Origin of the sequence: Ruegeria sp. Alg231-54, from assembly GCF_900143525.1 — a bacterium.
Classification (GTDB): domain Bacteria; phylum Pseudomonadota; class Alphaproteobacteria; order Rhodobacterales; family Rhodobacteraceae; genus Ruegeria.
Window position 1 is genome coordinate 400324 of record NZ_FREZ01000002.1, and the last position, 56921, is coordinate 457244.

Below are 56921 nucleotides of genomic sequence, written 5' to 3' on the forward strand. Positions count from 1 at the left end.
TGGTGGGTTTGGTTCTCTTAACGTCTCAAATGCTGCCGCAATTGCCTTATATGCTTCAAGGCATCGATAGACAGGAGAGAGCCATTACCAGCCCGACCAAAATCGCCACCTGCTGTTATTGCGGAACGCGCGCTGCGTTGGTTCTGAAGGGGAAGCAACGCCACGAACTCAGCTGTTCCAGCTGCGGAGCCCCTTTGCATGACCTCAAGATGGTTCCCAAGCGCAAGCTGAGCAATGACAAGCCCAAGCGCGATAGCTACAAGACGGCCACCGCATACCAGTCCAAAAAGAAAAAGAAGAAAAAGGGGATTTTTGCGCGCGTCATTGATGAAGCATGGGATGTGGTCGAGGATATCTTTGACTGACGCGGGCTAAAGCGACACGGGCGTTCACAACCGCGTTAATAGGGGTGTTTCGCGCGACAAAAGATTGCATTTTGATACCCTGAATTTGTAATCCTGAGCATGTGATGCCAATCAAACGTTTCATACTTGGCGCGATAGCCGCCGTTGCCCTTCTTCCTGCCGCTCATGCACAGGACATGCCTGTCTTCTATGAGGCGGACGGTGCCGTCATGGCCGGCTACGACCCTGTCTCATATTTCCTTGAGGAAACGCCGGTCCGCGGATTGCCAGAATATTCTGTGATCTGGAAAGGGGCCGAGTGGCATTTCGCCTCGGCCGAGAATCGCGATCTGTTCGAAAGCAATCCTCGCGCCTTTTCCCCTCAATTCGGGGGCTACTGCGCCTATGCCATGGCGCAAGGTATCTTAAAAAGCACCGATCCGATGCTTTGGGACATGGTGGAAGGCCGACTGTACCTGACCCACTCGCCTGAGATTGAGCAGCTCTGGCGCGGAGATCGTGCAGAATACATTCACATGGCCGAGGAAAACTGGCCTGTGGTGCTGTATCAAGACTAGGCGAATTTCCGCCTTCTTCGGCCTGTCATCACAAAAATGCGACGCCCCTCTTTTTTTCTCTGAACTTATGCCTAAATGTCACAGTGACCGCGGAACGGAACTGCCGCGGGTCATTTCACTGTCCCTCGTTCCAACAACTGGCGCTCAGGTTTGACCTGAGCGCTTTTTTCTTTGCTGCGCCAAGTCTAGGGTGCCCGCATGCCGAATTACACAGGCCCATTCCTGAAAGACATCCTGCGTCGCACCAAGGTGATTGCTGTGGTAGGCGTTTCGATGAACCCGGTGCGGCCCAGCTATTATGTCGCGCGGTATCTTTCACTTAAGGGATACGCGGTGATCCCTGTGAACCCAGGTCATGCCGGGAAGTTACTTTTTGGCCAGACCGTTCGCGCGTCATTGTATGAGATTACTCAGCCGGTCGATATGGTTGACATCTTTCGCCGTTCCGAAGCTGTTCCGCCAATAGTCGACGAAGCACTGTCTTCTTTTCCCAACCTACGCACGATCTGGATGCAGATCGGCGTTGAACACCCCGAAGCCGCAGCCAAAGCACAGGCGCGCGGCGTGGATGTGGTGATAAATCGTTGCCCTAAAATCGAATATCAGCGCCTGTTTGGCGAGCTGCGCATGGGTGGATTCGCGACCGGAGTGATTTCTTCCAGACTGTGAAGGTTAGCCGCCGACATACGGCAGCAATTCCCCGTATTGTTCCTGGCGGCGCTTTTCCAGAACAACGCTTCGGGGCACCCACTCATACTTGGTGTCTTCCACCAAGGGCGACCAGAACAGAACACCGCCGTACCGCCATGGGTCCAGCACCACGCCATCATACATCGCCTCACCCTTGCGGCTGATGATGGCTGTGCTGTGGTCGATTCTGAACTGGTTGTCCGCATTTGCTATCGCACGGTGCAATTCCAGCGTCCGGAAGTTCTCTTGCTTCAGCCGACGTTCGATATCCTCGGCCCAATGCCAGCACAGCCCACGCGGGCGTAGACCTTTGTTGACCTTGGCATTGTGGATCAGCGGAGGGTCAGTAATTTCGTATTCCTGAACCAGCTGCGCGGTATAGGAATAGGCGATGCGGGCTGCGCGGTCGGCTTCTTCGGGGTCGATGTCGGGACCAAGGCTGCGGATTTCCGTTGCCAGTCGTTGAACTTCATCACCTGTCGAGCGCGGCGGTGCCGAACACGCGGTAATCATCACAAGCGAAAGCAAAGCCATTACACTGGCCAGAGCCTTGGTCATTCCTGCGTTCCTCGGTCGGTCCCACACTGATCCCTGACTATACAGGGCAGGACGGCAGGACGGAACCCGGGCTTATGTCTTTGGGCGCGATGCCTTTTCCGCGATGCCGCTTGTGCCCTGGCGTCGGGCCAACTCGGTCAAAACGTCATCCAGCGCCACGTCCCGCGCGGCCAGCATGACCAACAGGTGATAGAGGACATCCGCAGCCTCGGCGGTCAGCTTGTCTTTGTCACCCTTGACGGCTTCGATGATGGCCTCAACAGCCTCTTCCCCAAACTTCTCGGCACATTTCTCTGGCCCCTTGGCCAACAGTTTTGCAGTCCAGCTAGAGTCGGGCTCGGCACCTTTGCGGGTCTCAATCGTCGCGGCCAGATCGTGTAGGATGTTCATATCAGCCTCATGGGGATGCCAGCCGCAGCCATGTGTTCCTTGGCCTCGCGGATGGTGTATTCGCCGAAATGGAAGATTGAGGCCGCCAGTACGGCACTGGCTCCGCCTTCTGTCACACCCTCGACCAGATGATCCAGGTTGCCTACGCCGCCAGAGGCAATCACCGGCACGTCCACCGCGTCCGAGATCGCGCGGGTCAGCGGCAGATTGAAGCCTGCCTTGGTGCCGTCGCGGTCCATTGAGGTCAAAAGAATCTCTCCGGCTCCCTTGGCGACAACAGTTTTGGCGAATTCGACCGTGTCGATACCGGTCGGCTTGCGGCCACCGTGGGTGAAGATCTCCCACTTGCCTGGGCTGGTTGTTTTTGCGTCGATGGCACACACAATACACTGGCTACCGAATTGATCGGCAGCTTCTGCGATGACATCCGGGTTGGCGACAGCGGCCGAATTGAAGCTGACCTTGTCGGCGCCAGCCAGCAACAGCGCACGCACGTCGTCCTTGGTGCGGACACCTCCGCCGACCGTCAGCGGAACAAAGCATTGTTCTGCCGTGCGCTGAACCACATCGAACATGGTGCCACGATTTTCATGGGTGGCATGAATGTCCAGAAAACAGATCTCATCCGCGCCTGCTGCGTCATAGGCTTTGGCCGACTCTACAGGATCGCCCGCGTCACGCAGGCCAACGAAATTGACACCTTTTACAACACGGCCATCGGCGACATCCAGACAGGGAATGATACGGGTTTTCAGCATGCCGGCGTCCTTTGTTGGCGCACCTGTATCGGCAAAACCCCGCCTTTTCCAGTACCGTTAGGGCGCGTTGCGGAAAATGGCGGGGTCAATTGAGCCTTTGAAGCGGAATTTCTGCAGGTCGGAAGAAAACGTTGTCTCACATTAGTGCGTTTGCTGCTTGTCTTTGAGCAATATGAGAGCGGACAGCAAGTTTGCCTTATCGTCCGTCCACGGCTCACCCCCATCAGAAACCACGGGCTGCCATTTCCCATTTTGGACAAAACCGTCGACGCTTCTCTGATCTAGGCTGACAATCACCACTTGGGAATCCGATGCGCCTATTTCGTTTGCGCCTGGTTCAATCCGATGGAGCTGTTTGGCCGCGTGGAAACCAAGCTTGTCTGCAATGCGCGCAAGCGGGTCGACCAGATCATAGTACCGGTTGCTGATGTGAAAGACCAATATCCCGTCATCAGCCAGTCGCTCTGTATACATCCGCACCGCTTCTTCAGTGATCAGATGCACGGGAATAGCATCAGAACTGTATGCGTCCAGGACGAGAATATCGAAGGAATAATCTGTGTGCGCCAGGACAATGCGCGCGTCACCAAGATGCGTTGGCGAATTTGGTGCACATTCCGAGATGTAGGTAAAAAGGGATGGGTCGCGTGCGACCTGATCCACCATGGCGTCGATTTCAAAGAAGGCCCAATCCTGCGATGGAAGCTTGTAGCAGGACAGGGCACCGACTCCGAGGCCGACAATACCGATGCTGTCGGCATCCCGCCCGAAATCGGACGTTATGACCTGAGCCATTGGCCCCTCGGGGTAGTAGTAAGATTGGGGTGTCGGTTTTTCGCCAAACTCTGTTTCCAACTGCAAACCGTGCAGTGTAGTTCCGTTTTGATATTTTCTGAGGCCCGCTTTTGAGAAAACCCTGTGCGTTCCATAGAAGCTTCGATCCTGAAACAGAGAGGACTTTTGTGGCCAAAGAACCGGCAGCATAAGCGCCGCAATGATGGCCATGACACGCGCAGGCTGATTTCGGAACAGGATCAATACACCCAACAGCATCGTGGTTGCGACAACCGCGCGAAGCGCTCCATGTCCAAAAGGCTCTACTCCATCGATCATCCCGAATAACAAAAGGAACGGGTAGCTGGCAATTAAGCCAAATGCTAGATTCCTGGGTGTAATTCCACCTTTTCCGATCAAAAGCAGACCGCCAGCCAATATAAACGTTAGCTGCGCCTCGACTGCTTGGGCAAATGCAAAGGGGGCAAGGATCGAATTGAATAATCCACCGAACGCACCACCGACTGACAGGGCAATGTAGAATACTGTCAGTTGCTCTGCTGGTGGTCTCATTTCATAAAGCAACCTGTGCGCATACAGGGCGATTACAAAAAGAATAGGGACGTACAACAAGAAAACGATGGGGGTCGAATGGTGGTCGATTAGATTGGACAACAGGACCACACCAATCGCCAGCGCCAAAATCATCGGGATGTGTAAGGACTTGACACTAAGCCAATTCAGCTTCGCAAAGGCGAATATGAAGGAAAGAAGGTAGGTGGCAAGGGGCACAACCCAGATAAGCGGGGTTGAACCCAGATCTGTACTGGCTTTCGTGGTAAAGGAAAGCATCAGGGATGAGGGTACGAAAGCGATCACAATCCAGGTTGCAATCTGCTTCATCTTTGGAGTGCTCTTCGCGATATCAGCTGCGATCGGCGCAAGGTCGCTCCTCGATCCGCGCAGCGCAATAAGGCCACTTATCGCCATTAACCCACCGAAGATGACAAAGCCGACGGACCAAATATTACTGGTCGCACTGGCACCCAGAAGAGGGTCTGCCAGCAAAGGAAAAGCCAATAGAGCCAGCAGTGAACCGACGTTACTTGCGCTGTAAAGGAAATAGGGGTCGTCTGCCGAAGGCCCACCGGACCGTGAGTACCACGTCTGAAGCAACGGCGCATTCGCAGAAAGAACCGCAAATGGCAGGCCGACACCCAGGGCAAACAACTTAAGGGTTTGCAGTGCGGTCGAGCTGGATGCGTCATAGCTCCAGCCCTCGTTTATTGAGAGGGGCAGATACGTCAACGCAGCCGCCCAAAGTACCAGGTGAGTCACAAGCTGCCAGCGCAGAGGTATCCATTTCGTCAGCACATGGGAGTAAATGTAGCCCAAGATTAAAACCATTTGGAAGAACAGCATCGCGGTTGTCCAAACCGCAGGAGCGCCACCGATTTGCGGTAGGACTAGCTTGGCAAACAGGGGCTGGACAAAAAACAGAAGAGATGCGCTGATAAAAATTGTGACGCAAAAGCTGAATATGATCGCAATTCTGAACCAAGAATTGTTCGAATATTCTGTGCTTGTAATAGTCACGGTGGCAATCCCTGCTCGAGTTCTTTTTCGAACTGCTACAGGCGAAATAAGACCAAGTTTGGGCCAAGCTTGGTAAAATATCTGTAAAATTGAGTTATTGTTCACAAAAGGGCGACGGTCTGCGCGGGGTGTAAAGCCACGAGATTCGGGTGCGCGGCAAGGCTTCGCCGATGCCGGAGATGTGATTGCAAGTTCTCGAAAAGCTGAGACAATTTGGATGAAGTTTAAAGAAGGAAACCCGATATGCGAAATCCGATACTGGCAACAATTTTGACTTTTGGAGGGGCGATGTCCGCTATGGCTGACGACATCATCAAGGTAAACACAAACAAATCTGTGCAAGAGGCGCTGGACGCCTTGGAAGCTGCCGTTGGCAATGCGGGCGCGGCCGTCTTTGCCCGCGTCGATCATGCAGCGGGTGCGGAAAAGGTTGGCCTGACCATCCCCGCCAATCAGGTTCTGATCTTTGGCAACCCAGCACTGGGTACACCCGCGATGCAGATTGATCCGCGCGCCGGACTTTTTCTGCCGCTCAAAGTGCAGGCATACGAAGACGAGACCGGGCAGGTCTGGCTGGCCTATGAGGACCCCAAAGAGACGATGGATGAGCTCGACGAAGTCGAGAAATCGCCCGTCATCGAAAAGATGCGCGGTGCGCTTGCCAAGCTGACTTCGGTTGCAGCCGAGTGATCAGCTTAAGGCGCGAATGGCCTCGGAAAGGTCAATCGCGCCATCGTAAAGCGCCCGGCCTGAGATCGCGCCGTCCAATGCTACGCCACAATCACGCAGGGCGATCAGATCATCCAACGAACTGACCCCACCCGAGGCGATGACGGGGATTGACACCGCGCGGGCCAAATCTGCCGTTGCCTGGATGTTCGGACCCTGCATCGCGCCGTCGCGGTTGATATCCGTATAGATGATGGCCGCAACGCCTGCGTCCTCGAAGCTGCGGGCCAGATCGGTGACTTTCACGTTGGTTTCCTCGGCCCAGCCCTTGGTTGCAACCATGCCGTCGCGCGCGTCTATGCCGACCGCAACTTTGCCCGGAAACGCCTTGGCAGCCTCGCGTACCAGATCGGGGTTTTCGACCGCCACGGTGCCCAGAATCACGCGCGCCAGACCTTTGTTGATCCAGGTTTCGATCGTGGCCATGTCGCGAATGCCACCACCCAACTGCGCGGGCACGTTGCATTCCTTTAGGATGGCCTCGACCGGGGCAGCGTTCACGGGTGCACCAGCAAACGCGCCGTTCAGGTCGACCAAATGCAGCCATTCGCACCCTGCATCGACAAAGGCCCGTGCTTGCGCGGCAGGGTCGTCGTTGAAAACAGTAGCCTTGTCCATTTCACCGCGCAGCAGGCGCACGGCCTGGCCGTCTTTGAGGTCGATGGCTGGGTAGAGGATCATGTCAGGCGGCCCTATATCAATAGTGTTCGCGCGGGATATCGCACATGCGGGGCAGGGGATGCAACGCGACGCCAAGTCAATCTTGCCGGAATTGCCTCACCGGGCCAAACTGAGCAGAAATAAGGGAGGAAATCATGAAGACATTCACACTTGCAGCCGGATTTGCGGTATTGGCCAGCGCTGCTTTTGCAGCCGATCCGGTTGACGGACTTTGGAAAACCCAACCAGGTGATACCGGTGGGTATCTACACGTTTCGATTTCGGAATGTGGCAGCGCAATTTGCGGCACCATCGACACCGCCTTTGATAAAGACGGCAATGAGCAGCTGGAGTATGAAAACCTTGGCAAACAGATCATCTGGGATATGGTGCCCGATGGCGGCGGCAGCTATGGCGGCGGCATGATCTGGGCCCCGGACCGGGACAAGACCTACAGCTCGAAAATGACACTGGACAGCCAGAACAAGCTGACTGTCAAAGGCTGCGCTGTGGGCGGTCTGGTGTGTCGCGGGCAGGATTGGACGCGGGTTCAGTAACCGCTCAGGGCGTCCAGGTCAGGAAGTTCCCGATCATCCGCAGGCCCACATCCTGACTTTTCTCAGGGTGAAACTGCATCCCAACCATTGTGTCGCGGCCGATCACGGCCGTGACCTCCTGCCCATAGTCCACAAAGGCCAGACGCTGCGCCGGATCGGTGACCCGGAAATGGTAGGAGTGCACGAAATAGGCGTGGTCGCCTGATTGCACCCCGGCAAAGACCGGGTGCTCGCTTTCCAGAACCAGATCGTTCCAGCCCATATGCGGTACTTTCAGCGCACTATCTGACGGCTCGATCCGCACCACATCACCTGCAACCCAGCCTAGACCGTTGGTCTCAGAGTATTCATGGCCCTTCGAGGCCATCAGTTGCATGCCGACGCAGATGCCCAGAAAGGGTCGGCCTTTCTGTTCGACGGCCTCGACCATCGCGTCATAGATGCCTTTATGCCCGCGCAGCTCAGCTGCGCAGGCGGGGAAAGCGCCGTCACCCGGCAGAACCAGCCGGTCGGCCCGCGCAACCACCTCCGCGTCCGAGGTCACGACAACCTCACCCGCGTCCATATCGCGCGCCATGCGCTGAAACGCCTTTTCGGCCGAGTGCAGGTTGCCGCTTTCGTAGTCGATAATAGCGGTCAGCATTTACAGCGCGCCCTTGGTCGACGGAATCGCATCCGCCTTGCGCGGGTCGGTTTCGACCGCCAGACGCAACGCACGCGCGACGGCCTTAAACGCGGCCTCGGCAATGTGGTGGCTATTGAACCCGTGCAATTGGTCGATATGCAGCGTGATGCCGCCATGGGTACTGAACGCCTGAAAGAACTCGCGCACCAATTCGGTGTCGAAGTTACCGATCTTGGGGGTTGGCAGGGTCACGTTCCAGATCAGAAACGGGCGCGCGGACAGGTCCAGAGCGCAGCGTACTTGCGCGTCATCCATGGGCAGGTGGCACTCGCCGTAACGACGGATGCCCTTCTTGTCGCCCAACGCCTGCGTCAGCGCCTGACCCAGCGCAATGCCTGTATCCTCGACCGTGTGGTGGTCGTCGATGTGGTAATCACCCTTGGCGCGGATCGTCATGTCGATCAGCGAATGGCGCGCAAGCTGGTCCAGCATGTGATCAAAGAACCCGACGCCGGTCTGATTGTAATAAGTGCCGGTTCCGTCAAGATTGACCTCGACCGAAATCTCGGTCTCGGCGGTTTGACGGCTGATCTTTGCGCTGCGCATGGGCGAATTCCTTTTGCTACAGGCGCGCTTATAGACGGGGATTGGTCGGCTTATCCAGACCAAGCGTTGCTTTCGCTGCAATCTGTTGCAGGGGATTGCGCCCGGTGACGTGCCATGCCAGCCTGCCGGAAACTCAATCAACAGGTCCAAATCATGTCCACCTGCGTTTTCATCCAGATCCGCTGCAAACCCGGCACCACCTACATGGTCGCCGAAGAAATCGCGCTGCGTGAAATTCATTCCGAGCTTTACTCGACCAGCGGCGAATATGATCTATTGCTCAAGCTCTACATCCCCGAAACCGAAGATGTCGGTCATTTCATCAATGAAAACCTGCTGGTGATCCCGAATATCGAGCGTTCGCTGACCACTATGACCTTCAAAGCGTTCTGAGTCAGGCTGAAGCGTCGGACACCGAACCTTGCGGCGCGGCACATGCCAAAATCGCGCCGTTACGCGCCTGCTGATCAGTTGTTCCTGCCCGGAGTAACTGATGCACACCGAACAATACCATTAGCGGAATGCCGAGTGAGACCAGATAATTGTCTCCGGCCAATTGCGACCAGACCACACCGATTGCGCAGACCATCAGCAAAACGGCAGAGTGTGTGTTTCTCTGTTTTGCCCTGTTGGTCTGATAGTTCAGGAAACCGTTCGTTCCGAACAAGGTCAAAACGACACCCGTCAAGAATACACTCATAAGAACGAGGGTCGCGATGTTCCCGGTCAAAATCGTCGCCGTGTCGCGATAGCCAAGCAAGATCAGGCATTCGATCAGTGGCGTAATCGCCACCATGAAGAGATTGATGCCAAGTAAAATGGGCTGTGGACGCAGTGTTTTCCTGACATAGGTAACACAAACCGAGGCGGCCAGAACCGTGCCGACCCACCCGGCCCATCGCAAGTCATCCGTGGCCCGAAACAAAAGCATGAAAACCACGCCCGGCAGATTCTCAAACATCTCAAGCAGCAACCGCTTTTGGGTATCGCTGAGCATTCTGTAGATTTCCTTTTTGTAATTGCGCTTTTGGAATGTCGAGTGTGGGATGAAATTACCCCAGTTCGAATGTCGTGATGCCGTAAATCCGGTCCAGATCAATCTCCGGTGCGTGGCTGGAATACATGCGGCCAGTTTCGAAAACTTTGGTCAAACCCAACTGTTGCGCCATTGCCATGGCTTGCGCGTTGGGATTGGGCATGTCGATGAAGACCTCCGCATCCATCTGATCGGCGGGAAGTGTCGCCAGCAGCGACACCAAAAGGGCCTCTGCGCTCTCAGGATTGTTCGCAAACAGGGGGCCGACCTTGTACCCGCTCAAACATCGCCGCAGGGTTGCATAGCCTTTGATCTGACCATCTTCTTCGAACACGCGAGAGACGTGGTTGGGCGCACCGAGCCAGGCGTGAAGGAATGTGTCGCGCGGGGCAGGGAACAAGCCCCGGTCGTACGATTTCAGTTCATCCGTCAGGGCGCTGAGGGGCGTGATCTGATCGTGAAGGGACCGGCCCAACTGGTCTAGAATTTCACCAACTGTGCCCGAGAAGCGGTAATTGTCATAGGCCAGCTTGAAACCGAATTTGCGATAGTTGTCTTGCTGTTCGACAACACCGTCCATGCCCATGTTCCGGTGCTGGCAATGCGCCTTGACCGCCTCGGCAACCTGCAGCCCATATCCCGATCCGCGATACTCGGGTTGCACGACATAAAAGCCTAAAAACGAGTAGTTATTGTCATAATTCACAGCAGAGGCCGATGCGATCATCTGCCCATCCAGGAAACCGCCCTTAAACCCTTCGGGGTCGGAACCGCGAAAGCAGACCGCGTCGTGTAGCCCTGGGTTCCAGCCTTCCTGGCCGGCCCAATCGACGGCCGTTTGTACTTCGTCTTCAGTCAAAGCGCGAATAACGTATTCTGGCATCAGCGCACCTCTGTTGTGATTGCGTGCCATTCGAGAATGCCGCAACACCAGACAAAGAACCAGCATGTTCAGAGAGGTTTGTATCTGGAGCGGGCGAGGCGATTCGAACGCCCGACCCTAACCTTGGCAAGGTTATGCTCTACCCCTGAGCTACGCCCGCATCAGATACATATTTTCGACCTTTCGGTCTCTCAATGGAGCGGGCGAGGCGATTCGAACGCCCGACCCTAACCTTGGCAAGGTTATGCTCTACCCCTGAGCTACGCCCGCGCCGTTGAGTGAGGAGGGGTGTATTAATTCCCAAGCAGGGCTTCAAGCGGAAAAACCAAAAAAGAGGAAAATTCTTTGCGACGGAAACGCGCCTCTTAACCGTTCAAGAACCAGAGCATCCAAGAATAAGAACGGTGGAGGTGACGAAAATGACGTATACTAAGGATCTGAAGATGGCGGCCCTGGCGGCGATGATTTTGCTGGCTACGGCGGTGTCTGGCAAAGGCGAGAATCGAATGGGCGATGTCGAATCAATTTTTACGGAATCCCCTCGAATCGAAACGCAGATTTTGGCGGGGTAATCCCCGCCATCCGGTTCACAGCGCCATCAAAAGGCTGGCTATGGCTGCTACGACAATCACGGCGAAGGTCAGCAACATGCCGATCTGGCGCAGAATCACGATCTGCGGTTTGCGGCCGAACCCATAGGCATGCAGCACGCGCCCGGCCAGAATGCCAAGGCCCAACAGATTGACCAACCAGCCACCGGCGCCCTGCAGCTCGACCATGGCGATCAGCAACAGGGCAAACGGTGCATATTCGGCAAAGTTGGAATGCGTGCGCATCACTTTGAGCATGTCGGTGTTGCCACCATCGCCGTAAGAAATCTTGTCGCCGCGGCGCTGCATGATGACCCGCACACTGAGCGCGACATAGAGAAGTGCCAGCAATGCGGCATAGACTGGGGTGATGGACAGCATGGTCTGCTCCTTTCAGGATCAAAAAAAGGCCGCCCGGTTCCCCGAACGGCCCTTGTTCCCGAAAAGGTTAGGTCGTTTATTCGAGTTCGACCAGTAGGTCCTTTGCGTCAATCTGGCTGCCCGGCTGAACATGCACAGCCTTGACCGTCGCATCGCGCTCGGCGTGGATGCCGGTTTCCATCTTCATCGCTTCGATGGTCAGCAGCATGTCGCCTTCCTTGACCTCCTGACCCGCAGCCACGGCGACGGTGGCCACCACACCTGGCATCGGCGCGCCGATGTGGTTGGGGTTGCCTGCCTCGGCTTTAGGACGGGACTGCGTGGTTGAGGTCACCAGTCGGTTTGGAACCCGGATCACGCGCGGTTGGCCGTTGAGTTCAAAGAACACTTTGACCTCGCCCTTTTCATCGGTCTCACCGATGGCCTGACAGCGGATTTCCAGTGTTTTGCCGGGGTCGATCTCGGCCGTGATCTCTTCGCCGGGTTCCATGCCGTAGAAGAAGGTGCGCGTGGGAAGAGTGCGCACAGGTCCGTAAGCCCGGTGACGCCCCATGTAGTCCAGGAACACCTTTGGATACATCAGATAGCCGTTCAGATCCTCGTCATCGACCTCTTTGCCTTCCAAAAGTTGGGACAGCTCGGCGCGTGTGCCTTCAAGGTCAACCGGTGGGACATCCTTGCCCGGGCGATCTGTGTTGGGTGTTTCATCCTTGAGGACCTTCGTTACGATAGTGTCGGGGAACCCGCCCGGAGGTTGACCCAAATTGCCGCGCATCATGTCCACAACCGAGTCGGGGAAGGCCACATCGGTATCCGGGTTTTCGACCTGTTCGCGGGTCATGTTCTGGCTGACCATCATCAGCGCCATGTCACCGACCACTTTCGACGAAGGCGTAACTTTCACGATGTCGCCGAACATTTGGTTTACGTCCGCGTACATCTGAGCCACTTCGTGCCAACGTTCTTCCAGCCCCAGCGAACGCGCCTGCGCCTTGAGGTTGGTGAACTGACCGCCGGGCATCTCGTGCAAGTAAACCTCAGAAGCCGGGGCCTGCAGGCTGGATTCAAAGGCCGCATATTGCTCCCGAACCGCCTCGAAATAATCGCTGATTTCACGGATGGCTTTGATGTCCAACCCGGTATCGCGCTCGGTATGGCGCAGTGCTTCGACCACGGTGCCCAGCGTCGCCTGCGAAGTGTTGCCCGAGAAGCTGTCCATCGCGCAATCCACGGCGTCCACGCCCGCCTCAGAGGCGGCGAGAATGGTAGCGCTGGCGATACCTGCGGTGTCATGCGTGTGGAAGTGGATTGGCAGGCCGACCTCTTCCTTCAGCGCCCGGATCAGGATTCTGGCCGAGGCCGGTTTCAATAGACCGGCCATATCCTTGAGGCCAAGAATATGAGCCCCAGCGTCGCGTAGCTCTTTCGCCATGCCGACATAGTATTTCAGGTCATACTTGGCGCGGTCCGGGTCCAGAATATCACCGGTGTAACAGACGGTGCCCTCACAGATTTTACCGTTCTCGACCACGGCGTCCATCGCGACGCGCATATTCTCAACCCAGTTCAACGAATCGAACACACGGAACACGTCGATGTTCTGCGATGCCTGACGCACAAACTCTTGCACAACGTTGTCAGGGTAATTGGTGTAGCCGACCCCGTTCGCGCCGCGCAGCAGCATCTGGGTCATCAGGTTCGGCATCGCCTCGCGCAGGTCGCGCAGACGTTGCCACGGGCATTCCTGCAAGAATCGGTAGGCCACATCAAATGTCGCGCCGCCCCAGCATTCAACCGAGAACAGCTGCGGCAGGTTGGCCGCATAGGTCGGTGCCACTTTGATCATGTCGATCGAACGCATCCGGGTCGCCAGCAGAGACTGATGCCCGTCGCGCATGGTTGTGTCGGTGATCAGAAGTTGGCGCTGCGCCTTCATCCAATCAGCAACGGCTTGGGGGCCTTTTTGTTCCAGCAGGTTGCGAGCGCCCATCTGCGGCTCGGACTTCGGTGCCGGGGGCTTTGCGTCTTTCAGATCAGTGCGCGGTTCGGGGCGGTCCTTGGTCTCTGGGTGACCATTCACCGTGATGTCGGCGATATAGGTCAGAACCTTGGTGCCCCGGTCGCGGCGGCGCTTAAAGGAGAACAGGTCCGGCGTCGTATCGATGAATTTGGTGGTGTATTCGTTCGACAAGAAAGTCGGGTGTTTGAGCAGGTTGATGACAAAGTCGATATTGGTGCTGACGCCGCGAATTCGGAATTCACGCAAGGCGCGGTCCATCCGGGCAATTGCAGCCTGAGGCGTCGGTGCCTTGGCGGTCACTTTGGTCAGCAGCGAGTCGTAATAGCGCGTGATCACACCCCCCGCATAAGCGGTGCCGCCATCCAGACGGATGCCCATGCCAGTGGCCGAGCGATAAGCGGTGATACGACCGTAGTCGGGGATGAAGTTGTTCTGCGGGTCCTCGGTCGTGATCCGCGTTTGCAACGCGTGACCGGTCAGATGCACATCCGACTGGCTTTTTGCGCCGGTGGCCTCGGCCAGAGTTTTGCCTTCGGCGATCAGGATTTGCGCCTGAACGATGTCGATACCGGTGACTTCCTCGGTGACGGTGTGTTCCACCTGAACACGCGGGTTCACTTCGATGAAGTAGAACTTGCCGGTTTCCATATCCATCAGGAACTCAACAGTGCCAGCGCATTCATAATTCACATGGGCGCAAATCTTGCGACCCAGTTCGCAGATCTCGGCGCGCTGCTCGTCGCTCAGGTAAGGAGCAGGAGCGCGTTCTACTACCTTCTGGTTTCGGCGCTGGACCGAGCAGTCGCGTTCATACAGGTGATAGATCTCACCATGCTTGTCGCCCAGGATTTGCACCTCGACATGGCGGGCGCGGATGATCATCTTTTCCAGATAACCCTCGCCATTGCCGAACGCGGCTTCGGCCTCGCGACGGCCTTCCAGAACCATCTCTTCCAGTTCATCCTCGGACAGGATCGGACGCATCCCACGTCCGCCACCACCCCACGACGCCTTGAGCATCAGGGGATAACCGATTTCTTTTGCCTCGGCCCGGATCGCATCCATGTCATCGCCCAGAACCTCGGTCGCCGGGATCACAGGCACACCCGCTGCGACGGCCACGCGGCGCGCGCTGGCCTTATCGCCCAAGGCGCGCATGGTTTCCGCCTTCGGGCCGATAAAGGTGATGCCGTTCTGAACGCAGGCATCGACAAAGTCCGGGTTCTCGGACAGCAGGCCATAGCCGGGATGGATCGCATCTGCTCCGCACTCTTTAGCGACGCGGATGATCTCATCGATGCTCAGGTAGGCGGCAACAGGCCCCATCCCTTCGCCAATGCGATAGGCTTCGTCCGCTTTGAACCGATGCAAGCCCAGCTTGTCCTCTTCGGCAAAGACGGCAACGGTGCGTTTGCCCATCTCATTGGCGGCGCGCATAACGCGAATGGCAATCTCGCCTCGGTTGGCGATCAGGATCTTGGTGAATTCAGTCATGTCGAGTCCCGGTCCTACTTGTTTGGCCGTGTTGATAGGCGGACAATACGCGCACGTATATCAGTCGTTCTGGGTAGAACCGGCATGTTAACGCTCGCAAACGCCCCCTATTAGCGCTATTTACCTAATAGCGCTGCACCGCAGCATCGGCAAGCGGCACGACTGGGGGCAGGTGATTCAGCGACTCAGCCCCCATTTGACCCATATTCGCGTGCATATCCTGCCGCAAAATGTCGATGACATGGGCGGGGCCTTTGGCGCCGAGGGCGGCCAGCCCATACATGAAGCCACGGCCCAGCATCACAAAATCGGCCCCAAGGGCCTTGGCACGTAAGATGTCCAGACCACCTTCGATCCCGCTGTCGAAGATCAGGGGCAGGTCTGTGGCCGCGCGGATTGCAGGTAGGGCGTCGATTCCGGCGGGGGCGCCATCGAATTGTCGTCCGCCGTGATTCGATATCCAGATGGCGTCGACGCCAGCCCGCTGCAATGGCTCGGCATCTTCAGGGCGCTGCACGCCTTTCACAATCAGCGGCCCATCCCAAGCATCGCGCAGCCAGTGAACATAGTCCATGTCCGGAGACGTGCGGAGCAGATACCCTACATGGGCCGTCGGCGGCAAATTGCTGGAGTTGTCCGTATACTTGTCCAGTGTCCGCATCCGCGGTGGCCCGCTGCGCGCTATTCCAAGCGCCCATTCCGGCCGCATCGCGATCTGGGCCAGAAGGCGTGGCGTCAATCTCGGCGGGTTGGTCAGCCCGGAACGTGTCTGACGTTCGCGCCGGGATGCAACCGGGACATCAGCCGTCATCACCAGCGTCGTAAAACCAGCGTTCCGAACCCGATCCAGCAGGTCCTTCCGGATGTCCGGGTCCTTGGGCGGATAAAGCTGAAACCACGCGTTGTCACCCAGATGCGGCGCGACGTCCTCGGGGCTTTGGCAGGCAACGTTGGATAGGGTAAATGGCAGACCGGCGCTTGCGGCAGCGCGGGCAAGATGAGCTTCGGCATCAGGCCAAATCAGGCCTGCCATACCGATCGGGGCAATGCCGAGCGGTAATGGGTAGGTCTGACCGAGGAACTCGGTCGAAGTGTCAAATTCCAATGGTCCATGCAGGATCGACGGCAGGAAACCGACGCGGTCCAAACCGTCGCGATTGCGGCGCAGCGTGGCCTCAACCCCGGTTCCGCTGTCCAGATACTCCCATACAAAATGAGGTATCCTGCGCTGGGCGCGGTGTTTCAGATCGGCAATGCCGGGAAAACGACTATGAAGGTCCATGGGGATTGATCCGACCTAAGGCGCGATTCGGCAAGGATTTTAAGCCGTTGATTTCCCACCAACGGCTTTTACCGGCTTTTTGAGCTGGGAAATCTGCTGTGCGTCACTTCCGCTGCCGGCGACTTGCACTTGATTGCGGCCTTTGTCCTTGGCCGCGTACAGCGCATCATCGGCGGCGCGCATCAGATCCTGCGGCATGGTGCCGTGGGCCGGATAATGCGAAACACCAACCGAGATCGTGATGCGAGGCAGAGATTTCTCGCCATAACGAACCGAAACAGCCTCGACTGCTTGCCGCAATTGCTCAGCCCGCGTGATTGCGTCGTCCGAGGTATTGTCGGGCAGGATCAGCATAAATTCTTCGCCACCAATGCGGCAGGCAACTTCGTCCCGGCCGCAGCCCTGTTCCAAAGCAGCCCCAACGGCGCGCAACACCATGTCACCGGCATCATGCCCATGGGTGTCGTTGCGCTTTTTGAAGTGATCCACATCCACGGCAATCAGGTTGAGCGGTGCGCCGGTTTGCTGACTGCGGTTGATTGATTCGCGCAGGGTTTCAAGCATATGCCGCCGGTTGAACAGCCCGGTCAACGGGTCCCGGACGGACTGGTCATGCAACTGATCGCGCATCCGTACATTGGCAATCGCCATGCTGATCTGTTCCGCGCTGAGCTGCGCCAGCTTTTTGCTCGTGTGAAACGCCTCATCTGTCCCTTCAAGGGCGCGGAGATGCAGAAGGCCTACCGTCTCCCCATGCGCCAGAATCGGAAAGCAGAAATAAGGTCGTCCGTCATGTGGTTCGGCGTGTTCACAGACAAAGTCGATCTCGGACGCGCCGTATTCATAGGTTCGGCCACGCCGAAGCCCCCAACACCCTTCGGGATGGATGTGCGCCTTATGGGTCCCGCCATTTCAACTGGCACAGCCATCCAGGACGTCGCGCGAGTTGGAATATACGTAAACGCTGCCCTCAGCCTCGGGTAGGATATGGGTCATGAAGCGCGAGACCATATCGAACTGCTCGTCCAAGGACCGGCTGGACTGCAGCCACTCTTTCAATTCGCCTAGCAATCGTACTTCGCGGGCCAGGCGCAGCTGATCTTCCATCAGATCACGCTCTTTGGCGGATTGTTTTGCAGCGCCCGCAATTGCAAGCGGTTCGCCCTGTAGCTGGCAAAGGACGCGGCAACAAGCGCAAGCAAGGCGATGCCGCTTAGAACGGTCAATGAAATCCTAAGCCGCGAGATAAACGTGGTGCGCAAATCGGAGATATCAGTAAAGAATTCAATGGCGCCTATAAAACGCCCATTCTTGGCCACGGGCATAAAAACTTCGGCAACATGGTGCTGCGTTGCGTTCAGGATATTGTCGGTATGCAGATCAAGCCCGTCGATCTCGGACAGTGGAACTACTTCCTGAATGTAGTGAATCATTCCTCTGGCAACGTCGCTGCGAAAGAAATCACGGTTTTCAACACTGCCTACCTCTGTCGGGCGAGTCGACCAGGTGACACGCCCATTCGAGTCGAGCAATTTGAAGCGGTAAACATCAGAAGCTTCGGGCATCGCGGCCAGAAATTCGGCGTCATGCGCATCAATCACGCCGGTCTTAAGCGCGGTCTCGGGGTCCTCCAGATGCAAGACGACGCGGCGCTTCCACAGTTCGGCTTGCTTGAGAATGTCGACCTTTAGCATCCTGTCGACCAGCGGCGCAGGCAATTTGTAAATTCCCCAGCCGCTTCCAATTGCCAGAGAAATCAGCAACATGCCGATACCGATCCATTTCAGCCGGTGATTTACGGCCCCCCGATTATCCTGAGTCATACCTTCGCGCTCCCACAGCAATTTACTGATCATCGCGGTGGGTGTTTTACAGATGGTTAACGAAGCCGTTCTCAGTCCAAGTCGCTTGATTAGAATTGATCGTAAAGGTGTAACAAAATCTGTGCGAACAAGGCGTGAACAAACCCTTTCCCTCGGCCAGCATCCAGCGTAGTTTGGAAAGATGAGCAGTTTCGACGAAATGGGCGCCTTTGAGGGCGCATCCCTGTCCGCGCGCGCCATGGCCGCGCGCCCCATGCCTTATCTGGACGAGTTGAACCCGGCGCAGCGCGACGCGGTCGAGAGGTTGGACGGTCCTGTCCTGATGCTGGCCGGTGCGGGCACGGGGAAGACCAAGGCGCTGACTGCGCGAATCGCGCATCTGCTCAGCACCGGGCGGGCGCGCCCGAATGAGATTTTGTCCGTGACCTTTACCAACAAGGCCGCGCGCGAGATGAAGAACCGCGTGGGCCGTTTGTTGGGGCAGCCTGCCGAGGGGATGCCGTGGCTCGGCACGTTCCACTCGATCTGCGTCAAGCTGCTGCGGCGTCACGCGGAACTGGTCGATCTGAAATCGAACTTCACCATTCTGGATACGGATGATCAGTTGCGGCTGCTCAAACAGCTGATTCAGGCGGCAAATATCGATGATAAGCGTTGGCCTGCACGCATGTTGGCCGGCATCATTGACGACTGGAAGAACCGCGCCCTGAAGCCCGACAAAGTGCCGGCAGCCGATGCGGGGGCTTATAACCACAAGGGTCTCGAGATCTACGCGCAGTACCAAATCCGTCTGCGGGAGCTGAACGCGGTGGATTTTGGTGACCTGCTGTTGCACATGGTCACGATCTTCCAGACTCATCAGGATGTGTTGGAGCAATACCAACGCTGGTTCCGCTACATTCTCGTGGACGAATACCAGGATACCAACGTCGCACAATATCTGTGGTTGCGGCTGCTGGCTGGAGCGCACAAGAACATTTGTTGCGTGGGGGACGACGATCAGTCAATTTATGGCTGGCGTGGGGCCGAAGTCGGCAACATCCTGCGGTTTGAAAAGGATTTTCCAGGGGCCTATGTCGTGCGGTTAGAGCAGAACTATCGCTCGACCCCTCATATTCTGGCAGCAGCGTCCAATGTCATCCGTGGCAATGAAAGTCGGCTGGGCAAGGAATTGTGGACCGATGCGCAGGACGGCGAAAAGGTTCGCCTGATCGGTCATTGGGATGGCGAGGAAGAGGCCCGCTGGATCGGTGAAGAGATCGATGCGATGCAGGGGGGAACGCGTGGAGCGCGGCCCTTTAATCTAGATGAAATTGCGATTCTCGTGCGGGCCAGCCATCAGATGCGCGCGTTTGAGGACCGTTTTCTGACCATCGGTCTGCCCTACAAGGTTATTGGCGGCCCGCGATTCTATGAGCGGATGGAGATCCGCGACGCGATGGCTTATTTCCGACTGGTGGTCAGCCCCGGCGACGATCTGGCGTTCGAGCGGATCGTGAATACTCCGAAACGCGGGCTTGGTGACAAGGCGCAGCAGACGATTCAGATGACAGCGCGGGAAAATGGCGTGTCGCTGGTCGATGGGGCGCGGATTGCTGTCGACAATGGGCTGATCAAAGGCAAAGGCGGCAAAGCACTGCGCGAGTTGATCGACGGGTTGGCGCGCTGGAATGCGATGACGCGCGGGCCCCGGATCGAGGTTGACGATGATTCTGTGATTGACGACGGCACAACTCCGACGCGGTTTGGTGAGCCCGAGGTGTCACATATCGAACTGGCGCAGATCATTCTGGACGAATCCGGTTATACGGCCCATTGGCAGAACGAGAGGACGCCCGAGGCTCCGGGGCGGTTGGAAAACCTCAAGGAATTGGTCAACCAACTGGATAATTTCGAGAATCTGCAAGGGTTTTTGGAACATGTCAGCCTGGTGATGGACAACGAGAAGGAATCGGACGGGGCAAAAGTCTCGATCATGACCCTGCACGCGGCAAAGGGGCTGGAGTTCCCGGCCGTGTTCCTGCCGGGGTGGGAGGACGGGCTGTTCCCGTCACAAAGGTCGATGGACGAATCTGGGATCAAAGGCCTCGAGGAAGAGCGGCGACTGGCCTATGTGGGCATCACCCGTGCAGAAGAGATCTGTACGATCTCATTTGCGGCCAATCGTCGGGTGTTTGGTCAATGGCAAAACGCGATGCCGTCGCGGTTCATTGACGAGTTGCCCGAAGATCACGTCGAAGTCCTGACGCCGCCGGGGCTGTATGGGAGTGGTCAGCCGACTGCCGGTATCGAAACTCGTGCGGCCGAGGCCAATGTCTATAACTCGCCCGGTTGGCGGCGGTTGCAGGCCCGGCAGGGGCAGTATGGAACGTCCCAACCCCGCGAAAGCCGCAATACGGTGATCGACGCGACTGCGGTTTCCAGTTTCACCCTTGGCGAGCGCGTGTTTCATCAGAAATTCGGCTATGGCGCGGTGATCGGCATCGAAGGCGACAAGGTCGAGGTCGATTTCGAAAAAGCTGGATTGAAAAAAGTGGTTTCCCGCTTTCTGTCCGCCAAGGATGATGTGCCTTTCTAAACGCTATAGCCCTTCAACCAGTACCATGTTCGCCGTCGCGGTTTTGCGCCGGATTTCCGCCAGCTTGATATAGTCTGGGTCGTCTTTCCACGCCCTGGCCGCGGCAAGAGATGGAAACTCCATCAACACAATTCCGTCTTCGGGCCATATGCCCTCGACCAATTCCACGGGTTTGGAGGATATCGTCAGCAGGCGACCTCCGTGCCGGTCAAAGATCGGCATGAAGCCTTCAAGGTATTTCTGGTACCCGTCAGGGTCGTGAATGGAAATCTGGGCGATGAAATATGCGGCCATCGGAAGCTCCTGAAATTCTGGTCAGGGCTTCAGTTTACATCCCGGTGCGAAAAACAAAAACGGCGGTTCCCAGGGAGGAGGAGAGGGAACCGCCGTTCTTTTCAACATCCGGGCAGGGAGGAGGAGAGCCCAGATGTATCCGAACCCGGGTTTGATCCCGGTATGAGGAAGACGCGGCGACGTCAGGGAGGAGGAGAGACGTCGCCGCGCGCTTTCAACACCGGGAAAGGGAGGAGGAGTACCCGGTGTGTCTGCTTCCGGCGATCAGGGCCGGTATTAGGGGCGGCGACATCAGGGAGGAGGAGAGATGCCGCCGCTGAAATACAGGTCCAAAAGGAAGGAGGAAGGACCTGATCTCTATGTTTCTGTGTCGCTTAACGTGCGACGTGTTCTTCGGCCGCTTGCTGAGCCAGGCGGCGGATCATCGAGCGGTGAAGCCCCAGATCAGCCAGTTCGCGGTTCGACAGATCAGACAGTTCGTGAACTGTCTGGCGATAGACGCGATATTGGATGAACCGGGTCTTTGCCGCCTCGAACAGCGAAGCCAGGCTAGTTGCCGGTGCGCCTTTGAGCGCGGTGTTATGTGTTGCTGCAGCCATTTGCTTTACTCGATGTATTCGTTGTTGCCGGTGTTGTCCGGCGCTTGCCTGAGACTGAAAATAAGCAAATGCTGCAATTGCACAATACCCGACAACGTCAATGCTGCTATGCAGCAAGTGCATAGATATCAACTGGTTGTCGATGAGGGTTTGGAAGGGCCAACAAAATAAGGCCTTCAGCTGATGCTTCCCCAAGGGAAGGTTTCAACAAGATTTTCTGGATTTTCGTGTTTGCGCGTCTTTTGAGCGGAGTTTGTCAATTCTTGTGCGCTTTGTGTATTGGATGGGCCAGGCGCGCGGCGGCTGACATGATAATTTCGGTTCGTGGGAATTCATGGGCGTCAGCTGGAGCGGCGCAGAATCCACATGTGGTTGAGGTCTAATATTGAAGTGATTCGCTAATCAAGTGGCCCATTTTTGCTGCGTTCATCATAAATCATCACCCCTTGAAGAAATATCTGGGAAATTATGGGAATAGTTGGGGTGAACCCAAAAATGGCCTATTTAGTAAGCTGATTGCCCCGATCGTCTACAATTAGTGCCTGTGGGGTGATTTTCTTTCTCAATTGCGTTGGCTAAACTGTGATTCTGAGCATAAGGTCAGAAAATTTCTTGTTGATTTCCATGAATTCCCATGTCATCCCTAGTTCATCCGATGAGGACGAGGCACATGGGGCGCTAAACGACCCCGAAACAACAAAAATCAGGTTTCATACAGGCATCTCGCTTTCATCAATCAAGAGATCCGGCGCGCGGGCGAGCAGACATCCCCCCAGGTGGCGCGCGCAGCTGGACATCCCGCACAGCGGGTCAATGCGGCGGGTTGATCAGTGGCAGCAGATCAACCCGCCGTTTTTCATCTGGGGGAGTGAATTTTAAGTGGGGCGCAAGCGGAAGGGACAGTCGTCTTGGCGCGCAGGTTTAGAGGTGAAAGCCACCACAAGGTGGATACGAAGGGCAGGGTGTCGATCCCGGCCTCGTTTCGCCGTGTGCTTGAATCCTCTGACCCGAACTGGCAGCCCGGTGACACTCCTGAACTTGTAATTGTCTACGGCGACCATCGTCGTAAATTCCTGGAATGCTATACTATGCAGGCGATCGAAGAGGTCGATGCCAAGATTGACGCGTTGCCGCGCGGGTCGATGCAGCGGAAGATGTTGCAGCGTATGTTCCATGGTCAATCCTTCCCGACGACAGTGGATGAAACCGGCCGTCTGGTGCTGCCAGCAAAGCTGCGTAACAAGATCAGCCTTGAAGGTGAGGCATTCTTTATCGCCGCGGGTGACACGTTCCAGATTTGGAAGCCGGAAACTTACGATTCCGAAGAATTGGCTGCGGCCGAAGAGTGGTTGGACGAACAGCCCGAGGACTTTGATCCTTTGGAGTTCCTTGACGGCACCGGGGATGCGTAACGGCATGGCCGGCGCTAAAACCTCTTCCGATAAACCTCATATCCCCGTTCTGCTGCGTCCGTTGCTGGCTGCTGTGGCGCCCGTGTCGGGTGTCTGGCTGGACGGAACGTTTGGTGCGGGCGGATATACGCGGGGCCTGCTGGAAGCGGGCGCTGACAAAGTCATAGGCGTGGACCGTGATCCGTTGGCCTTTGAAATGGCGGCGGATTGGGTCAAAGGTTATGGCGACCGGCTTGTGATGCAGCCGGGTGTATTCTCGCGCATGGACGAATACGCACAGGATCTGGATGGTATCGTTCTGGATTTGGGGGTTTCGTCGATGCAACTGGATCTGGCGGAACGCGGCTTTTCTTTCATGAAAGACGGCCCGCTCGACATGCGAATGAGCCAGGAAGGCGAAAGCGCGGCTGATTTGGTCAACACTGCGACCGAGGAACAACTAGCTGATATCCTGTATCATTATGGCGAAGAGCGTGCCAGCCGCCGCATTGCTAAAGCCATCGCCAAAGCGCGTGCAGAAGAGCCGATTACAACAACTCTGCGCCTCGTCCAGATCATCGAATCCTGTTTGCCGCGTCCCAAGCCGGGGCAGTCCCACCCTGCAACGCGCAGTTTTCAGGGTCTGCGGATCGCAGTGAATGCTGAATATGAAGAGCTGTTTCAGGGTCTTATGGCTGCGGAACGTGCGTTGAAGCCGGGCGGTCAACTGGCAGTCGTAACGTTCCATTCCATCGAAGACCGGATGGTCAAACGGTTCTTTCAGTCCCGTGCGGGAAAGACGGGCCGGGCCAATCGATACGCGCCCGAGATTGAGCAGGAGCTGCCGCAGTTCACGCTTAAGACTCGTAAAGCCGTGGGACCGGATGATCAGGAGCTGCAGGAAAACCCGCGTTCGCGCTCGGCAAAGCTGCGTGTTGCAATTCGAACGGATGCGCCGTCGGGGGAAATTGATGCCCGCGCCGTTGGTATGCCGCAACTAGGGGGAAGAGCAAAATGAAGAGTGTTTTGTATGTGTTGACTGCTCTGTCCGTGTTTGGACTGGCGCTGTGGGCGTATCAGGAAAACTATCGCACGCAGCAGGTTGTGAAGGAAACGCAGAAGCTGCAGCGCGAAATTGGTATGGCGCAAGTGAAGCTGGCGGTTTTGAACGCCGAATGGGCCTATCTGAACCGCCCCGACAGGTTGCGTGAGCTTGCTGATCTGAACTTTGAACGGTTGGGCCTTTTGCCCCTGCGGGCCGAGCAATTCGGTCGCGCCGATCAGATTGCCTATGCGGAAGATCCTGACCTGCCGATCGTCGACCCGATCGAGCTTCAGGCCATCACAAACATTCAAGCGTTGGGTGAGGTGCAAATCCCATGACCCGAACGCCGCTGCGCCCTCTGGCTCGAATCCTTGACGCGCGCTCGCGGGGCGAGAATCCCAAAGCCATCGAGCGCGAAAATATCCGCAAGCGTCACGAAGACATGAAAGACCGCAGCCGCACCCGTGCTGAGGGCCGCTTGCTGGTGCTGGGTCTGTTCTTTTTCTGTGCCTTTTCAGTCGTGGGCGTCCGGATGGGCATGTTGGCCACATCCGAAGCGCAAGAACCCGTGGCCTCGGCCCCTGGTGCAGCCATTGCGATGCAGCGGGCCAACATCGTAGACCGGGAAGGGCGCATTCTTGCGACCAATCTGGACACTTATTCGGTATACGCGCAGCCGCCGCTGATGATCGACCCGATTGCTGCCGCTGATCAGCTTGTCGCGATCTTCCCCGATCTGGAAAAAGAACGCCTAGTCAAGGATTTCACTGGGAATCGCAAATTCCTGTGGATCAAAAAGCGTATCTCGCCCGAGCAGAAACAAGCCGTGCACGATATCGGTGACCCGGGCATTCTGTTCGGCCCGCGTGAGATGCGGTTGTACCCGAATGGCCGTCTGGCGGCGCATATCCTAGGCGGGTCAAGCTTTGGGCGCGAAGGTGTCAGTGCTGCCGAAGTGATCGGTGTGGCCGGTGTTGAAAAGCAATTCGACGACTACTTGCGTGATCCCGCGAATGGTACCAAGCCGCTGCAGCTCTCGCTGGACCTGACGGTTCAAGCCGCCGTTGAGCAGGTGCTGTTTGGCGGCATGAAGATTATGAACGCCAAGGGGGCGTCAGCGGTTCTGATGAACGCGCATACCGGCGAGGTGATCTCGGCGGCCTCTTTGCCGTCCTTCGATCCCAATGATCGCCCGCGCCCGCCGACCTCGGGGTTCGATCCCTCAGACAGCCCACTGTTCAATCGCTATGTTCAGGGCGTTTATGAACTGGGATCTGTGTTTAAGATATTCACCGCTGCGCAGGCGGTTCAGTTGGGTTTGGTGAATTCAAATACGATCATCGATACTTCAGGGCCTATGAAGATCGGCCGTTTCCCGATTGGTGAGTTCAACGGCAAGAATTACGGCAAGATCAGCGTCGCGGATGTGATCGTCCACAGCTCGAACCGGGGCACCGGGCGACTGGCGCTGCAGATCGGCGCGCAACGGCAGCAGGATTTCCTGGAATCTCTTGGTATGTTCGATCCCACCCCGTTCGAAATCGTCGAGGCGAAGGGTGGTGAGCCGCTGAAGCCCAAAAAATGGGGCGAGCTGAGTACGGTGACCATCTCTTATGGTCATGGTCTGTCGACCAGCCCCATGCATCTGGCGGCGGGTTACGCGGCGATCGCCAATGGCGGGCACTATGTAAGCCCGACGATTCTGCGCAAAAATGGGCCGCAATACGGTCCTCGGGTGATGTCTGATAACGCGGCAAACCAGGCGCAGAACATGTTGCGCCGGGTGGTAACAGATGGCACCGCCAGTTTTGGCGATGTGGCAGGCTATGATGTGGCGGGTAAGACCGGCACCGCGGATAAGCCCAAGCCGCGCGGCGGTTATTACGACGACAAGGTGATTGCGACCTTCGCGACGTTCTTTCCCGCCTATGACCCAAAATATGTCCTGATCGTAACGTTGGACGAACCATCCATCCTTGCCTATGGCGAAAAGCGCCGTACGGCAGGTTGGACAGCGGTTCCTGTGGCCGCAGAATTGATCGGGCGCATCGCACCTTTGCTGGGCCTGCGTCCTCGGGTTGAGCCTGAGGCCGGCGCTGCTATAACGCTGACCTCAAATTAGGCTGTCCAAACGAGGTGGGTCATGGGCGCAAGGACAAAGAAACTCAGCCAACTGGCCCTGACCGCCCGAGGTGGCACCAATCCTGATATCACAGGGTTGGCGGTCGACAACCGCGAAGTCAAAGACGGTTTCCTCTTTGCGGCACTTCCCGGTACGCGTGTTCACGGCGGTGAGTTCATTCAATACGCTTTGCGTATGGGCGCCGCAGCCATCCTGACGGACGCTGAGGGGGCAGAGATCGCTGCAAAAAAGCTGGCCGCGTCCGAGGCCGCGTTGATCGTGGTCGAAGATCCGCGTCAAGCGCTGGCCGGGTGCGCCGCACTGTGGTTCGGAGCGCAACCGCAGACCATCGTTGCGGTTACTGGCACCAATGGCAAAACTTCGGTCGCGACATTTGTTCGCCAGATATGGACCGAACTTGGTCACGCCGCGGTCAACCTCGGGACCACAGGGGTCGAGGGGGCGTGGACCGCACCACTAGCCCATACAACGCCCGAACCAATCACTTTGCATCGTTGCCTGTCCGAGGCCGCGGAGAACGGAGTGACTCATGCTGCGATGGAGGCATCCTCGCACGGGTTGGAACAGCGCCGCTTGGACGGGGTACAGCTGGCTGCGGCGGGGTTTTCGAACTTCACTCAGGACCATCTGGACTACCACGAAACGTTCGAGGCGTATTTCAATGCCAAGGCAGGTCTGTTTGATCGGGTCCTGCCGCAAGACGGCACGGTTGTCGTCAACATGAGCGATCCCAAGGGCGCTCAGGTCCTCCGAATTGCCAAAGACCGGGGGCAGAAGGTTTTGACCGTTGGGCTTGGGGAAGCAGACCTGTGCCTGATGAATCAGCGGTTTGACGCAACAGGTCAGGACCTGCGGTTTTCTTGGCAGGGCAAGATCTTCCAAACCCGTTTGAATCTGATCGGCGGCTTTCAGGCCGAAAATATCTTGTTGGCCTGCGGTCTGGTTATTGCTGCAGGGGAAGAGCCTGAACGAGTGTTCGAAACCCTGCCGCATCTCACGACGGTTCGTGGACGCATGCAGCTGGCCGCGACGCGAGAGAATGGGGCAGCGGTTTTTGTGGATTATGCTCATACACCTGACGCAGTGGCGACCGCACTCAAGGCACTTCGCCCGCATGTGATGGGCCGCCTGATAGCTATTATCGGCGCGGGTGGTGATCGCGACGCGACCAAGCGCCCGTTGATGGGACAAGCCGCCGCCAATCACGCAGACTTGGTTTTCGTCACGGACGACAATCCGCGCAGCGAAGATCCGGCCACTATACGCGCCGCCGTGATGGACGGGGCACCAGAGGCCACCGAGGTCGGCGATCGGGCCGAGGCCATCTTGCGCGGGATAGACGCGCTGCAACCCGGGGACGCGCTTTTGATTGCGGGCAAGGGGCATGAAACCGGCCAGATCGTTGGCGATCAGGTTTTGCCATTTGATGATGTCGAACAGGCCAGCATCAGTGTGGCCGCACTGGACGGGAGGATGGCATGACATTGTGGGCTGCAGCGGAGGCTGCGGAGGCAACCGGTGGACGCGTCACTTCGGATTGGGCGGTCAATGGTGTGTCGATCGACACGCGCACCATCCAGCCCGGCGATCTTTTCGTCGCACTCACAGCCGCGCGGGACGGGCATGAATTCGTGGCACAGGCTTTGGAAAAAGGCGCCGGGGCGGCCTTGGTGTCCCGTATTCCCGAGGGCGTGCCAGAGGACGCGCCCTTGCTGATCGTCGAAGACGTGCAGTTGGGGCTTGAGGCGTTGGGGCGCGCGGGTCGTGACCGCTGCGACGCGCGGGTGTTGGGGGTGACCGGGAGCGTCGGCAAGACATCGACCAAGGAAATGCTGGCCACCATTCTGGAAACGCATGGAAAAACTCATGCCAGCGTTGCCAGCTACAACAATCATTGGGGCGTGCCGCTTACCTTGGCGCGGATGCCGGGTGACACAGAATTCGCTGTGATCGAGATTGGTATGAACCACCCCGGTGAGATCTCTCCACTGGCGCAGCAAGCCCGCCCGCATGTGGCGCTGGTCACGACTGTGGCGGCTGTACACCTTGAAGCGTTTGAATCGGTGGCCGGTATTGCACATGAGAAGGCCGCAATTTTTGACGGCCTGACGGAGGGCGGCGCGGCCATCCTGAACGCAGATATCGACCATGCGGACATCCTGCGCGATTGTGCGCGGGATTTAGGTGCGAAAACGGTGGATTTCGGCCGCAATGGCACTGACTACACATTGAACGATGTAACCCAAGAAGCTGACTCGGTTCATGCAAAGGCAACAGTCGCAGGGCGCCCGTTTGCGTTTGATGTGCAGTCAGCGGGCACGCATTTCGCCATGAACGCGCTGGGGGCATTGGCTGCCTGTGTTGAAATGGGCGTCGATCTGGATCAGGCGATTGAAGGTCTCGGCGGATGGTCGCCGGTCAAGGGTCGCGGGGTGCGCGAACAGATCGCGTTGACCGACGGTGGCCGGATCGAACTGCTGGATGACAGCTACAACGCCAACCCAACGTCGATGGAGGCCGCACTGGATGTTTTGGCCGCCGCGAAAGGTCAGCGTCGTATCGCTTTTCTTGGGGATATGAAGGAGTTGGGGCCGGAAGAGAATACTATGCATGCGGCGATGGCGGATGTTTCGGCCATGCAGCGCGTGGACAAAGTGCATTGCGTTGGTCCGCTGATGAAGGCGCTGCACGATGCACTTCCGACGGGCAAACGCGGGCTTTGGTTCAAGACCAGCACCGAGATGGCCGTCCATCTACCAGAGATTGTTCAGGCCGGTGACACTGTGTTGGCAAAGGGATCGTTGAGCATGGCGCTGGCACAGATTGTTGACGGTTTGCGTAAAATGGGGCAAGGGGGCGCGCTTGATTGATGACCGCGCCCGCGACCTCAGTGTGAGAAAGGTTTTGTAATGCTCTATTGGTTGACCGCCCTGTCGGACGGAGGGGATTTTTTTAACCTCTTCCGATACATCACGTTCCGCGCTGGCGGCGCCTTTTTGACTGCGTTGATCTTTGGTTTTCTTTTCGGGAAGCCGCTGATCAATGTGCTGCGCAAAAAACAGGGCAAAGGCCAACCTATTCGGGATGACGGCCCAGAGGGGCATTTTTCGAAGGCAGGCACACCGACAATGGGCGGGCTTTTGATCGTAGGCGCGCTGGTGACATCGACCCTGGTCTGGGCCCGGTGGGACAACCCTTACGTCTGGATGGTCTTGTTTGTAACGCTGGCCTATGCGGCGATCGGGTTTGCAGATGACTATGCAAAGGTATCGAAGCAGAACACCAAGGGCGTTTCGGGCAAAATGCGTATGGCGCTAGGGGTGATCATCGCAGTTTTGGCCTCGGCCTGGGCTACGCTGCATCATCCCGAGGCGCTGCAAAACCAGCTGGCTTTGCCGATTTTCAAGGATACACTGATCAATCTGGGCATATTCTACATTCCCTTCTCGATCATCGTGATCGTTGGCGCGGCCAATGCGGTGAACCTGACCGATGGTCTGGATGGTCTGGCCATCATGCCGGCGATGATCGCGGCCTCGACGCTGGGGGTGATTGCCTACGCCGTGGGACGGGTCGACTTTACCGAATATCTGGACGTTCATTACGTGCCGGGAACCGGTGAGATTTTCATTTTTACCTCGGCTTTGTTTGGCGCGGGCCTTGGGTTCCTTTGGTACAACGCACCTCCGGCTGCGGTGTTCATGGGCGACACCGGGTCGCTTGCGTTGGGCGGTGCTTTGGGTGCCATTGCGGTGGCCACCAAGCACGAACTGGTGCTGGCAGTCGTCGGCGGTTTGTTCGTGGTCGAAGCGTTGAGCGTGATCATCCAGGTGCTGTACTTCAAACGCACCGGGCGGCGCGTGTTCCTGATGGCGCCGATCCATCATCACTATGAGAAAAAGGGCTGGGCAGAGCCGACGATCGTGATCCGGTTCTGGATCATCTCGCTGATCCTGGCGATGATCGGTCTGGCAACGCTGAAGATCCGGTAAAGCTCCCGCCAGGTTCAGCGGACCTGCGGTCCACCTGTCACCTGTTGGGCTCGGCTCGCGCTGACGCGCGAGCCTTTTGCCACCCTTGCCATCGGTGATTTCTTCGGTGCAGTGTGGCGGCCAAATTTACGTCAAAAAAAGGTGGGCAATATGATCCCGGTCAAAGGGTTTTCAGGGCAGAAGGTTGCGGTTCTGGGGCTAGGCCGGTCGGGGCTGGCCACGGCGCGTGCCCTGCAGGCAGGCAAAGCTGAGCCTGTGTGTTGGGATGACAATCCTGCCGCCCAGGAAAAGGCCGAGGCCGAGGGGTTCGTCTGCGTCGATCTGCGCCGTCATGGCGCTTTTGAAGACATCGCGGCGCTTATTGTCTCTCCCGGTATTCCTCATCTTTACCCAGAACCGAACCCGGTTGTTGCTGCGGCGCTTGAGGCCGGTGTCCCGGTCGACAACGACATCGGTTTGTTTTTCCGATCCTTTGCAGGACCTGAATGGAACAACTATGACACTCCGCCGCGTGTGATCGCAGTGACCGGGTCGAACGGAAAATCGACCACCGCAGCTCTGATCCATCACATTTTGACCGAGGCCGGGCGCGAGGCGCAGTTGGCGGGTAATATCGGTCGTGGGGTGCTGGATATTGATCCGGGCGGTGACGGTTCGGTCGTTGTGCTGGAGCTGTCCAGCTATCAAACAGAACTGGCCCGCGCCCTGACCCCGGACGTGGCCGTTTTCACCAACCTGTCGCCCGACCATCTTGACCGCCACGGCGGGATGGGGGGCTATTTTGCCGCCAAACGTCGGTTGTTCGCCGAAGGTGGCCCGGATCGCGCCGTGATTGGCATTGACGAGAAAGAAGGCGCGTTTCTGGCCGGTCAACTGGCAGAGGGCCGCGCGGACGATCGGGTTATCCGGGTGTCGGTTGCGCGCAAACTGACGGGACCCGGATGGCAGGTGTTTGCCCGTAAAGGGTTCTTGTCGGAATACCGTAAGGGACGGCAAGCGGGTTCGATTGACCTGCGCGGAATCACAGGCCTTCCCGGCGCGCATAACCACCAAAACGCCTGTTCGGCTTATGCCGCCTGTCGCGCGCTGGGACTGGCACCGCGCGTGATCGAAGACGCACTGCACAGCTATCCGGGCCTGCCGCATCGCAGTCAAATCATCGCCGAGGCGGGCGGTATTACTTATGTGAATGACTCAAAAGCTACCAATGTGGACAGCGCTCTCAAGGCGTTGATCGCCTTCAGGAAGGTCCGCTTGGTCTGTGGGGGGCTTGAGAAGGAAGGCGGTGTCGCCGCTCTGAACGCAGCCGCAGACCAGGTGGTCAAAGCTTATGTCATTGGTCGCGAGGCCGCGAATTTCGCCATGCAACTTAAGGCCGATGCGCTGGTTTGCACCACCATGTCCGAGGCTGTTGAGCAAGCCATGAAGGATGCCCAACCCGGCGAGACCGTTCTGCTTGCGCCAGCCGCGGCCAGTTTCGACCAATACGACAATTTCGAGCAGCGCGGAGAGGACTTCGTAGCGGAAGTCAGGCAAAGGCTTCCGGAATAGCCATTTGCAATAGACCGCCGGTTGGGCCAAGCTGCGATGCTATCAGCTTGACGCGCCATCATTATTGGTTTTGCTTGCCTGCAAATACAACACGAGGTTATGACTATGCCATTTCGTAAGTTTTCTCTGATCCTGCCTGCCATTCTCGTTGCCGGCGCCTGCACCAACACAGGTGCCAATTATCAACCAATCGTCGACGGCCCGATCGGCCCGAACTACAACGTAGACCTTCAGCAGTGCCAACAACTGGCGGCATCACAAGCCAGCGTTGATGGCTCTACCGCAGGAAACGCAGCGATAGGCGCGGCAGGTGCGGCGGCTGTAACCGGGATTGTTCAGGACAGCAGCGACAATCTGGGCCGTGCGGCAGTTGCCGGTGCGCTTGTTGGCGCGGGTGCAGACGTGATCAACAAGAACCAAAACAAAGAAGTTATCGTGCGCAACTGCATGCGCGGACGTGGCTACAACGTCGTCGGCTAACTCTGCCCGGCGATTGCAATTCCTGCGGCGTGGCCCGAGGACCACGCCCATTGGAAGTTGTAACCGCCCAGCCAGCCGGTGACATCCACCGCTTCGCCAATCGCATAGAGGCCGGGGACATCCCTGGCCTCCATCGTTTTTGACGACAGGCTATCAGTGTCGATCCCGCCCAGCGTCACCTCGGCTGTACGATACCCTTCGGTGCCCGAGGGGGCAAGCTGCCAGTCGGACAGTGCTGCGATCAGTTCGGACAGCGCGGCGTCCGACTGATCGGCCAGATTGCCTGGCATGGGGATATGATGGCTCAGGTATTCGACCAGACGCCCGGGCAGGTGGCGCGCCAGTTCCGTGGTCAGCGCCTTGCGTCCGCCGCTTTGCCGCTGATCCCGCAGAAAATCAAACAGCGGCAGATCCGGGATCAGGTTTACGCGGACCGCCTCGCCTTCGCGCCAATAGGAAGACAATTGCAGAACCGATGGTCCACTAAGCCCGCGATGAGTGAACAGCAGAGCCTCGTCAAAGCTGGTCCGGTCATTCGACAGCCGCGCGGGTAGGGATACGCCAGACAGGTCCTTGAATTTGCCATCCGAAAACGTAAACGGCACGAGCGCGGCCCGCGTTTCGGTTAACGTCAGTCCGAACTGGCGCGCAATGTCATAGGCCAGCCCGGTCGCGCCCATCTTGGGGATCGACTTGCCGCCAGTAGCCAGCACGAGGTTGGTGCAATTAAGGCTATGCCGCTGCCCTTCACATTCGAGGTCAACAGAAAATCCGCCATCGGTCTTACGCAGGTTCTTCAGTTCAGTCCGAACCCACAATTCCGCCCCGGCGCGCTCCATCTCATCCAGCAACATTTGGATGATCTGTTTTGATGACCCATCGCAGAATAGTTGCCCCAGCGTTTTCTCACGCCACGCGATGCCGTGTCGACCGACCAGATCAATGAAATCCCATTGCGTATACCGCGCCAGCGCGGATTTGCAGAAATGCGGATTCTGCGACAGGAAGTTTCCCGGTCCCGCATACATGTTGGTGAAGTTGCAGCGCCCACCGCCCGAGATACGAATTTTCTCTCCGGCAGCCTTGGCGTGGTCGATCACCAAAACGCGCCCGCCGCAATGGGCGGCGCACATCATACCGGCTGCACCGGCGCCAAGGATGATCGTGTCATAGGTCATGTGCTGCGCATGGCTTGGATCGCAAAGGAAGGCAAGGGGTCAAGGCCTCAGATGAACGATCCAGAATTTTGTCTTGAGCTCAACCTAGCTTGAGGAATTACAAGCAAGTTTATGACGCCAAACAGTGCAATGCTTTTGAGGGTGCTTAAATGGATTTGGAAAACTACTTGGACCGAATAGCGTATTCGGGCGACCTAAAGCCGGATCGGGCGACGCTCGACAATCTCTTCGCGGCCCAACTAAGGATGGTTGCTTTCGAAAATATCGATCAACAATTGGGGGTTCCGGTTTCGTTTGATCAGAACGACGTGTTTGAAAAAGTCGTTGCGCGGAAACGTGGCGGATGGTGTTTTGAGCTAAACTCTCTTTTCAGTTGGGTACTGCAGGAAATCGGATTTCAGGTGTCATATCTGGCTGGATACGTCGGCCCGGACAAACCTTCTCCAGATCAGGCACCGGATCATATGCTTTTGAAGGTCAAGTGCGATGAGCATTTGCTTGTTGATGTTGGATTTGGTGGCGCGATGTCTACTCCAATCCCGCTGGAACCATTCACGGGATTGCAGCAGCCTTACAATATTTCGCTAACCGCCCAGCGTGATGGCTTTGTTCAATATTCAGAAAGCGCAGGCGGAGGGGAAACAGGCTATTGGTTTACTCAGGAAAGTGTCGAACCAAGCGTGTTCCAGTCTGCCAGTCGACATTTGCAGACCGATCGCAACTCGCCATTTCTACGCACCCTGACCGCGCAAAGGCGTTATACCAACAGGCATATTATACTACGCGGTCTGGTGATGAGGACGATTGATACTATGGGAATACGTGAGGAAACCATTTCGACACCAAAGGAGTTGGTTGACTGCCTGAAGTATGACTTTGGCCTGAATGTCCCGGCGGTTGCTGAAGTCTGGCCTAAGATCAAGAAACGTCATGACGAGCTCTTTCATGATAAAGTCCGGTAGGTGTTCCGCCGCTCAGCCGCAACGATGAGCAGATTTCTCCATCCTTATTCATTCCGCTAGCCCAAACGCAAAAATCCCTGTAGACTCTCAATCAGATCCCGAAAAACGGGACGTTAACGAGGCAGATAGTGGCGGTATCTCATGACTGAGATGGTGTATGGCGCGGTCCAGGACCAGCGCGGAGAACCGATTCTTCCGAAATGGTGGCGGACGATTGATCGCTGGACGATGTCCTGCGTTCTGATCCTGTTTGTCATCGGATTGTTGCTGGGGCTGGCCTCATCACCGCCGCTGGCAGGGCGCAACGGGTTTGATCCGTTCCACTATGTCGAACGGCAGGCGCTGTTCGGCGGACTGGCGCTGATTGCGATGCTGCTGACGTCGATGATGTCGCCGACTTTGGTGCGCCGTTTGGCAGTACTTGGGTTCCTTGCCTCGTTTGTGGCGCTGGCCTTTCTGCCCGTCTTCGGAACGGATTTCGGAAAAGGGGCGGTGCGCTGGTACTCGCTGGGCTTTGCGTCTTTGCAACCGTCGGAATTTCTGAAACCCGGATTTGTCGTCGTGGCCGCGTGGCTGCTGGCTGCGTCGCAACAGATCAACGGCCCTCCGGGGCGGTTGTGGTCATTTGCGTTGTGCATTGCGATTGTGGCGATGCTGGTTTTGCAACCGGACTTCGGTCAGGCCTGCCTGATCCTGTTTGGTTGGGGTGTGATGTACTTTGTGGCCGGTGCGCCGATGCTGCTGCTGGTTGGCATGGCGGGCGTCGTTGTCCTAGGTGGTATGTTCGCTTATTCGAATTCGGAACACTTTGCTCGCCGTATTGATGGCTTCCTGAACCAGGAGGTCGACCCGACCACCCAGCTTGGCTATGCCACGAATGCCATCCGCGAAGGCGGTCTGTTCGGTGTCGGCGTGGGTGAGGGACAGGTGAAGTGGTCCTTGCCCGATGCCCATACGGATTTCATCATCGCCGTGGCAGCCGAGGAATACGGGCTGATCCTGGTGCTGATCATCATCGCGCTGTATTCACTGATCGTTGTACGCTCGCTTCTGCGGCTGATGCGCGAGCGCGATATGTTCATCCGTCTGGCCGGGACCGGTCTGGCCTGCATGTTTGGCGTTCAGGCCATGATCAACATGGGTGTGGCCGTGCGCCTGCTGCCCGCCAAGGGCATGACGCTGCCCTTTGTCAGCTATGGTGGGTCGTCGCTGATTGCGGGCGGCATCGCTGTTGGCATGTTGCTGGCCTTCACCAGAAGCCGCCCACAGGGCGAACTTGGCGATATTCTGCGCGGAAGAGGATAATGGGGAAACCTTACCTGTTGATTGCGGCTGGCGGCACCGGGGGCCACATGTTCCCGGCGCAGGCGTTGGCCGAAGCAATGCTGAATAAAGGCTGGCGCGTGCGCCTGTCCACGGATGAGCGCGGCGCGCGCTACACAGGCGCCTTTCCCCAAACGGTCGAAATTGTCGAGGTGGCCTCTGCCACCTTCGCGCGCGGCGGACTGGCCGCTAAGGCATTGGTCGGACCAAGGATTGCGGGCGGTGTCAGCAGCATGGTGTTCCAGATGATGCGGGACAAACCGGACGCGGTCGTTGGCTTTGGCGGATATCCGTCGATCCCGGCATTGGGGGCCGCGACGATGCTCAAGATTCCGCGCATGATCCACGAACAGAATGGGGTTCTGGGGCGCGTAAATCAATTGTTTGCCACGCGCGTGGCAAACGTCGCATGCGGCGTATGGCCGACCGATCTGCCCGAAGGGGCCAAAGGCATCCATACCGGAAATCCAGTTCGCGCCGCCGTGCTTGAGCGCGAGGCCGCAGGTTACATCCCGCCGGGCGACTATCCTATGTCTATTCTGGTTATGGGCGGCAGTCAGGGCGCGCGCATTCTCAGCGATGTTGTCCCCGGCGCGATTGCTGCCTTGCCTGACGACCTGCGCAGCCATATCCGTGTCGCACATCAGGCCCGCGACGAAGACGGGGAGCGTGTTACGGCGTTCTATGCCGAACATGGTATTCGGGCCGAGGTCAAACCTTTCTTTGACGACGTTCCGCGTCGCATGTCGGATGCACAACTTGTCATCAGCCGATCCGGCGCATCCAGTGTGGCGGATATCTCGGTCATCGGACGTCCATCGATCCTGATCCCGTTTGCCGCCGCAGCGGGCGACCATCAGACTGCCAATGCGCGAGGGTTGGTTCAGGCAGGCGGCGCGATCATGATCCCCGAAAACGCACTTGACGTTCCCGCGCTGACAGAGCAAATCACCGCCGTTCTGACCAACCCCGAAGCCGCGCAAAAGATGGCCCATGCCGCCCTCTCGACTGGAGCCCCCGACGCAACTGAACGTCTGACGGCCCTCGTCGAACAACTGGCGCAGAAGGAGACCACATGAATCCAGCAACCAAACTGCCGCAAGACGTTGGGTCGATTCACTTTGTGGGGATCGGCGGGATCGGGATGTCGGGCATTGCCGAGGTTCTGCTGAACCTGGGCTACCGCGTGCAGGGGTCAGACCTGAAGGCGTCCAAAATCACTGATCGTCTTGCGAGCCTTGGGGCTGAGATATTTGTCGGTCAGCGTGCCGAAAACCTTGAAAACGCGGCTGTGGTCGTGGTGTCGACCGCGATCAAGCCGGGTAACCCCGAGCTGGACGGTGCCCGGGCGCAAGGTCTGCCCGTCGTTCGCCGCGCCGACATGCTGGCCGAGCTGATGCGCCTGAAGTCGAATATTGCCATTGCCGGAACGCACGGCAAGACCACCACAACCACAATGATGGCCGAGCTGATGGTGGCTGGCGATTTCGATCCGACCGTCATCAATGGCGGCATCATCCACGCCTACGGCTCGAACGCACGGATGGGGCAGGGTGAATGGATGGTGGTCGAGGCCGACGAATCCGACGGTTCGTTCAACCGACTGCCCGCGACCATTGCCATTGTTACGAATATCGACCCCGAGCATATGGAGCATTGGGGTGACTTCGACCAGCTGCGCGACGGGTTTTATGAGTTCGTATCAAACCTGCCATTCTACGGTCTGGCTGTGTGCTGCACGGACCACGCCGAAGTGCAGACGTTGGTTGGACGTATCACCGACCGCCGGGTCCGGACCTATGGGTTCAACGCACAGGCCGATGTGCGCGCTTTGAACCTGACCTACAAGGGCGGCGTGGCGCATTTCGACATCCACCTTCAGTACGAAGACAAGATGATCGAGGGCTGCACATTGCCGATGCCCGGCGACCACAATGTCTCGAACGCGCTGTCTGCAGTGGCCGTTGCCCGCCATCTGGGCATGAAGGCCACTGAAATCCGCGATGCGCTGGCCAATTTCGGTGGCGTCAACCGCCGCTTCACCAAAGTCGGAGAGGTCGATGGAGTTACCATCATCGACGATTACGGCCACCACCCGGTAGAAATCGCAGCCGTTCTAAAAGCCGCGCGTCAGGCAACCGACGGGCGCGTTATCGCCGTGCACCAACCGCACCGGTACTCGCGCCTGTCCAATCTGTTTGACGATTTCTGCACCTGCTTCAATGACGCGGACGTTGTCGCCATCGCCGATGTTTTCTCTGCCGGAGAGGACCCGATCGAAGGAGCCAGTAGAGATGATCTGGTGCAGGGCCTGATCCGTCACGGCCACCGCCACGCGCGTGCATTGCTGAACGAAAACGATCTGGAGCGCCTTGTGCGCGAACAGGCCCGCCCCGGCGACATGGTCGTCTGTCTCGGCGCTGGTACGATCAGCACTTGGGCCAACGGGCTGCCAGAAAGGCTGCGACAAAAGCAAGCCGTTTGATGGAATGGACTCTCTAGCATTGCAACTTTAAAGTGTGATGTTGCAGTTGCAGCAAGGATCGTCCTCGGAGGGGCAGTTGGTATATTCAGTGCTTTTTGCTGGCTTGTGGGTTTTGGCCTCAACGATCGTGGCCATGCTGCCGATGCGCCTTCAATTTCCGCCGGGCGTTGTGCTGTTCATTTCTGCACCTGCGCTGATCGTCTGGTTAGGCCATGACTTTGGCTGGTTTTTTTCGGTGCTGGCCTTTGCCGCCTTTGCATCCATGTTCCGCAATCCCATTCGCTATTACTGGCGCCGCTGGACCGGGCAGGAGGTCGAGGAATGAATTTGTCGATCGCCCTCGCTGCGCTTTGGGGAATTTCGGCGAATGTGCTGGCGATGATCCCCAGCAAGGACAACCACTGGACGCGCGCCTATGTTTTGATCGCTGTGGGGATTCCGATACTGGGTTACGTCACCTTGCAGAACGGCCCGTGGATCGGGCTGATCGTTCTCGCGGCAGGAATGTCGGTACTGCGTTGGCCGGTGATCTATCTGGGGCGGTGGGTGCGGCGTATGGTCGGAGAATAGAATTGGACCCCAGAATATTCGCGTTTCTCTGCGGGCTTACCTTAGTTTCTGTTATGGTCGCGACTTATTCGCATCTACGTACGAAAGCAGGCAAACTTCGCGGCCCACTCATTTTGCTTTTGTTTTTGATTGCGTCGGGACTCTACTGCTTTGTTACCCGCATACATTTCGAGCCAGTATCTATCGATGAACAATCCGCGATGATAGACGCTTGGATTGTGATCTACATGCTTGCGGTCTCCATTCCGTTGATTGCCGCCTTATGCGTTGGGTTTATCACCGGGGGACTGCACCGCGTTCTGGCGCGGTGGAAGAACAATTTCAAGCAATTGGGTGACAAAACCGCCCAAGCAGACTACCAGAGCACCATGGATCAATTGCTTCCCAAGCCACGCGGCAAACTCTCGGAAAAACGGGGTCTTAATGACTTGACTTGGCTGCGTGTTGGCGGCCCGGCTGACTATTTGTTTCAACCTGCTGACACCGAGGATTTGCGGGATTTCCTCCGTGATCTGCCCGGCGACGTCTCGGTCTTTCCCATGGGTGTCGGGTCAAACCTGATCGTTCGCGATGGCGGTTTGCGCGCGGTTGTGATCCGATTGGGGCGCGGGTTCAATGCTATCTCGGTTGAGGGAAACATCGTCACCGCCGGAGCAGCCGCGTTGGATGCGCATGTGGCGCGCAAGGCGGCGGATGAGGGTGTGGACCTGACCTTTTTGCGTACCATCCCGGGCTCAATTGGCGGCGCGGTGCGGATGAACGCAGGGTGTTATGGCAGCTACACGGCAGACGTGCTGCGCAAGGCGACCATTGTTACCCGGCAGGGAGAGTTTGTGGAACTGACTCCGGAAGACCTGAATTTTCGTTATCGCCAGTCCGATCTGCCCGAAGGCGCGGTGCTGATCTCGGCTACTTTCGAAGGTCCATCCGGCGATCCGGAAGAGCTGCACGCCCGGATGTCCGCGCAGTTGCAAAAACGCGACGAAACCCAACCGACCAAAGACCGCAGCGCCGGATCAACCTTCCGCAACCCCGCGGGGTTTTCCTCGACCGGGCGGGCGGATGATGTGCACGACCTCAAGGCGTGGAAGGTCATTGACGATGCGGGCATGCGCGGTGCGACACTAGGTGGCGCACAGATGAGCGAAAAGCACTCGAACTTCCTGATCAATACCGGTGATGCCTCTGCCGCGGACCTCGAAGGCCTGGGCGAAGAGGTGCGAAAAAAGGTTTACGAAACAAGCGGCATCACGCTAGAATGGGAAATCATGCGGATCGGTGATCCGTTGACAGAATAAAACCCTGACCGTCAGACCATAACAGGCAAATTAAGGCGACGGATCAAGGAGATAAACGCAGTACGGACCACCACATAAGGTCCGGGGACATTGAGGCGCACGTTGGGTATGTCGAGCAGGACAAACCCCAAAGTGGCGGTATTGATGGGTGGACCCTCGAAGGAACGCGAGGTGTCTCTCAGCTCTGGGCGCGAATGCGCGGCCGCCCTTGTGGGAGAAGGCTTTGAGGTAGTTGAGCTGGACGCTGGTCCTGACCTCTATGCGCGCCTTTTGGAAATCAAACCAGACGTTGTGTTTAACGCCCTGCATGGCCGCTGGGGCGAAGATGGTTGCGTTCAGGGCTTGCTGGAATGGATGCGCATTCCGTACACGCACTCTGGTGTTCTGGCCTCGGCACTGGCGATGGACAAGCAGCGCAGCAAAGAGGTGTTTGAGGCCGAGGGCCTGCCCGTTGTTGCCAGCGTGATCGTACCCAAGGTCGAGGTGGTTAAGGTTCATGTGATGGAGCCCCCTTACGTGGCCAAGCCCAACAACGAAGGCTCCAGCGTTGGGATCTACATCGTGCATGAAGGGTCCAATGGTCCTCCGCAACTGTCGCATGAAATGCCCGATCAGGTTATGGTCGAGAAATACATTGCCGGACGCGAGTTGACTGTAACGGTGATGAACGACAAGGCCGTAACGGTTACCGAGATCATGACCGATGGCGGTTGGTACGATTATGACGCCAAGTATAAGCCCGGCGGATCGTGGCATGTTTTGCCCGCTGACGTACCGACCGAGATTTTTGACCTGTGCATGGACTACGCATTGCGCGCTCATTCTGCACTGGGATGCAAGGGCGTAAGCCGTACGGACTTCCGCTGGGATGACAGTATGGGTGCCGATGGGCTTTTCCTGCTCGAGACCAACACTCAGCCCGGCATGACGCCGACGTCACTGGTGCCTGAACAGGCCGCACATCTGGGGATGAGTTTCGGGCAGCTTTGCGCCTGGATGGTGGAGGACGCATCATGCGACCGCTAAGAGCCACCCGAGCGCCTGTGGTTCACCGGCCCAAACAACTGACCGGTCCCGATGCTGATTTCGAATCCGGCGCACATACCGGAGCCGAACCCAAATTGCGGCTGCATGGTATGTTTGGTGGCAAGGGCGATCGCCTCGACCCGGCCCCGTCTCGTCTCAGCTACCGCCTGCAGCGCTGGATGCTGACGCGGGGCGTTCGGCGCAGCCTAAAGATTGGCCTGCCGGTACTTGCGGTTTGCGCCGCAATTGGCATCTATTTCGGCTCGCAGGAACGCCGTGAAGCGGTGGTGGTCTATGTCATTGACATCAAAACCTCGATCCAGCAACGGCCAGAGTTCATGGTCAATCTGATGGCCATTGACGGGGCAGGGACAAACCTGTCCGAGGATATCCGCGAGGTCGTACCGCTGGATTTCCCCGTCAGTTCATGGGACCTGGACGTTGAACAGATCCGCGACACGATCACAGGACTGAATCCGGTCAGGTCCGCCACGGTACGGGTGCGCCCGGGCGGCATTCTGCAGGTGGATGTTGTCGAGCGTCAGCCCGTCATCGTCTGGCGAACGCGCCATGGGATCGAATTGCTGGATGAAACCGGCGCGCATGTGGAACGCATCGCGTCGCGCAAGGATCACTCTAATTTACCTCTGATCGCGGGCAAAGGTGCAGACGGTCACGTAGGTGAGGCGCTTGAATTGCTGACAACCGCCCGCAGCCTGGGCAGCCGTGTGCGCGGGCTGGTCCGGATTGGTGAGCGTCGCTGGGACCTGGTTATGGACCGCGGCCAGCGCATCATGTTGCCGACCGAGCGCCCCGTACGCGCGTTGGAACGCGTTTTGGCCGTGAATGAGGTGCAGGACCTTTTGGAACGTGACGTGGCGGTGGTCGACATGCGCCTTGGGCAACGTCCGACAATAAGAATGACCAAAGCTGCCAGCGAAGACTGGTGGAATACAAAAGTGACAGTGGGTAGCGAGCAGTAACGACAATGATGACCGATCTTTATCAGTCCCAGCGCGCCATGCGGCAGATGCGCAGACAAGCCATGCAACGCGGTGTTGTCGCCATTCTCGATGTTGGCAGTTCCAAGATTGCCTGTCTTGTATTGCGCTTTGACGGGACCGGCCGCCTGAGCGAGGATAACACCATCGGGTCGATGGCCGGGCAGACCGGGTTCCGGGTGATTGGTGCTGCGACCACACGGTCGCGGGGCGTTCAATTTGGCGAAGTCACCGCCATGCAGGAAACCGAACGGGCGATCCGAACCGCCCTGCAGGCGGCGCAAAAGATGGCCGATATCCGGGTCGATCATGTGATAGCCAGCTTCTCGGGTGCGAACCCGCGCTCTTACGGGTTGGACGCGCAGGTCGATCTTGAGGGTCAGGTCGTGACCGAGGCAGAGGTTGGCCGTGTCCTGAACGCCTGTGATGTGCCGGATTACGGGGCAGGGCGCGAGGTATTGCATGCCCAACCGGTCAATTTCGCTTTGGACAACCGCTCAGGTCTGATCGACCCGCGCGGCCAAATGGGGCAGAGCCTTGCCGTCGACATGCACATGCTGACGGTCGACGCGACCGCGATCCAGAACATTGTGCGCTGTATCAAACGCTGTGATTTGGAATTGGCCGGAATTGCAAACTCGGCCTATGTGTCTGGTGTTTCCGCCTTGGTCGAGGATGAGCAGGAACTGGGCGCGGCCTGTATCGACATGGGTGGCGGCACGACCAGCGTGTCGATCTTTATGAAGAAGCACATGATCTATGCCGACTGCGTGCGCATGGGTGGTGATCATGTGACCTCGGACATTTCGATGGGGTTGGGCATCCCCGCCTCGGTGGCTGAGCGGATAAAAACCTTTAACGGTGGCGTTCACGCAACTGGCGCGGATGATCGGGACCTGATCGACATCGGCGGAGATACAGGCGATTGGGAACATGATCGCCGCACTGTCAGCCGAGCTGAACTGATCGGGATCATGCGTCCCCGTGTGGAAGAGATCCTTGAAGAGGTTCGTGTTCGTCTGGATGCCGCCGGGTTCGAGCACATGCCGAGCCAGCAGATCGTCCTGACCGGCGGCGGCAGCCAGATCATGGGGCTGGACGGACTGGCCACCCGCATCCTTGGGCAGCGTGTCCGCCTTGGCCGGCCGCTGCGTGTGCATGGTCTACCGCAATCGGCGACCGGGCCGGGGTTCTCCTCCGCAGTGGGGCTCAGCCTGTTTGCAGCGCACCCGCAGGACGAATGGTGGGACTTTGAAATCCCGGTCGACACCTATGCCGCGCGCCCGTTCAAGCGGGCCGTGCGTTGGTTCCGTGACAATTGGTAAGCTGGGGGCCGCAGCGCTGCTGGCCCTGGCACCGCTGACTACTCAGGCGCAAACCCGGATCACACCTGAGGCGTTTCTGGATGCAGTAAAGGGCAAGACTGTCACGTTCCACGACTTTTCAACGGGTGAGCTTGTAGGAACTGAAGAGTTCCTCAGCCCCGTGCTGTCGGTCTGGCGCATGGTGGGGCGCGGTTGCGTTTATGGTCAGATCACCACGCCTGATGGTCAAATCTGCTTTCTCTATGATGATGACCCGGATGGTATCCCGGTCTGCTGGTGGCCTTTCGAATATAAGGGCAAGTTGATGGTGCGACTGGCCACTTTTGCGGACAGCGAAATCCAGGAGGTGCGCAGCATCACCGAGGACGGTTTGAATTGTCCAAGTACCCCGATTAGCTAAAGAAATGGGTTGCAGCTGACTCGTTTATCCATCAAGATATCCACAGGGCCCGGCAGAGGCCAGCGGCAGGACCTGAGCAGTTTTCCGCAGTTTGACAGTTGATGAGTCCTTTTGGTGATGCGTCGGTTGAGTGCCGCGCGCAAATCGCCTGTTTTGTGCTACATTGAGTTCTTTACGCAACATCTGGCGGTATTTGCGAAATACTGCCGGTCAGCGCCTTATTTCCTCCATATTTTGTGGAATTGCGCGATTTTTGGCGTGACGTTTGCCGTTTCAAACGGTAGGATTGTTAGTGGATAGGTAAGAAAAACACCGCTTTGGCGGGAACAAAAAACAGGCGGACAGAGCATGACATTGAATCTTTCGATGCCCGGGCACGACGAACTGAAGCCTCGGATCACAGTATTTGGCGTTGGTGGTGCAGGCGGCAACGCTGTCAACAACATGATTGAGAAACAGCTGGACGGCGTCGATTTTGTGGTCGCCAACACCGATGCACAGGCACTGCAACAAAGCCAGTCCTCGGCACGGGTTCAACTGGGCGTGAAAGTCACCGAAGGTCTGGGGGCAGGGGCCCGTCCGACTGTGGGTGCGGCAGCAGCCGAAGAAAGCATTGAACAGATCGTTGATCACCTGGCCGGCGCGCATATGTGCTTTATCACCGCCGGAATGGGCGGTGGCACCGGTACAGGCGCGGCCCCGATCATCGCGCAAGCTGCACGGGAATTGGGCGTTCTGACCGTTGGCGTTGTAACCAAGCCCTTCCAGTTTGAGGGTGCCAAGCGGATGCGTCAGGCCGAAGACGGCGTTGAGATGCTGCAAAAGGTCGTCGACACTCTGATCATCATCCCGAACCAGAACCTGTTCCGTCTGGCCAACGAAAAGACCACCTTTACCGAGGCGTTCTCGATGGCGGACGATGTTCTCTATCAGGGCGTCAAAGGCGTGACCGATCTGATGGTCCGTCCGGGCCTGATCAACCTCGACTTTGCAGACGTTCGCGCCGTGATGGACGAGATGGGCAAAGCGATGATGGGAACGGGCGAGGCCACCGGCGAAGATCGCGCGGTTCAGGCCGCCGAGAAGGCGATCGCCAACCCGCTGTTGGACGAAATCAGCCTCAAGGGTGCCAAGGGCGTTCTGATCAACATCACCGGCTCGCACGACCTGACCCTGTTCGAACTGGACGAAGCCGCCAACCGCATCCGCGAAGAAGTGGACCCCGAGGCGAACATCATCGTTGGTTCGACTCTGGATACCGTGATGGAAGGCGGCATGCGCGTATCGGTTGTCGCGACCGGTATCGATGCCAGTGAAAAGCAGGAAGATGTCCCCGTCGCGCGCCGTTCAATGTCGGCACCGCTGACCCGCACCGTTTCGGCAGAAGAGTCGGTGCAGGAAGAGGCTCCGGTTGCTGCGGAAGTCGCGGAGCAAGCGCCGCATCAAGATATGATCCGCGAACCCTCGCTGTTTGAAGCGCCGGAAGAGCCTGCACAGCCGCAGTTCCAGTCGCGCGCCCGGCAGGATGATGATGGTCTTCCTCCGCCGGCCTATCAGCCGCGCGTTGCCGAATTCGAGCCGACCCCCGAACCGGTTGAGCCTGCGTCCGAAAACTATGTCGCGCCGCAGCCTCAACCGGCAGCGGGAACACCGTCGCCCGAGGCGCTGCAGCGCTTGCAGGCCGCAGTCCAGAACGTTCCGCCGTCCGAGCGGAGCCCTTCGATGGCTCGCCCTGCAACCCTGCAGCCGACCCCTGTACCGCAGGAAGAAGCGCATGATCGTCCCCGGTTTGGCTTTAACCGATTGATCGATCGGATGACCGGTCACGCGGCAGATACTCCGGCGCAACCAGCGCGTCAGCAGCCCGTTATGCGCCAATCTGACGCTACGGCACCTGCAAGGGATGAGGTCGACCCCGAACAGGACCGGATCGAAATTCCAGCCTTTTTGCGGCGCCAGGCCAACTGATCGCGGTAACAAAATGAATGCAGAGGGTCGCCAAATGGCGGCCCTTTTCTTTTGTTTTACAGATGTTTAAGGAAGTGTGAGCAGGGATTTGCCGATCTGTCACATACATGTTTCATTCGGTTGCAAAGAGTGAGTTGAGCCTTGACGCCGCCTTCCTTAACTGAGTGTCCAACACGGCCAAACGAGGCCGGACACCACTCTTCGAGGTTCACCTTGCAACATACGCTCAAATCTCCGGTCACGTTTACAGGCGTCGGACTGCATAGCGGTAAGCCTGCGACGATGGTCCTGAAACCGGCGGCTGCCGGTCACGGCATCTGGTTTAAACGGACGGACATTGAGCTGGGCAATGCCCTTGTCCCTGCGATCTATGACGTGGTCGAGCGCACCCCGCTGTGCACCCGCCTGATCAACGACGCGGGAGTGTCTGTGTCTACGGTTGAGCACATCATGGCCGCGCTGGCTGGTTGCGGAATACATAACGCGCTGATCGAGATTGATGGTCCCGAAGTTCCGATCATGGATGGGAGCTCGATTGATTTCGTCCGCGGTATCATGGCGAAGGGTGTGCGCCGTCAGGCCAGCCCGGTTCTGGCCTATGAGGTTCTCAAGCCGGTGACCGCTGTACGCGAAGGTGCAAGCGCATCGATTGCGCCTGCAAACGGTCTGATCATAGACTTCCACATCGACTTCGAAGACGGTGCCATTGGCAACCAGACCAAGACGCTGGATATGCGCAACGGCTCGTTCGCACGTGAACTGTGTGACTGCCGGACGTTCTGCCGCCGTACTGATGTTGAGGCGATGCGCGAAAACGGGCTGGCTTTGGGCGGTACTCTGGAAAATGCCGTCGTTGTTCAGGGTGACGAAGTCCTTACCCCGGGCGGTTTCCGCCGCGCGGACGAGGCCGTGCGTCACAAGATGCTGGATGCTCTTGGTGACCTGTATTTGGCAGGTGGCCCGATCTTTGGTCACTTTACCGGTGACAAATCTGGCCATGCAATGACCAATACTCTGCTGCGCAAGCTGTTCGAGACGCCGGGTGCGGTCCGTCCGATCCTGTGCACGCCTGAACAGGCAGCCCGCCTTCCAGGGCAGGGGCTGGTCCGGGACGAAATCCCCGAAGTCGCCTGATTGGATCAACTCTTCCGACAATTCGGCGAACGGGCGCATAAGACGTTTTGCACCGGAATTTTATGTGCTAGACCTTGGCCTAAATCGGGGCTTAACCCCGTCAAGTAATACGACAAGGATAGGCGGAATGGTTGGCACCAAAGCGGCAGTCAGGTTCGCAGGCGCGATTCTTCTGACAGCAGTTTTGACGGCGTGCGCTGGAAAAGGCGCAGACCGCAATCAGAACCTGGAAGGGTTCACTCCTGAACAGATATTCACGCGCGGCGAGTATGAGCTGTCGCAGAATCGTTCGGACGATGCGGCGTGGTATTTTTCAGAAGTTGAACGTCTGTATCCGTATTCCGATTGGGCCAAGCGCGCGCTGATCATGCAGGCGTTCTCATACCACTCGGACAAAAACTACGAAGAAAGCAGAGGTGCCGCGCAGCGGTACATCGACTTCTACCCGACGGACGAAGATGCGGCTTATGCCCAATATCTTCTGGCGCTCAGCTATTATGACCAGATTGACGAGGTCGGGCGTGATCAGGGCCTGACTTTTCAGGCCTTGCAATCGCTGCGCACCGTGATCGAAGTCTACCCGGATAGCGAATACGCGACCTCTGCGGTGCTGAAATTCGATCTGGCCTTTGACCATTTGGCTGGTAAAGAGATGGAAATCGGGCGCTACTATCTGCGCCAGGACCATTATACTGCAGCCATTAACCGGTTCCGTGTGGTGGTTGAGGATTTCCAAACCACATCTCACACCGCCGAAGCTCTGTACCGCTTGATTGAGGCCTATCTGGCACTGGGTCTTGTGGATGAGGCACAGTCGGCAGGGGCCATTCTTGGGTACAACTATCAATCGTCCGAATGGTACGATGCGGGCTATTCGCTGCTGACGTCTCGCGGGTTGGATCTCAAGAGCCGTGGCAACAACTGGCTCAGCACGATCTACCGTCAGACCGTCAAAGGTGAGTGGTTGTAATCGCCATGGCCAATGGGGTGGGACGCTAAGACCCGATGCTGCGCGCCCTCGATATCCGTGACATGCTGATCATCGACCGGCTGGAACTGACGTTTCAGCCGGGCCTGAATGCGTTGACCGGTGAAACCGGTGCGGGCAAGTCGATTCTTCTGGATTCGCTGGGGTTTGTTCTGGGCTGGCGTGGCCGGGCTGAACTAGTCCGTCAGGGCACGGCACAGGGTGAAGTCGTGGCCGAGTTCGAATTAAACGAAGACCATCCTGCACATACAATTCTGGCCGAGGCGGGCCTGCCGGGCGGAGAGGAACTGATCCTGCGGCGGGTGAATACTGCCGAGGGGCGCAAGACCGCGTGGGTCAATGATCGCCGTTGTTCGGGCGAGGTGCTGCGCGCATTGTCCGAGACCCTGATCGAACTGCATGGTCAACACGATGATCGCGGCCTGTTGAACCCGCGCGGTCACCGGGCAATGCTGGATGATTACGCCGGAGTCGATGGCCACCTTGCAACGGTGCGGTCCTCTTGGTCCGAGATGTCACGTGCGCGCAAAGCTCTTGCTCAAACGGAATCCACCCTTGCGGCGATGCGCGCGGAAGAGGAATTTCTTAGGCATTCGGTATCCGAGCTTGATCAGCTGGACCCGCAACCCGGCGAGGACGCCGAGCTCGATGCCCGCCGTCGCATGATGCAAGGGGCTGAACGTATCCGCGATGATGTCGCTCGGGCTTTCTCTCTGCTTGGCGGGGACGGGGCCGAAAGCGCAATGGCGGACGCTGTGCGTTGGCTCGAAGGCGTCTCGGACAATGCCGGCGGCCAATTGGAGGCACCAATCGCGGCCCTGGGGCGCGCTCTGATCGAATTGGGTGAGGCGCAGGACGGTGTCGATGCTTGTCTGCGGAAATTGGATTTCAATCCGGCGGAATTGGAGCAGGCCGAAGAACGCCTGTTCGCCATCCGCGCACTGGCTCGTAAACATGATGTTGCACCTGATGATCTGGGCACCTTTGCCGAAACTTTGCGTGACCGTTTGAACCGACTTGACGCAGGCGACGCGGATCTGGCCGATCAGCGGGCAGCGGTAGACGCCGCACAAACCGCATATGATGACGCAGCGGCCAAGCTTAGTGCTGCGCGACAGAAGGCGGCCGGGCAGCTGGATGTCGCCGTGATGACCGAACTCGCCCCGTTGAAGATGGAGCGCGCTGTGTTCCAAACGGAAATTACAGCCGCGGATCCCGGTCCCGATGGAATTGACGCAGTAGCTTTCACAGTTGCCACCAACCCCGGCGCACCTTCTGGTCCGCTGAACAAAATCGCCTCGGGCGGCGAACTCAGTCGGTTTCTTCTGGCGCTCAAGGTCTGCCTGACCGGGAATGACAGCGCGCGCACGATGATTTTTGATGAGATAGACCGGGGCGTTGGTGGTGCAACTGCCGATGCGGTCGGGCGGCGTCTGGCGGCGCTGGCGCAGGGCGGGCAGGTGCTGGTTGTGACGCACTCACCGCAGGTGGCGGCCCGCGCGGCGCATCACTGGCGGGTGCAAAAACACGTCACCGACGGGCAGACCCTTTCTACCGTTGTTCCGCTGGCCGAACCCGACCGCGTGGATGAAATTGCCCGTATGGTCGCAGGCGACACGATCACGGACGAGGCGCGCGCTGCCGCCCGAGCCCTTTTGCAGGCCTGAGGCAATTCTGCCGCTTTCGCGTGTTCAATCCGTCGCGATCCCACTTTTATAAGGGCGCTCCGTGGCTTACTAAGGGGAAAGACGTGATCCCCGAGGGCCAATGACCCAATCAACCCGCACTGTTCTGCGCAACCAGCTCAATCAGGCTTTGGCCGCGATCAAGGACGCTTGGCGGGTGATGCGACGGCGTGGGCCCAGCCAGATTCAATTCTGGTTCATCGCGCTGGCGATCGGGATTGCGGCAGGTTTCATGGCATTGGGGTTTCGCAAGGCGATCCGGTCGCTGCAGGCTTATGTCTATGATACGGATGACATTTTGCTGCTGCACAGCCATGCGGAAAAGCTGCCTTGGTTTCTGATCCTGATCATTCCCATCATCGGCGGGCTAATCGTGGGCGTGATCCTGAACAAGTTCACCGACGACGGACGCGTGCGATCCGTCGCTGACGTCATCGAAGGGGCCGCGGTGACCGATGGTCGCGTGGAAAGCAAGGCGGGTATCGCGTCTTTCTTTGCCTCGCTCGTCACGCTCAGCACAGGCGGGTCCACGGGCCGAGAGGGACCGGTCGTGCACATGGCTGGTGTGATCTCAACCTGGGTCAGTAACCGCATCCATGCGGATGGCATCACCGGGCGCGACCTGCTGGGGTGCGCTGTCGCGGCGGCCGTCTCGGCCAGCTTTAACTCACCGATCGCAGGTGCACTGTTCGCGCTTGAGGTCGTACTGCGCCACTTTGCAGTGCATGCGTTTGCGCCCATCGTGATCGCTTCGGTTGCGGGGACAGTAATCAACCGGCTGGAATATGGCGACGTGACCGAGTTTGTTCTGGATACACCCGGTTCCCTGCAATTCTACGTGGAATTGCCCGCCTTCCTGCTACTTGGCCTAATCTGCGGGCTGGTTTCGCTTCTGCTCATGCGGTCGATCTTTTTTGCCGAAGATATCGGCAACCATATCCAGAACCGGCTTGCCTTGCCTGGCTGGCTGCGCCCAGCTATTTCAGGCGCGATGTTGGGGCTGCTGGCGATCTGGTTCCCGCACATCATCGGCGTCGGGTATGAAACCACGATCCGCGCTTTGGCAGGTGACCTGACCCTGAGTTTTGCCATCCTGTTTGCGGTAATCAAGACGGTTGCCGTAGCGATCACCATGGGCGGACGTATGGGCGGCGGGGTGTTTTCCCCATCGCTGATGATTGGGGCGTTGACCGGACTGGCCTTCGGCCTGATCGCAACCGGGCTGCTGCCTGATGTTTCTGGCACCCATACGCTCTATGCCTTTGCCGGAATGGGGGCCGTTGCTGCCGCGGTTCTGGGCGCACCGATTTCGACCACGATGATTGTCTTTGAACTGACCGGAGACTGGCAGATCGGCCTGGCTGTGATGGTTTCGGTGTCGATGTCGACAGCGCTGGCCTCGCGTCTTGTGGATCGGTCCTTCTTCTTGACCCAGCTGGAACGTCGTAACGTGCATCTGGCCGCAGGGCCGCAAGCCTATCTGCTGGCGATGCTGCGAACCGGGGCGGTCATGCGCCCCTTGGGCGATTCGCGCTCGATCACGAAAGAACAGGCGGTCGAATTGATCGAACAAGGGCTATGTGTTCAAGCTAGCGCCACGCTAGAGGCCGCGATGCCTTATTTCGACAGGGATGACATCCCCTGTATTCCGGTGGTGATTGTCGAAGAGGACGGCAGTGAAAACCCGGTCGGAGCGCTTTACCACGTCGATGCACTGAAAGCGTATAATCGCGCCTTGGCTGCCACGGCGGCTGAAGAGCACTCTTAGCGTTTATACACGGTCGCGGTATCGCCTAGGTAGTTGTCCCAAGCAAACCAGTACGAAATATGGCCTGCGACCCGGGGCAATTCCGTGCCTCCCGGTCCAACCAGCGCCTCTTCGGTCATGGTCCACTTCTGACCCGTTTCATCCACCAATTCGCTGCCAGACGCAGCGAACTTGTGGGATGCGCGTTCATAAGCCCGCACTGCGCGCTTCTCGTCGTTTCCGATAAGCACCAGAGGCCGGTTGGCGATGGCGTCGTTGATTACCCGGCTCCTGCCGAACGCATCCAGGGGCCATGCTCGCGCCGCGCCGAATTGCCGGATGGCGAAAACATAGTCTTTCTGCCTGTGGCTGGACTGATCGACCAGCGCCGGGAACATCAATTCGGACGAAGCGAAATACTCCCGATACACGACACCCGACCCATAGTTCCGCCGGTGACCGGTGTTCATTGAAAGAACTTTCGTTTTGGGATGCGATGTTTTCCAACTTTGCCATGTGGTGATAACCACCGGGCGTTGTTTCAACTCGATACCGCTGCCGACAAGCGCGCCAACAACTGGCTTACCGGTATATTGGTTCCACAGGGAATGCGTCTGACGATCGAACATCAGTTTATTGGATCTGTACAGAAAACCGGATGAGCCGAAGATCAGCGGTTTGCTGCGACCCGGCACTTGCGTTTCAAACAGAATGCCTGAACCACACAGTGTGCAGTAGGCCAAGGCTACCGGAACCCCGCCAATCTCCTCGTTGAACATTTCATGCCAGCCCATGATCCGCAGCGGGTAAGCCCGTTCGTCCCCGTTGATCGAAACGCCAAAGACCAGGTCATCGTCCTTAAGGTAATCTGCGCGCGCGGCAGGGATCAGCGCCGGATTGTCCAGCGATGGGATACCATCCTTGTTCACACCACCCCACGCGATCTCTTCAAGCCGGATCTTCATCTTGTCGCGCTGCAAGTACTTTGGCTTCAGGAAGACATCGAAATTCGTATCTATCCCCAGGAGAACCTCGCGCTTGAACGGGATGAGCGAGGGGTGCGGCACGATTTGCGGGTTCTTTTCCTGCCAGAGCATCCACTCAAACCAGTCTTGGCCGATACTCTCACCTGTCAGGGTCTGCATGACCTTCACTATGTCGCTGCTGCGACGTCTGGCGTATCGCATACCGGTCAGCAAAGCAGGCACCACATCCGGGTTGTCGCGTTGCACGAGAATGGCCATGCCTTGCTCAAACTCCGCGTTGCTTCCGAACAAGGTGGAACGCACAGCATCCAGCACGGGGTCTTGTTGCGCGGACAATGCGCCAGGCAACAAGAGCACGGTCCCCAATGATCCTGCGAAACTGCGACGGGTAAGTGACATGGCATCCTCTGGGCGGTGTTTGGTGGCATTGTGCACTCTTGGTGCCTCACATGCATGCAACAGCCCCGTGATCGGATCGTGATCAAGCCCTGTCAGTTGCGAGCGCGCTCTTGAACGACCAACGAAGACTATCTGCTTGCATGTTTTCGTGAAATTTTCCGGTTAGTCTCATCCAAAAAATGTCACAGATTTTTTGTCACGATGCCAAGAAAAGATAATTCTTGCTATGGGTTCGAATACCTGGCCATGCCAGGGCGGCCCGGCCAGGTATTTCTTTGTCGCGTACGAACGGCAGCAGCCCACCTCAGATCACTGACATCCATGGCACAGGCCCATGGGCGTGCGTGTCACGACATGGCCTCGACCGAGCGGGTCAGAGAGGCCTTCTGAGGGATTTAGATCTGTTCGACCTTAACGGAATCGACGCGGTAAAACGCGACATAACCCTTGATCTCGGCCATTGCGGCGACCGGATCCTCATAGCTCCACGCTGCGTTTTCGGTCACCGATGATTTATTAACGATTGAGAAATGCGTCGCATCGCCTTTGTGCGGGCAATGCGTGACCTTTTCTGTACGGTCCAGAAATGCCATTCCGATATCGGCGCGAGGGAAATAGATCACCGGCTCCAGATCACCTTCCAGCAGCTCCAGCGCATTCATGCTCTCTCCGAGAACGGCGCCCCCGGAACGAACGCTCCATTTACCAGCTGCTTTGCGGATCGTTAAGTCTGTCATCTCTGCTTCTTCCCTCGTCTTCAGTACGGATCACTCCTCTGCCCGGTTTATGTGACAGTCCAGTGTCAGATCGGCGCAGTTGCGGCATCCAACCACAGTTGAGCGTCGTCGCCCAGCCTTGGACGAACTTTTTCCGCAACGTCGCGGTGGTAAGCGTTAAGCCACGCGCGTTCTTCTGTCGTTAGCATATCGACTACAATCAGCCGCCGGTCAATTGGAACGTATGTGAGCGTCCGCCAGGTAAGCATCGCACGTTCAGCGTCTGCGGTGGGCAGCGCCGGAGCATCTTGAACCACAACAAGGTTCTCGATCCGAATGCCGAACGCGCCTTCGCGATAGTATCCCGGCTCGTTTGACAGGATCATCCCCGGCTCCAGCGGAACATGGCTGACTTTCGACAAGCGCTGCGGCCCTTCATGGACGCTCAGATACGCACCGACGCCATGGCCGACCCCGTGATTGAAATCCTGGCCCGCTGCCCACAAGGGGGCGCGTGCGATGCATTCGATATCTCGTCCGGCCAGCCCGGCGGGCCAGCGCAGCATGGACATATCGATCATCCCTTTCAGCACGCGGGTAAAGCAGGTTTTTTCCTGATCTCCTACTTCCCCTATCGCAATGGTGCGGGTGATGTCGGTTGTGCCATCCAGATACTGGCCACCGCTATCCAAAACCAACAGGTGCCCATTTTCCAGTCGGCTGTCGGTTTCTTCGGTCACCCGGTAATGCATGATCGCGCCGTTGGGCCCGGTGCCCGCAATCGTGTCGAACGAGATATCCTGTAGCGCGTTATCCCGGCGGCGGTTTTCCTCAAGCTGCGTGACCACCTGAGTTTCCGTCATTGTGCCCGGGGTCTGTGCATCCAGCCAGCATAACGTCTCAATAACGGCCACCGCGTCGCGAAGATGCGCTTCGGCACTTCCAGCGATTTCGGCCGGATTCTTGCGAGCTTTGGGCAAGGCACAGGGATCCCCTGCATCCATCATCTTGTCGCTGAGAACGTCAGCAACTGCTTGCGGCAAAGTCCCCAAGTCGACTTGAACCTTGCCGACCAAACCCGCAACGGCTTCCAGAAACACCTGTGGGTCGTGAACCTGAACATGGTCGCCAAGATGATCGTCCAACCCCGCCAGTTTTTGTGCCGCCATGAACAGATCAACCCGACCGTTGGCATGCAGAATGGCAAATCCATGGGCAACCGGGTTATACCCGATGTCCGATCCGCGAATGTTAAGCAGCCACATGATGGAATCCGGCAAGGAAATGATCGCCGCCTCACACCCGTTCTGCTTTAAATCATCCGCCAGCCGCGCGATTTTGCTTGCAGCGGTTTCCCCGGCAAACTCAATCGGGTGCGCCTTGACCGGATTCAACGGGGCCTCAGGCTGATCCGGCCAAACCCGATCCATCAGATTGTCACACCGAACCAGCTCGATGTCGCTCGCGTTCAACTCTTTCTTCAGGCTGGAAATCTGCCCGGCTGCATGCAGCCAAGGATCAAAACCAACCTTTCCACCACTCGGCAGTTGCTCCTTGAGCCACGCACTAAGGCTGGTTTCGGGCCAGGGTACAGGCGTGAACTCTTCCGCAACTTGCGCCTTGACCTGGGTGCGGTATCGGCCATCGATGAACACACCCGCAATATCGGACAACGCCGCGCAGAATCCGGCCGAACCGGTAAAACCCGTCAGCCATGCCAGCCGTTCATCGCGCTGGGCCACATACTCGCCCTGATGCGCATCTGCGCGCGGGATCAGGAAACCGTCCAGCCCATCCTGTGCCAACTGGGATCGCAAAGCGGCCAGTCTGGGCGGTCCCTGTTCTGGACGCGCAGTGACTGCAAAGGACTGAAACATGTGACACCTCTTGCAAACGGGGATCGCCCCATTTCTATCTTGTGAAAAATTCCCCTGCCGGAGGAAAGGCCAGCATCAGCTGGCCTTCTTCATCCCCATCACACGCGCACGTGCCCGAGGGTCGCTGTCGAACAAGGCCGCCAGCTGTTCAGTCATCGCGCCTGCCAGCTGTTCGACGTCCGTGATCGTTACCGCGCGGTCGTAGTATCGGGTCACATCGTGGCCGATACCAATGGCCAAAAGCTCGACCATCTTGCGTTTTTCGACCATCCCGATCACGTCGCGCAGGTGTTTTTCCAGATAATTCGCGGGGTTAACGCTGAGTGTTGAATCATCAACCGGCGCACCGTCCGAGATCACCATCAGGATCTTGCGCTGCTCGCGTCGCGCCAGCATCCGGCGGTGCGCCCATTCCAGTGCTTCGCCATCGATGTTCTCTTTCAGCAGGCCTTCTTTCATCATCAAACCCAAGTTGGGTCGCGCTCGACGCCACGGGGCATCCGCACCTTTATAGATGATGTGGCGCAGATCGTTCAGACGCCCCGGCTGTTGCGGGCGGCCGTCATTCAGCCATGCCTCACGTGCCTGGCCGCCTTTCCAAGCGCGCGTAGTAAAGCCAAGGATTTCGACCTTCACGTTGCAACGTTCCAGCGTCCGGGCCAGAACATCGGCACAGATCGCCGCGATCGAGATCGGACGGCCGCGCATCGAGCCTGAGTTATCCAGCAGCAGTGTCACCACAGTATCGCGGAACTCGGTATCTTTCTCGACCTTGAAGCTTAGCGGCGTGGTCGGGTTGGCCACAACGCGCGCCAGACGACCGGCATCCAGAATACCTTCCTCGCGGTCGAACTCCCAGCTGCGGTTTTGTTGCGCCTGCAACCGGCGCTGCAGCTTGTTCGCCAGACGGCTGACGGCACCCTTAAGCGGCTCAAGCTGCTGATCCAGATAGGCGCGCAGCCGTTCCAACTCGGCAGGCTCAGCCAAATCCTCGGCTGCTATCTCTTCGTCATATGTGCCAAGGTAAACCTTGTAGCCCGGATCAGCCTCGGATGCAGGTGGTGGGGACGGCGGCTCCATCGGGGCCTCACCGTCAGGCATCTCTGCCTCATCACCCATCTCATCCTCGGCCATCTCATCCATCGAGACCTGGGCCTGAGATTGGTCCTGTTGCTCTTCTTGCGTTTGCTCAGGGGTCGCGTCGGCGTCCTGTTCGTCCTGATCATCCTGACCGGTGCTGTCGGGATCGGGCTGTTCTTCGGCGTCGTCCTCAGCCTGATCTTCCTGATCTTCGTCCAACTCATCGGGGTCTTCGCCCAGCTGATCACCGTACCCCAGATCTTTGATCATCTGACGGGCAAACTTGGCGAATTCGGCCTGATCCGAAAGGATGTCCTGCAAGTTTT

General features: G+C 57.8%; 56 protein-coding genes and 2 tRNA genes (2 of these 58 only partly in view). 34 read left to right on the forward strand and 24 right to left on the reverse strand.

Annotation, left to right across the window (positions count from 1 at the left end; all coding sequences use genetic code 11):
- From rlmB to DHN12_RS06505, 4 genes are all read left to right on the forward strand, one after another.
- Positions 1 to 70, forward strand: partial view of a 23S rRNA (guanosine(2251)-2'-O)-methyltransferase RlmB gene (gene rlmB / locus DHN12_RS06490; RefSeq protein ID WP_108859425.1) — the end only. It extends 704 nt beyond the left edge of the window; the window shows 70 of its 774 coding nt (coding positions 705-774); the start codon falls outside the window, past its left edge; the stop codon is at positions 68 to 70.
- Positions 51 to 365, forward strand: coding sequence for a hypothetical protein (locus DHN12_RS06495; RefSeq protein WP_199913478.1), 315 nt, complete (start codon positions 51 to 53; stop codon positions 363 to 365). The genes rlmB and DHN12_RS06495 overlap by 20 nt, the downstream gene beginning before the upstream one ends.
- A 104-nt stretch (positions 366 to 469) precedes the next feature.
- A complete protein-coding gene (locus DHN12_RS06500; RefSeq protein WP_199913474.1) occupies positions 470 to 922 on the forward strand; it encodes a YHS domain-containing (seleno)protein in 453 nt (150 codons plus the stop codon).
- A gap of 198 nt (positions 923 to 1120) precedes the next feature.
- Complete coding sequence (locus tag DHN12_RS06505; protein ID WP_108859426.1) at positions 1121 to 1591, forward strand: CoA-binding protein; 471 nt, start codon at positions 1121 to 1123, stop codon at positions 1589 to 1591.
- A 3-nt stretch (positions 1592 to 1594) separates the two neighbouring features.
- Here the strand turns inward: DHN12_RS06505 and DHN12_RS06510 are convergent, their stop codons facing one another.
- From DHN12_RS06510 to DHN12_RS06525, 4 genes are all read right to left on the reverse strand, one after another.
- A complete protein-coding gene (locus DHN12_RS06510) occupies positions 1595 to 2170 on the reverse strand; it encodes a hypothetical protein (protein WP_108859427.1) in 576 nt (191 codons plus the stop codon).
- Between the two features lie 72 nt (positions 2171 to 2242).
- Positions 2243 to 2560, reverse strand: a complete 318-nt coding sequence (locus DHN12_RS06515; protein ID WP_108859428.1) for a phosphoribosyl-ATP diphosphatase — start codon at positions 2558 to 2560, stop codon at positions 2243 to 2245.
- Positions 2557 to 3318 (reverse strand): imidazole glycerol phosphate synthase subunit HisF, encoded by a 762-nt coding sequence (gene hisF, locus DHN12_RS06520; RefSeq protein ID WP_108859429.1) that lies wholly within the window; start codon positions 3316 to 3318, stop codon positions 2557 to 2559. Before hisF ends, DHN12_RS06515 begins: the two co-directional genes overlap by 4 nt.
- A 141-nt stretch (positions 3319 to 3459) precedes the next feature.
- A complete protein-coding gene (locus tag DHN12_RS06525; RefSeq protein ID WP_234416567.1) occupies positions 3460 to 6030 on the reverse strand; it encodes a fused MFS/spermidine synthase in 2571 nt (856 codons plus the stop codon).
- Between DHN12_RS06525 and DHN12_RS06530 the strand changes: the two genes are divergently transcribed.
- Positions 5986 to 6378: a DUF302 domain-containing protein gene (locus DHN12_RS06530; RefSeq protein WP_108859514.1), complete on the forward strand. Its 393-nt coding sequence runs from the start codon at positions 5986 to 5988 to the stop codon at positions 6376 to 6378. The two genes, DHN12_RS06525 and DHN12_RS06530, sit on opposite strands and share 45 nt — an antisense overlap.
- Here the strand turns inward: DHN12_RS06530 and hisA are convergent, their stop codons facing one another.
- A complete protein-coding gene (gene hisA, locus DHN12_RS06535) occupies positions 6379 to 7098 on the reverse strand; it encodes a 1-(5-phosphoribosyl)-5-[(5-phosphoribosylamino)methylideneamino]imidazole-4-carboxamide isomerase (RefSeq protein ID WP_108859430.1) in 720 nt (239 codons plus the stop codon).
- Positions 7099 to 7232: 134 nt separating this feature from the next.
- Between hisA and DHN12_RS06540 the strand changes: the two genes are divergently transcribed.
- Positions 7233 to 7634 (forward strand): DUF2147 domain-containing protein, encoded by a 402-nt coding sequence (locus DHN12_RS06540; RefSeq protein ID WP_108859431.1) that lies wholly within the window; start codon positions 7233 to 7235, stop codon positions 7632 to 7634.
- A gap of 4 nt (positions 7635 to 7638) precedes the next feature.
- Here the strand turns inward: DHN12_RS06540 and hisH are convergent, their stop codons facing one another.
- Both hisH and hisB read right to left on the reverse strand, forming a co-directional pair.
- Entirely contained in the window at positions 7639 to 8277 is a 639-nt protein-coding gene (hisH, locus tag DHN12_RS06545) for an imidazole glycerol phosphate synthase subunit HisH (protein WP_108859432.1), read from the reverse strand.
- A complete protein-coding gene (hisB, locus tag DHN12_RS06550) occupies positions 8278 to 8865 on the reverse strand; it encodes an imidazoleglycerol-phosphate dehydratase HisB (protein ID WP_108859433.1) in 588 nt (195 codons plus the stop codon).
- Between the two features lie 153 nt (positions 8866 to 9018).
- Between hisB and DHN12_RS06555 the strand changes: the two genes are divergently transcribed.
- The gene (locus DHN12_RS06555) at positions 9019 to 9258 is read left to right on the forward strand and encodes an Lrp/AsnC family transcriptional regulator (protein ID WP_108859434.1); all 240 of its coding nucleotides are present in this window, start codon (positions 9019 to 9021) and stop codon (positions 9256 to 9258) included.
- A gap of 1 nt (position 9259) precedes the next feature.
- Here DHN12_RS06555 and DHN12_RS06560 read toward each other — a convergent pair whose 3' ends face one another.
- From DHN12_RS06560 to DHN12_RS06575, 4 genes are all read right to left on the reverse strand, one after another.
- Positions 9260 to 9862, reverse strand: a complete 603-nt coding sequence (locus DHN12_RS06560; protein WP_108859435.1) for a hypothetical protein — start codon at positions 9860 to 9862, stop codon at positions 9260 to 9262.
- A 55-nt stretch (positions 9863 to 9917) separates the two neighbouring features.
- Positions 9918 to 10784, reverse strand: coding sequence for a GNAT family N-acetyltransferase (locus DHN12_RS06565; protein ID WP_234416568.1), 867 nt, complete (start codon positions 10782 to 10784; stop codon positions 9918 to 9920).
- An 85-nt stretch (positions 10785 to 10869) separates the two neighbouring features.
- Positions 10870 to 10944, reverse strand: a tRNA-Gly gene (locus DHN12_RS06570).
- A 35-nt stretch (positions 10945 to 10979) separates the two neighbouring features.
- Positions 10980 to 11054: transfer RNA gene (locus DHN12_RS06575), tRNA-Gly, on the reverse strand.
- Positions 11055 to 11203: 149 nt separating this feature from the next.
- Here DHN12_RS06575 and DHN12_RS24400 point away from each other — a divergent pair.
- Positions 11204 to 11356 (forward strand): hypothetical protein, encoded by a 153-nt coding sequence (locus tag DHN12_RS24400; protein WP_158507079.1) that lies wholly within the window; start codon positions 11204 to 11206, stop codon positions 11354 to 11356.
- Positions 11357 to 11371: 15 nt separating this feature from the next.
- Here DHN12_RS24400 and DHN12_RS06580 read toward each other — a convergent pair whose 3' ends face one another.
- From DHN12_RS06580 to DHN12_RS25150, 6 genes are all read right to left on the reverse strand, one after another.
- A complete protein-coding gene (locus DHN12_RS06580; RefSeq protein ID WP_082637226.1) occupies positions 11372 to 11755 on the reverse strand; it encodes an MAPEG family protein in 384 nt (127 codons plus the stop codon).
- Positions 11756 to 11831: 76 nt separating this feature from the next.
- Positions 11832 to 15269, reverse strand: a complete 3438-nt coding sequence (locus tag DHN12_RS06585; protein WP_108859436.1) for a pyruvate carboxylase — start codon at positions 15267 to 15269, stop codon at positions 11832 to 11834.
- Between the two features lie 124 nt (positions 15270 to 15393).
- Positions 15394 to 16551, reverse strand: coding sequence for an alpha-hydroxy acid oxidase (locus DHN12_RS06590; protein WP_108859437.1), 1158 nt, complete (start codon positions 16549 to 16551; stop codon positions 15394 to 15396).
- Between the two features lie 39 nt (positions 16552 to 16590).
- Positions 16591 to 17202, reverse strand: a complete 612-nt coding sequence (locus DHN12_RS25140; protein WP_306418391.1) for a GGDEF domain-containing protein — start codon at positions 17200 to 17202, stop codon at positions 16591 to 16593.
- A 261-nt stretch (positions 17203 to 17463) separates the two neighbouring features.
- Positions 17464 to 17658 carry a hypothetical protein gene (locus DHN12_RS25145; protein ID WP_306418392.1) on the reverse strand — a complete coding sequence of 65 codons (195 nt, stop codon included), beginning with the start codon at positions 17656 to 17658 and terminating at the stop codon, positions 17464 to 17466.
- Positions 17658 to 18614: a hypothetical protein gene (locus DHN12_RS25150; RefSeq protein WP_306418393.1), complete on the reverse strand. Its 957-nt coding sequence runs from the start codon at positions 18612 to 18614 to the stop codon at positions 17658 to 17660. The genes DHN12_RS25145 and DHN12_RS25150 overlap by 1 nt, the downstream gene beginning before the upstream one ends.
- Between DHN12_RS25150 and DHN12_RS06600 the strand changes: the two genes are divergently transcribed.
- Positions 18556 to 20952, forward strand: coding sequence for an ATP-dependent helicase (locus DHN12_RS06600; RefSeq protein WP_108859438.1), 2397 nt, complete (start codon positions 18556 to 18558; stop codon positions 20950 to 20952). The genes DHN12_RS25150 and DHN12_RS06600 overlap by 59 nt on opposite strands.
- A gap of 3 nt (positions 20953 to 20955) precedes the next feature.
- Here DHN12_RS06600 and DHN12_RS06605 read toward each other — a convergent pair whose 3' ends face one another.
- Both DHN12_RS06605 and DHN12_RS06610 read right to left on the reverse strand, forming a co-directional pair.
- A complete protein-coding gene (locus DHN12_RS06605) occupies positions 20956 to 21246 on the reverse strand; it encodes a DUF1330 domain-containing protein (RefSeq protein WP_108859439.1) in 291 nt (96 codons plus the stop codon).
- Positions 21247 to 21620: 374 nt separating this feature from the next.
- On the reverse strand, positions 21621 to 21845 hold the full coding sequence (locus tag DHN12_RS06610) for a DUF1127 domain-containing protein (protein ID WP_108859440.1): 225 nt from the start codon (positions 21843 to 21845) through the stop codon (positions 21621 to 21623).
- A 944-nt stretch (positions 21846 to 22789) separates the two neighbouring features.
- On the opposite strand from DHN12_RS06610, the gene mraZ reads away from it, so the two are divergent.
- The 9 genes from mraZ (at position 22790) to DHN12_RS06660 (ending at position 32447) form a co-directional block, all read left to right on the forward strand.
- Positions 22790 to 23257, forward strand: a complete 468-nt coding sequence (gene mraZ / locus DHN12_RS06620) for a division/cell wall cluster transcriptional repressor MraZ (protein WP_234416569.1) — start codon at positions 22790 to 22792, stop codon at positions 23255 to 23257.
- A 4-nt stretch (positions 23258 to 23261) separates the two neighbouring features.
- Complete coding sequence (rsmH, locus tag DHN12_RS06625; protein WP_108859516.1) at positions 23262 to 24254, forward strand: 16S rRNA (cytosine(1402)-N(4))-methyltransferase RsmH; 993 nt, start codon at positions 23262 to 23264, stop codon at positions 24252 to 24254.
- Positions 24251 to 24619, forward strand: a complete 369-nt coding sequence (locus DHN12_RS06630) for a hypothetical protein (protein ID WP_058274326.1) — start codon at positions 24251 to 24253, stop codon at positions 24617 to 24619. Before rsmH ends, DHN12_RS06630 begins: the two co-directional genes overlap by 4 nt.
- On the forward strand, positions 24616 to 26403 hold the full coding sequence (locus DHN12_RS06635; protein WP_058274327.1) for a penicillin-binding protein 2: 1788 nt from the start codon (positions 24616 to 24618) through the stop codon (positions 26401 to 26403). Before DHN12_RS06630 ends, DHN12_RS06635 begins: the two co-directional genes overlap by 4 nt.
- Positions 26404 to 26424: 21 nt before the next feature.
- Positions 26425 to 27906, forward strand: a complete 1482-nt coding sequence (locus tag DHN12_RS06640; protein ID WP_108859443.1) for a UDP-N-acetylmuramoyl-L-alanyl-D-glutamate--2,6-diaminopimelate ligase — start codon at positions 26425 to 26427, stop codon at positions 27904 to 27906.
- Complete coding sequence (gene murF, locus DHN12_RS06645) at positions 27903 to 29294, forward strand: UDP-N-acetylmuramoyl-tripeptide--D-alanyl-D-alanine ligase (RefSeq protein WP_108859444.1); 1392 nt, start codon at positions 27903 to 27905, stop codon at positions 29292 to 29294. The genes DHN12_RS06640 and murF overlap by 4 nt, the downstream gene beginning before the upstream one ends.
- 39 nt (positions 29295 to 29333) lie before the next feature.
- The gene (gene mraY, locus DHN12_RS06650) at positions 29334 to 30416 is read left to right on the forward strand and encodes a phospho-N-acetylmuramoyl-pentapeptide-transferase (protein ID WP_108859445.1); all 1083 of its coding nucleotides are present in this window, start codon (positions 29334 to 29336) and stop codon (positions 30414 to 30416) included.
- 150 nt (positions 30417 to 30566) lie between these two features.
- Positions 30567 to 31967, forward strand: a complete 1401-nt coding sequence (murD, locus tag DHN12_RS06655; RefSeq protein ID WP_108859446.1) for a UDP-N-acetylmuramoyl-L-alanine--D-glutamate ligase — start codon at positions 30567 to 30569, stop codon at positions 31965 to 31967.
- Positions 31968 to 32072: 105 nt separating this feature from the next.
- Positions 32073 to 32447 carry a glycine zipper family protein gene (locus DHN12_RS06660; protein WP_233493524.1) on the forward strand — a complete coding sequence of 125 codons (375 nt, stop codon included), beginning with the start codon at positions 32073 to 32075 and terminating at the stop codon, positions 32445 to 32447.
- On the opposite strand, the gene DHN12_RS06665 is transcribed toward DHN12_RS06660, so the two are convergent.
- Entirely contained in the window at positions 32444 to 33625 is a 1182-nt protein-coding gene (locus DHN12_RS06665) for an NAD(P)/FAD-dependent oxidoreductase (RefSeq protein ID WP_108859447.1), read from the reverse strand. The two genes, DHN12_RS06660 and DHN12_RS06665, sit on opposite strands and share 4 nt — an antisense overlap.
- A gap of 149 nt (positions 33626 to 33774) precedes the next feature.
- Between DHN12_RS06665 and DHN12_RS06670 the strand changes: the two genes are divergently transcribed.
- From DHN12_RS06670 to DHN12_RS06745, 16 genes are all read left to right on the forward strand, one after another.
- A complete protein-coding gene (locus DHN12_RS06670; RefSeq protein ID WP_108859448.1) occupies positions 33775 to 34587 on the forward strand; it encodes an arylamine N-acetyltransferase in 813 nt (270 codons plus the stop codon).
- 141 nt (positions 34588 to 34728) lie between these two features.
- Complete coding sequence (gene ftsW, locus DHN12_RS06675) at positions 34729 to 35892, forward strand: putative lipid II flippase FtsW (protein ID WP_058279575.1); 1164 nt, start codon at positions 34729 to 34731, stop codon at positions 35890 to 35892.
- A complete protein-coding gene (locus DHN12_RS06680; protein WP_108859449.1) occupies positions 35892 to 36989 on the forward strand; it encodes a UDP-N-acetylglucosamine--N-acetylmuramyl-(pentapeptide) pyrophosphoryl-undecaprenol N-acetylglucosamine transferase in 1098 nt (365 codons plus the stop codon). The genes ftsW and DHN12_RS06680 overlap by 1 nt, the downstream gene beginning before the upstream one ends.
- Entirely contained in the window at positions 36986 to 38395 is a 1410-nt protein-coding gene (murC, locus tag DHN12_RS06685; protein WP_108859450.1) for a UDP-N-acetylmuramate--L-alanine ligase, read from the forward strand. The genes DHN12_RS06680 and murC overlap by 4 nt, the downstream gene beginning before the upstream one ends.
- Before the next feature lie 76 nt (positions 38396 to 38471).
- Positions 38472 to 38720 carry a DUF2484 family protein gene (locus DHN12_RS06690; RefSeq protein WP_199913475.1) on the forward strand — a complete coding sequence of 83 codons (249 nt, stop codon included), beginning with the start codon at positions 38472 to 38474 and terminating at the stop codon, positions 38718 to 38720.
- Positions 38717 to 38965 (forward strand): DUF2484 family protein, encoded by a 249-nt coding sequence (locus DHN12_RS06695; RefSeq protein ID WP_108859452.1) that lies wholly within the window; start codon positions 38717 to 38719, stop codon positions 38963 to 38965. Before DHN12_RS06690 ends, DHN12_RS06695 begins: the two co-directional genes overlap by 4 nt.
- 368 nt (positions 38966 to 39333) lie before the next feature.
- Positions 39334 to 40263, forward strand: coding sequence for a UDP-N-acetylmuramate dehydrogenase (gene murB, locus DHN12_RS06700; protein ID WP_108859517.1), 930 nt, complete (start codon positions 39334 to 39336; stop codon positions 40261 to 40263).
- A 102-nt stretch (positions 40264 to 40365) separates the two neighbouring features.
- On the forward strand, positions 40366 to 41289 hold the full coding sequence (locus DHN12_RS06705; RefSeq protein ID WP_108859453.1) for a D-alanine--D-alanine ligase: 924 nt from the start codon (positions 40366 to 40368) through the stop codon (positions 41287 to 41289).
- Positions 41277 to 42272 (forward strand): cell division protein FtsQ/DivIB, encoded by a 996-nt coding sequence (locus tag DHN12_RS06710; protein WP_108859454.1) that lies wholly within the window; start codon positions 41277 to 41279, stop codon positions 42270 to 42272. Before DHN12_RS06705 ends, DHN12_RS06710 begins: the two co-directional genes overlap by 13 nt.
- An 8-nt stretch (positions 42273 to 42280) precedes the next feature.
- Entirely contained in the window at positions 42281 to 43615 is a 1335-nt protein-coding gene (ftsA, locus tag DHN12_RS06715) for a cell division protein FtsA (protein ID WP_058279582.1), read from the forward strand.
- A complete protein-coding gene (locus DHN12_RS06720) occupies positions 43602 to 44015 on the forward strand; it encodes a hypothetical protein (RefSeq protein ID WP_234416570.1) in 414 nt (137 codons plus the stop codon). The genes ftsA and DHN12_RS06720 overlap by 14 nt, the downstream gene beginning before the upstream one ends.
- Before the next feature lie 348 nt (positions 44016 to 44363).
- Positions 44364 to 45983, forward strand: coding sequence for a cell division protein FtsZ (ftsZ, locus tag DHN12_RS06725; RefSeq protein WP_108859455.1), 1620 nt, complete (start codon positions 44364 to 44366; stop codon positions 45981 to 45983).
- A 213-nt stretch (positions 45984 to 46196) separates the two neighbouring features.
- Positions 46197 to 47117, forward strand: coding sequence for a UDP-3-O-acyl-N-acetylglucosamine deacetylase (lpxC, locus tag DHN12_RS06730; RefSeq protein ID WP_108859456.1), 921 nt, complete (start codon positions 46197 to 46199; stop codon positions 47115 to 47117).
- Positions 47118 to 47244: 127 nt separating this feature from the next.
- On the forward strand, positions 47245 to 48087 hold the full coding sequence (locus DHN12_RS06735; protein ID WP_108859457.1) for an outer membrane protein assembly factor BamD: 843 nt from the start codon (positions 47245 to 47247) through the stop codon (positions 48085 to 48087).
- Between the two features lie 35 nt (positions 48088 to 48122).
- Positions 48123 to 49772, forward strand: a complete 1650-nt coding sequence (recN, locus tag DHN12_RS06740) for a DNA repair protein RecN (RefSeq protein WP_108859458.1) — start codon at positions 48123 to 48125, stop codon at positions 49770 to 49772.
- A 100-nt stretch (positions 49773 to 49872) separates the two neighbouring features.
- Positions 49873 to 51558, forward strand: a complete 1686-nt coding sequence (locus DHN12_RS06745; protein WP_108859459.1) for a chloride channel protein — start codon at positions 49873 to 49875, stop codon at positions 51556 to 51558.
- Here DHN12_RS06745 and DHN12_RS06750 read toward each other — a convergent pair.
- The 4 genes from DHN12_RS06750 to cobT form a co-directional block, all read right to left on the reverse strand.
- Positions 51555 to 52922 (reverse strand): DUF3179 domain-containing protein, encoded by a 1368-nt coding sequence (locus DHN12_RS06750; RefSeq protein ID WP_108859519.1) that lies wholly within the window; start codon positions 52920 to 52922, stop codon positions 51555 to 51557. The genes DHN12_RS06745 and DHN12_RS06750 overlap by 4 nt on opposite strands.
- A 395-nt stretch (positions 52923 to 53317) precedes the next feature.
- Positions 53318 to 53659 (reverse strand): DUF427 domain-containing protein, encoded by a 342-nt coding sequence (locus tag DHN12_RS06755; RefSeq protein ID WP_108859460.1) that lies wholly within the window; start codon positions 53657 to 53659, stop codon positions 53318 to 53320.
- Positions 53660 to 53724: 65 nt separating this feature from the next.
- The gene (locus DHN12_RS06760) at positions 53725 to 55515 is read right to left on the reverse strand and encodes an aminopeptidase P family protein (protein WP_108859461.1); all 1791 of its coding nucleotides are present in this window, start codon (positions 55513 to 55515) and stop codon (positions 53725 to 53727) included.
- 75 nt (positions 55516 to 55590) lie between these two features.
- Positions 55591 to 56921: the 3' portion of a cobaltochelatase subunit CobT gene (cobT, locus tag DHN12_RS06765; RefSeq protein ID WP_108859462.1), read on the reverse strand. Its footprint extends 547 nt past the window's final position; the window shows 1331 of its 1878 coding nt (coding positions 548-1878); its start codon lies off the right edge, out of view — the gene reads right to left on this strand; the stop codon is at positions 55591 to 55593.

Coding starts and splice junctions, on each gene's coding strand:
- hisB (WP_108859433.1), bottom strand. CDS start 8,865: ATGCGCAGCGCAAAGATCAGCCGTCAAACCGCCGAGACCGAGATTTCG.
- DHN12_RS06500 (WP_199913474.1), top strand. CDS start 470: ATGCCAATCAAACGTTTCATACTTGGCGCGATAGCCGCCGTTGCCCTT.
- DHN12_RS06680 (WP_108859449.1), top strand. CDS start 35,892: ATGGGGAAACCTTACCTGTTGATTGCGGCTGGCGGCACCGGGGGCCAC.
- DHN12_RS06540 (WP_108859431.1), top strand. CDS start 7,233: ATGAAGACATTCACACTTGCAGCCGGATTTGCGGTATTGGCCAGCGCT.
- DHN12_RS06515 (WP_108859428.1), bottom strand. CDS start 2,560: ATGAACATCCTACACGATCTGGCCGCGACGATTGAGACCCGCAAAGGT.
- murD (WP_108859446.1), top strand. CDS start 30,567: ATGATCCCGGTCAAAGGGTTTTCAGGGCAGAAGGTTGCGGTTCTGGGG.
- DHN12_RS06555 (WP_108859434.1), top strand. CDS start 9,019: ATGTCCACCTGCGTTTTCATCCAGATCCGCTGCAAACCCGGCACCACC.
- DHN12_RS06640 (WP_108859443.1), top strand. CDS start 26,425: ATGGGCGCAAGGACAAAGAAACTCAGCCAACTGGCCCTGACCGCCCGA.
- murF (WP_108859444.1), top strand. CDS start 27,903: ATGACATTGTGGGCTGCAGCGGAGGCTGCGGAGGCAACCGGTGGACGC.
- DHN12_RS06760 (WP_108859461.1), bottom strand. CDS start 55,515: ATGTTTCAGTCCTTTGCAGTCACTGCGCGTCCAGAACAGGGACCGCCC.
- DHN12_RS06600 (WP_108859438.1), top strand. CDS start 18,556: ATGAGCAGTTTCGACGAAATGGGCGCCTTTGAGGGCGCATCCCTGTCC.
- mraY (WP_108859445.1), top strand. CDS start 29,334: ATGCTCTATTGGTTGACCGCCCTGTCGGACGGAGGGGATTTTTTTAAC.
- DHN12_RS06605 (WP_108859439.1), bottom strand. CDS start 21,246: ATGGCCGCATATTTCATCGCCCAGATTTCCATTCACGACCCTGACGGG.
- recN (WP_108859458.1), top strand. CDS start 48,123: ATGCTGCGCGCCCTCGATATCCGTGACATGCTGATCATCGACCGGCTG.
- ftsA (WP_058279582.1), top strand. CDS start 42,281: ATGACCGATCTTTATCAGTCCCAGCGCGCCATGCGGCAGATGCGCAGA.
- DHN12_RS24400 (WP_158507079.1), top strand. CDS start 11,204: ATGACGTATACTAAGGATCTGAAGATGGCGGCCCTGGCGGCGATGATT.
- hisA (WP_108859430.1), bottom strand. CDS start 7,098: ATGATCCTCTACCCAGCCATCGACCTCAAAGACGGCCAGGCCGTGCGC.
- hisH (WP_108859432.1), bottom strand. CDS start 8,277: ATGCTGACCGCTATTATCGACTACGAAAGCGGCAACCTGCACTCGGCC.
- DHN12_RS06560 (WP_108859435.1), bottom strand. CDS start 9,862: ATGCTCAGCGATACCCAAAAGCGGTTGCTGCTTGAGATGTTTGAGAAT.
- DHN12_RS06495 (WP_199913478.1), top strand. CDS start 51: ATGCTTCAAGGCATCGATAGACAGGAGAGAGCCATTACCAGCCCGACC.
- DHN12_RS06755 (WP_108859460.1), bottom strand. CDS start 53,659: ATGACAGACTTAACGATCCGCAAAGCAGCTGGTAAATGGAGCGTTCGT.
- murC (WP_108859450.1), top strand. CDS start 36,986: ATGAATCCAGCAACCAAACTGCCGCAAGACGTTGGGTCGATTCACTTT.
- DHN12_RS06695 (WP_108859452.1), top strand. CDS start 38,717: ATGAATTTGTCGATCGCCCTCGCTGCGCTTTGGGGAATTTCGGCGAAT.
- DHN12_RS25150 (WP_306418393.1), bottom strand. CDS start 18,614: ATGGCGCGCGCGGACAGGGATGCGCCCTCAAAGGCGCCCATTTCGTCG.
- ftsZ (WP_108859455.1), top strand. CDS start 44,364: ATGACATTGAATCTTTCGATGCCCGGGCACGACGAACTGAAGCCTCGG.
- DHN12_RS06665 (WP_108859447.1), bottom strand. CDS start 33,625: ATGACCTATGACACGATCATCCTTGGCGCCGGTGCAGCCGGTATGATG.
- DHN12_RS06750 (WP_108859519.1), bottom strand. CDS start 52,922: ATGTCACTTACCCGTCGCAGTTTCGCAGGATCATTGGGGACCGTGCTC.
- DHN12_RS06660 (WP_233493524.1), top strand. CDS start 32,073: ATGCCATTTCGTAAGTTTTCTCTGATCCTGCCTGCCATTCTCGTTGCC.
- rsmH (WP_108859516.1), top strand. CDS start 23,262: ATGGCCGGCGCTAAAACCTCTTCCGATAAACCTCATATCCCCGTTCTG.
- DHN12_RS06510 (WP_108859427.1), bottom strand. CDS start 2,170: ATGACCAAGGCTCTGGCCAGTGTAATGGCTTTGCTTTCGCTTGTGATG.
- DHN12_RS06580 (WP_082637226.1), bottom strand. CDS start 11,755: ATGCTGTCCATCACCCCAGTCTATGCCGCATTGCTGGCACTTCTCTAT.
- DHN12_RS06585 (WP_108859436.1), bottom strand. CDS start 15,269: ATGACTGAATTCACCAAGATCCTGATCGCCAACCGAGGCGAGATTGCC.
- DHN12_RS06670 (WP_108859448.1), top strand. CDS start 33,775: ATGGATTTGGAAAACTACTTGGACCGAATAGCGTATTCGGGCGACCTA.
- DHN12_RS06745 (WP_108859459.1), top strand. CDS start 49,873: ATGACCCAATCAACCCGCACTGTTCTGCGCAACCAGCTCAATCAGGCT.
- DHN12_RS06710 (WP_108859454.1), top strand. CDS start 41,277: ATGCGACCGCTAAGAGCCACCCGAGCGCCTGTGGTTCACCGGCCCAAA.
- DHN12_RS25145 (WP_306418392.1), bottom strand. CDS start 17,658: ATGGAAGATCAGCTGCGCCTGGCCCGCGAAGTACGATTGCTAGGCGAA.
- hisF (WP_108859429.1), bottom strand. CDS start 3,318: ATGCTGAAAACCCGTATCATTCCCTGTCTGGATGTCGCCGATGGCCGT.
- DHN12_RS06530 (WP_108859514.1), top strand. CDS start 5,986: ATGGCTGACGACATCATCAAGGTAAACACAAACAAATCTGTGCAAGAG.
- DHN12_RS06635 (WP_058274327.1), top strand. CDS start 24,616: ATGACCCGAACGCCGCTGCGCCCTCTGGCTCGAATCCTTGACGCGCGC.
- ftsW (WP_058279575.1), top strand. CDS start 34,729: ATGACTGAGATGGTGTATGGCGCGGTCCAGGACCAGCGCGGAGAACCG.
- DHN12_RS06590 (WP_108859437.1), bottom strand. CDS start 16,551: ATGGACCTTCATAGTCGTTTTCCCGGCATTGCCGATCTGAAACACCGC.
- DHN12_RS06735 (WP_108859457.1), top strand. CDS start 47,245: ATGGTTGGCACCAAAGCGGCAGTCAGGTTCGCAGGCGCGATTCTTCTG.
- DHN12_RS06505 (WP_108859426.1), top strand. CDS start 1,121: ATGCCGAATTACACAGGCCCATTCCTGAAAGACATCCTGCGTCGCACC.
- DHN12_RS06565 (WP_234416568.1), bottom strand. CDS start 10,784: ATGCCAGAATACGTTATTCGCGCTTTGACTGAAGACGAAGTACAAACG.
- murB (WP_108859517.1), top strand. CDS start 39,334: ATGGATCAATTGCTTCCCAAGCCACGCGGCAAACTCTCGGAAAAACGG.
- DHN12_RS06630 (WP_058274326.1), top strand. CDS start 24,251: ATGAAGAGTGTTTTGTATGTGTTGACTGCTCTGTCCGTGTTTGGACTG.
- DHN12_RS06610 (WP_108859440.1), bottom strand. CDS start 21,845: ATGGCTGCAGCAACACATAACACCGCGCTCAAAGGCGCACCGGCAACT.
- DHN12_RS25140 (WP_306418391.1), bottom strand. CDS start 17,202: ATGGCGATTGCCAATGTACGGATGCGCGATCAGTTGCATGACCAGTCC.